Annotated in this window: 59 protein-coding genes (1 of these 59 cut by a window edge); 33 read left to right on the top strand and 26 right to left on the bottom strand. The window is 64.2% G+C overall.

The features are described 5' to 3' along the window. Both hemJ and hemE read right to left on the bottom strand, forming a co-directional pair. Positions 1-540, bottom strand: partial view of a protoporphyrinogen oxidase HemJ gene (hemJ, locus tag ACO079_RS00380; protein WP_306026002.1) — the 5' portion only. It extends 6 nt beyond the left edge of the window; only the first 540 of its 546 coding nucleotides appear in the window; it begins with the start codon at positions 538-540; its stop codon lies off the left edge, out of view. Between the two features lie 5 nt (positions 541-545). Then, positions 546-1,571, bottom strand: a complete 1,026-nt coding sequence (gene hemE, locus ACO079_RS00375; protein ID WP_306026001.1) for a uroporphyrinogen decarboxylase — start codon at positions 1,569-1,571, stop codon at positions 546-548. Between the two features lie 479 nt (positions 1,572-2,050). Between hemE and ACO079_RS00370 the strand changes: the two genes are divergently transcribed. The 4 genes from ACO079_RS00370 to dnaQ all read left to right on the top strand — a co-directional run bounded on the left by ACO079_RS00370 (position 2,051) and on the right by dnaQ (position 4,904). Beyond that, entirely contained in the window at positions 2,051-2,644 is a 594-nt protein-coding gene (locus ACO079_RS00370) for a Maf-like protein (protein WP_109768356.1), read from the top strand. Continuing rightward, positions 2,637-3,494, top strand: a complete 858-nt coding sequence (locus ACO079_RS00365; protein WP_306026000.1) for a shikimate dehydrogenase — start codon at positions 2,637-2,639, stop codon at positions 3,492-3,494. Before ACO079_RS00370 ends, ACO079_RS00365 begins: the two co-directional genes overlap by 8 nt. Then, on the top strand, positions 3,491-4,102 hold the full coding sequence (gene coaE, locus ACO079_RS00360; RefSeq protein ID WP_306025999.1) for a dephospho-CoA kinase: 612 nt from the start codon (positions 3,491-3,493) through the stop codon (positions 4,100-4,102). The genes ACO079_RS00365 and coaE overlap by 4 nt, the downstream gene beginning before the upstream one ends. A 94-nt stretch (positions 4,103-4,196) precedes the next feature. Next, complete coding sequence (gene dnaQ / locus ACO079_RS00355; protein WP_109768359.1) at positions 4,197-4,904, top strand: DNA polymerase III subunit epsilon; 708 nt, start codon at positions 4,197-4,199, stop codon at positions 4,902-4,904. Positions 4,905-4,931: 27 nt separating this feature from the next. Here the strand turns inward: dnaQ and secB are convergent, their stop codons facing one another. Both secB and ACO079_RS00345 read right to left on the bottom strand, forming a co-directional pair. Beyond that, positions 4,932-5,453 (bottom strand): protein-export chaperone SecB, encoded by a 522-nt coding sequence (gene secB, locus ACO079_RS00350; protein ID WP_109768360.1) that lies wholly within the window; start codon positions 5,451-5,453, stop codon positions 4,932-4,934. A gap of 122 nt (positions 5,454-5,575) precedes the next feature. Beyond that, positions 5,576-6,076, bottom strand: coding sequence for an FxsA family protein (locus tag ACO079_RS00345; protein ID WP_306025998.1), 501 nt, complete (start codon positions 6,074-6,076; stop codon positions 5,576-5,578). 137 nt (positions 6,077-6,213) lie between these two features. Between ACO079_RS00345 and ACO079_RS00340 the strand changes: the two genes are divergently transcribed. The 4 genes from ACO079_RS00340 to ACO079_RS00325 are packed head-to-tail and all read left to right on the top strand — an operon-like array spanning position 6,214 to position 9,028. Continuing rightward, positions 6,214-6,912, top strand: coding sequence for a Tim44/TimA family putative adaptor protein (locus ACO079_RS00340; protein ID WP_109768395.1), 699 nt, complete (start codon positions 6,214-6,216; stop codon positions 6,910-6,912). Positions 6,913-6,933: 21 nt separating this feature from the next. Continuing rightward, the gene (locus ACO079_RS00335; RefSeq protein WP_306025997.1) at positions 6,934-8,031 is read left to right on the top strand and encodes a murein transglycosylase A; all 1,098 of its coding nucleotides are present in this window, start codon (positions 6,934-6,936) and stop codon (positions 8,029-8,031) included. Then, on the top strand, positions 8,028-8,660 hold the full coding sequence (locus tag ACO079_RS00330; RefSeq protein WP_306025996.1) for a Smr/MutS family protein: 633 nt from the start codon (positions 8,028-8,030) through the stop codon (positions 8,658-8,660). The genes ACO079_RS00335 and ACO079_RS00330 overlap by 4 nt, the downstream gene beginning before the upstream one ends. Then, positions 8,657-9,028, top strand: coding sequence for a helix-turn-helix transcriptional regulator (locus ACO079_RS00325; protein WP_306025995.1), 372 nt, complete (start codon positions 8,657-8,659; stop codon positions 9,026-9,028). Before ACO079_RS00330 ends, ACO079_RS00325 begins: the two co-directional genes overlap by 4 nt. A gap of 179 nt (positions 9,029-9,207) precedes the next feature. On the opposite strand, the gene hslU is transcribed toward ACO079_RS00325, so the two are convergent. Genes hslU through hslV form a run of 4 tightly spaced genes read right to left on the bottom strand, consistent with a single transcriptional unit; the run spans position 9,208 to position 12,793 of the window. Further along, positions 9,208-10,518 carry an ATP-dependent protease ATPase subunit HslU gene (gene hslU / locus ACO079_RS00320; RefSeq protein ID WP_109768365.1) on the bottom strand — a complete coding sequence of 437 codons (1,311 nt, stop codon included), beginning with the start codon at positions 10,516-10,518 and terminating at the stop codon, positions 9,208-9,210. Beyond that, positions 10,515-11,687, bottom strand: coding sequence for a hypothetical protein (locus ACO079_RS00315; protein ID WP_306025994.1), 1,173 nt, complete (start codon positions 11,685-11,687; stop codon positions 10,515-10,517). Before ACO079_RS00315 ends, hslU begins: the two co-directional genes overlap by 4 nt. 1 nt (position 11,688) lies before the next feature. After that, a complete protein-coding gene (locus ACO079_RS00310) occupies positions 11,689-12,240 on the bottom strand; it encodes a GNAT family N-acetyltransferase (RefSeq protein ID WP_306025993.1) in 552 nt (183 codons plus the stop codon). Next, positions 12,230-12,793 (bottom strand): ATP-dependent protease subunit HslV, encoded by a 564-nt coding sequence (hslV, locus tag ACO079_RS00305; protein ID WP_306025992.1) that lies wholly within the window; start codon positions 12,791-12,793, stop codon positions 12,230-12,232. Before hslV ends, ACO079_RS00310 begins: the two co-directional genes overlap by 11 nt. 132 nt (positions 12,794-12,925) lie before the next feature. On the opposite strand from hslV, the gene hisB reads away from it, so the two are divergent. The 7 genes from hisB (at position 12,926) to coaA (ending at position 17,709) form a co-directional block, all read left to right on the top strand. Further along, positions 12,926-13,525 carry an imidazoleglycerol-phosphate dehydratase HisB gene (gene hisB / locus ACO079_RS00300; protein WP_109768396.1) on the top strand — a complete coding sequence of 200 codons (600 nt, stop codon included), beginning with the start codon at positions 12,926-12,928 and terminating at the stop codon, positions 13,523-13,525. A 4-nt stretch (positions 13,526-13,529) separates the two neighbouring features. Beyond that, entirely contained in the window at positions 13,530-14,009 is a 480-nt protein-coding gene (locus ACO079_RS00295) for a DUF2628 domain-containing protein (RefSeq protein WP_306025991.1), read from the top strand. Continuing rightward, positions 14,009-14,659, top strand: coding sequence for an imidazole glycerol phosphate synthase subunit HisH (gene hisH / locus ACO079_RS00290; protein WP_306025990.1), 651 nt, complete (start codon positions 14,009-14,011; stop codon positions 14,657-14,659). The genes ACO079_RS00295 and hisH overlap by 1 nt, the downstream gene beginning before the upstream one ends. Positions 14,660-14,764: 105 nt before the next feature. Further along, positions 14,765-15,526: a 1-(5-phosphoribosyl)-5-[(5-phosphoribosylamino)methylideneamino]imidazole-4-carboxamide isomerase gene (hisA, locus tag ACO079_RS00285; RefSeq protein ID WP_306025989.1), complete on the top strand. Its 762-nt coding sequence runs from the start codon at positions 14,765-14,767 to the stop codon at positions 15,524-15,526. Continuing rightward, positions 15,523-16,308 carry an imidazole glycerol phosphate synthase subunit HisF gene (gene hisF / locus ACO079_RS00280; protein WP_306025988.1) on the top strand — a complete coding sequence of 262 codons (786 nt, stop codon included), beginning with the start codon at positions 15,523-15,525 and terminating at the stop codon, positions 16,306-16,308. The genes hisA and hisF overlap by 4 nt, the downstream gene beginning before the upstream one ends. A gap of 6 nt (positions 16,309-16,314) precedes the next feature. Next, positions 16,315-16,632, top strand: a complete 318-nt coding sequence (locus tag ACO079_RS00275) for a phosphoribosyl-ATP diphosphatase (RefSeq protein WP_306025987.1) — start codon at positions 16,315-16,317, stop codon at positions 16,630-16,632. 36 nt (positions 16,633-16,668) lie between these two features. Then, positions 16,669-17,709 (top strand): type I pantothenate kinase, encoded by a 1,041-nt coding sequence (gene coaA / locus ACO079_RS00270; RefSeq protein ID WP_109768374.1) that lies wholly within the window; start codon positions 16,669-16,671, stop codon positions 17,707-17,709. Between the two features lie 29 nt (positions 17,710-17,738). On the opposite strand, the gene ACO079_RS00265 is transcribed toward coaA, so the two are convergent. The 6 genes from ACO079_RS00265 to gyrB all read right to left on the bottom strand — a co-directional run bounded on the left by ACO079_RS00265 (position 17,739) and on the right by gyrB (position 25,611). After that, the gene (locus ACO079_RS00265) at positions 17,739-18,353 is read right to left on the bottom strand and encodes an alpha-ketoglutarate-dependent dioxygenase AlkB family protein (RefSeq protein ID WP_306025986.1); all 615 of its coding nucleotides are present in this window, start codon (positions 18,351-18,353) and stop codon (positions 17,739-17,741) included. 39 nt (positions 18,354-18,392) lie between these two features. After that, positions 18,393-19,394 (bottom strand): cytochrome d ubiquinol oxidase subunit II, encoded by a 1,002-nt coding sequence (locus tag ACO079_RS00260; protein ID WP_306026079.1) that lies wholly within the window; start codon positions 19,392-19,394, stop codon positions 18,393-18,395. 11 nt (positions 19,395-19,405) lie between these two features. Beyond that, complete coding sequence (locus ACO079_RS00255) at positions 19,406-20,827, bottom strand: cytochrome ubiquinol oxidase subunit I (RefSeq protein ID WP_306025985.1); 1,422 nt, start codon at positions 20,825-20,827, stop codon at positions 19,406-19,408. A 183-nt stretch (positions 20,828-21,010) separates the two neighbouring features. After that, positions 21,011-22,780, bottom strand: coding sequence for a B12-binding domain-containing radical SAM protein (locus tag ACO079_RS00250; protein ID WP_306025984.1), 1,770 nt, complete (start codon positions 22,778-22,780; stop codon positions 21,011-21,013). Between the two features lie 96 nt (positions 22,781-22,876). Then, positions 22,877-23,095, bottom strand: a complete 219-nt coding sequence (locus ACO079_RS00245) for a hypothetical protein (protein ID WP_109768377.1) — start codon at positions 23,093-23,095, stop codon at positions 22,877-22,879. A gap of 56 nt (positions 23,096-23,151) precedes the next feature. Beyond that, a complete protein-coding gene (gene gyrB / locus ACO079_RS00240) occupies positions 23,152-25,611 on the bottom strand; it encodes a DNA topoisomerase (ATP-hydrolyzing) subunit B (protein ID WP_306025983.1) in 2,460 nt (819 codons plus the stop codon). Positions 25,612-25,873: 262 nt separating this feature from the next. Between gyrB and ACO079_RS00235 the strand changes: the two genes are divergently transcribed. Beyond that, entirely contained in the window at positions 25,874-26,146 is a 273-nt protein-coding gene (locus tag ACO079_RS00235; RefSeq protein WP_109768378.1) for an usg protein, read from the top strand. A gap of 34 nt (positions 26,147-26,180) precedes the next feature. Here ACO079_RS00235 and ACO079_RS00230 read toward each other — a convergent pair whose 3' ends face one another. Beyond that, complete coding sequence (locus tag ACO079_RS00230; protein ID WP_306025982.1) at positions 26,181-26,738, bottom strand: DUF2269 family protein; 558 nt, start codon at positions 26,736-26,738, stop codon at positions 26,181-26,183. A 158-nt stretch (positions 26,739-26,896) separates the two neighbouring features. On the opposite strand from ACO079_RS00230, the gene ACO079_RS00225 reads away from it, so the two are divergent. Further along, positions 26,897-27,046 carry a hypothetical protein gene (locus ACO079_RS00225; RefSeq protein ID WP_421788869.1) on the top strand — a complete coding sequence of 50 codons (150 nt, stop codon included), beginning with the start codon at positions 26,897-26,899 and terminating at the stop codon, positions 27,044-27,046. A gap of 172 nt (positions 27,047-27,218) precedes the next feature. After that, positions 27,219-27,716, top strand: coding sequence for a thioesterase family protein (locus ACO079_RS00220; protein WP_306025980.1), 498 nt, complete (start codon positions 27,219-27,221; stop codon positions 27,714-27,716). A 6-nt stretch (positions 27,717-27,722) separates the two neighbouring features. On the opposite strand, the gene ACO079_RS00215 is transcribed toward ACO079_RS00220, so the two are convergent. Beyond that, positions 27,723-28,766, bottom strand: coding sequence for an aldo/keto reductase (locus tag ACO079_RS00215; RefSeq protein WP_109768400.1), 1,044 nt, complete (start codon positions 28,764-28,766; stop codon positions 27,723-27,725). A 58-nt stretch (positions 28,767-28,824) separates the two neighbouring features. On the opposite strand from ACO079_RS00215, the gene ACO079_RS00210 reads away from it, so the two are divergent. From ACO079_RS00210 to ACO079_RS00195, 4 genes are all read left to right on the top strand, one after another. After that, the gene (locus ACO079_RS00210) at positions 28,825-29,481 is read left to right on the top strand and encodes a glutathione S-transferase (protein ID WP_421788867.1); all 657 of its coding nucleotides are present in this window, start codon (positions 28,825-28,827) and stop codon (positions 29,479-29,481) included. Positions 29,482-29,545: 64 nt separating this feature from the next. Then, entirely contained in the window at positions 29,546-30,934 is a 1,389-nt protein-coding gene (locus ACO079_RS00205) for a cytochrome P450 (RefSeq protein WP_306025978.1), read from the top strand. Positions 30,935-31,007: 73 nt separating this feature from the next. After that, positions 31,008-33,014, top strand: a complete 2,007-nt coding sequence (locus ACO079_RS00200) for a hydantoinase/oxoprolinase N-terminal domain-containing protein (RefSeq protein WP_109768383.1) — start codon at positions 31,008-31,010, stop codon at positions 33,012-33,014. 119 nt (positions 33,015-33,133) lie between these two features. Continuing rightward, positions 33,134-35,281 carry a malate synthase G gene (locus ACO079_RS00195; protein ID WP_306025977.1) on the top strand — a complete coding sequence of 716 codons (2,148 nt, stop codon included), beginning with the start codon at positions 33,134-33,136 and terminating at the stop codon, positions 35,279-35,281. A gap of 15 nt (positions 35,282-35,296) precedes the next feature. On the opposite strand, the gene ACO079_RS00190 is transcribed toward ACO079_RS00195, so the two are convergent. The 3 genes from ACO079_RS00190 to ACO079_RS00180 all read right to left on the bottom strand — a co-directional run bounded on the left by ACO079_RS00190 (position 35,297) and on the right by ACO079_RS00180 (position 37,065). After that, positions 35,297-35,599, bottom strand: coding sequence for a potassium channel family protein (locus tag ACO079_RS00190; protein WP_109769363.1), 303 nt, complete (start codon positions 35,597-35,599; stop codon positions 35,297-35,299). Positions 35,600-35,706: 107 nt separating this feature from the next. Continuing rightward, positions 35,707-36,555, bottom strand: a complete 849-nt coding sequence (locus tag ACO079_RS00185) for a DUF6920 family protein (RefSeq protein WP_306025976.1) — start codon at positions 36,553-36,555, stop codon at positions 35,707-35,709. 24 nt (positions 36,556-36,579) lie between these two features. Continuing rightward, a complete protein-coding gene (locus ACO079_RS00180) occupies positions 36,580-37,065 on the bottom strand; it encodes a DUF1772 domain-containing protein (protein ID WP_306025975.1) in 486 nt (161 codons plus the stop codon). Positions 37,066-37,167: 102 nt separating this feature from the next. On the opposite strand from ACO079_RS00180, the gene ACO079_RS00175 reads away from it, so the two are divergent. Continuing rightward, positions 37,168-37,773, top strand: coding sequence for a TetR/AcrR family transcriptional regulator (locus tag ACO079_RS00175; RefSeq protein WP_306025974.1), 606 nt, complete (start codon positions 37,168-37,170; stop codon positions 37,771-37,773). Positions 37,774-37,779: 6 nt separating this feature from the next. Here ACO079_RS00175 and ACO079_RS00170 read toward each other — a convergent pair whose 3' ends face one another. Continuing rightward, positions 37,780-38,559 carry an SDR family NAD(P)-dependent oxidoreductase gene (locus tag ACO079_RS00170; RefSeq protein ID WP_306025973.1) on the bottom strand — a complete coding sequence of 260 codons (780 nt, stop codon included), beginning with the start codon at positions 38,557-38,559 and terminating at the stop codon, positions 37,780-37,782. A 212-nt stretch (positions 38,560-38,771) separates the two neighbouring features. Between ACO079_RS00170 and ACO079_RS00165 the strand changes: the two genes are divergently transcribed. From ACO079_RS00165 to ACO079_RS00140, 6 genes are all read left to right on the top strand, one after another. After that, complete coding sequence (locus ACO079_RS00165) at positions 38,772-39,881, top strand: Gfo/Idh/MocA family protein (protein ID WP_109769350.1); 1,110 nt, start codon at positions 38,772-38,774, stop codon at positions 39,879-39,881. Further along, positions 39,878-40,822: a carbohydrate kinase family protein gene (locus ACO079_RS00160; RefSeq protein WP_306025972.1), complete on the top strand. Its 945-nt coding sequence runs from the start codon at positions 39,878-39,880 to the stop codon at positions 40,820-40,822. The genes ACO079_RS00165 and ACO079_RS00160 overlap by 4 nt, the downstream gene beginning before the upstream one ends. A gap of 72 nt (positions 40,823-40,894) precedes the next feature. Then, complete coding sequence (locus ACO079_RS00155) at positions 40,895-41,584, top strand: glutathione S-transferase family protein (RefSeq protein WP_306025971.1); 690 nt, start codon at positions 40,895-40,897, stop codon at positions 41,582-41,584. A 24-nt stretch (positions 41,585-41,608) separates the two neighbouring features. Beyond that, positions 41,609-42,775, top strand: coding sequence for a tRNA epoxyqueuosine(34) reductase QueG (gene queG / locus ACO079_RS00150; protein ID WP_306025970.1), 1,167 nt, complete (start codon positions 41,609-41,611; stop codon positions 42,773-42,775). After that, entirely contained in the window at positions 42,768-43,655 is an 888-nt protein-coding gene (locus ACO079_RS00145) for an SDR family oxidoreductase (RefSeq protein ID WP_306025969.1), read from the top strand. The genes queG and ACO079_RS00145 overlap by 8 nt, the downstream gene beginning before the upstream one ends. A 42-nt stretch (positions 43,656-43,697) precedes the next feature. Next, positions 43,698-44,063: a septal ring lytic transglycosylase RlpA family protein gene (locus ACO079_RS00140; protein WP_420578712.1), complete on the top strand. Its 366-nt coding sequence runs from the start codon at positions 43,698-43,700 to the stop codon at positions 44,061-44,063. 12 nt (positions 44,064-44,075) lie between these two features. Here the strand turns inward: ACO079_RS00140 and ACO079_RS00135 are convergent, their stop codons facing one another. Further along, a complete protein-coding gene (locus ACO079_RS00135) occupies positions 44,076-45,989 on the bottom strand; it encodes a L,D-transpeptidase family protein (protein WP_306025968.1) in 1,914 nt (637 codons plus the stop codon). Between the two features lie 194 nt (positions 45,990-46,183). Here ACO079_RS00135 and polA point away from each other — a divergent pair, with 194 nt between their 5' ends. Further along, a complete protein-coding gene (polA, locus tag ACO079_RS00130; RefSeq protein WP_306025967.1) occupies positions 46,184-49,108 on the top strand; it encodes a DNA polymerase I in 2,925 nt (974 codons plus the stop codon). Positions 49,109-49,136: 28 nt separating this feature from the next. Then, entirely contained in the window at positions 49,137-50,816 is a 1,680-nt protein-coding gene (locus tag ACO079_RS00125; RefSeq protein ID WP_306025966.1) for an FAD-dependent oxidoreductase, read from the top strand. Between the two features lie 37 nt (positions 50,817-50,853). Here ACO079_RS00125 and ACO079_RS00120 read toward each other — a convergent pair whose 3' ends face one another. Further along, positions 50,854-51,768, bottom strand: coding sequence for a LysR family transcriptional regulator (locus ACO079_RS00120; protein WP_109769357.1), 915 nt, complete (start codon positions 51,766-51,768; stop codon positions 50,854-50,856). 125 nt (positions 51,769-51,893) lie between these two features. Between ACO079_RS00120 and ACO079_RS00115 the strand changes: the two genes are divergently transcribed. Then, on the top strand, positions 51,894-52,196 hold the full coding sequence (locus tag ACO079_RS00115; RefSeq protein ID WP_306025965.1) for a hypothetical protein: 303 nt from the start codon (positions 51,894-51,896) through the stop codon (positions 52,194-52,196). An 80-nt stretch (positions 52,197-52,276) separates the two neighbouring features. On the opposite strand, the gene ACO079_RS00110 is transcribed toward ACO079_RS00115, so the two are convergent. Further along, positions 52,277-52,471, bottom strand: a complete 195-nt coding sequence (locus ACO079_RS00110) for a hypothetical protein (protein WP_421788886.1) — start codon at positions 52,469-52,471, stop codon at positions 52,277-52,279. On the opposite strand from ACO079_RS00110, the gene ACO079_RS00105 reads away from it, so the two are divergent. Continuing rightward, complete coding sequence (locus ACO079_RS00105) at positions 52,382-53,374, top strand: NAD(P)H-binding protein (RefSeq protein ID WP_421788860.1); 993 nt, start codon at positions 52,382-52,384, stop codon at positions 53,372-53,374. The genes ACO079_RS00110 and ACO079_RS00105 overlap by 90 nt on opposite strands. A gap of 13 nt (positions 53,375-53,387) precedes the next feature. Here ACO079_RS00105 and ACO079_RS00100 read toward each other — a convergent pair whose 3' ends face one another. The 3 genes from ACO079_RS00100 to ACO079_RS00090 form a co-directional block, all read right to left on the bottom strand. Beyond that, a complete protein-coding gene (locus ACO079_RS00100) occupies positions 53,388-54,263 on the bottom strand; it encodes a carbon-nitrogen hydrolase family protein (protein ID WP_306025964.1) in 876 nt (291 codons plus the stop codon). Positions 54,264-54,337: 74 nt separating this feature from the next. Then, positions 54,338-55,336, bottom strand: a complete 999-nt coding sequence (locus tag ACO079_RS00095; RefSeq protein ID WP_306025963.1) for a BMP family lipoprotein — start codon at positions 55,334-55,336, stop codon at positions 54,338-54,340. 170 nt (positions 55,337-55,506) lie between these two features. Beyond that, the coding region (locus ACO079_RS00090) for a hypothetical protein (RefSeq protein WP_421788857.1) at positions 55,507-55,837 on the bottom strand (331 nt) is incomplete at its 5' end.

Here is a 55,837-nt window from a genome sequence, read left to right as displayed (position 1 = left end):
CGGTTTGACGATTACCAGGATCACCGCCGCGATCATCGCGATCGTCGGCACTTCGTTGACGATCCGCCAATGACGCGCCGGCTTGTCGTTGCGTCCTTCGGCGAACAGACGGGCCGATTTCGCCAGATAGCCATGCGCCCAACTCATGATCAGCACGGCGACGAGTTTACCGATAAACCAGATTTCCAGGAAAAATGCGCCGGTCCATGCCAGCCAGAGACCGACGGCCCAGGAAACGATCATCGCGGGAAGCATGATCACCTTCAGGAGCCGCCGCTCCATGACGACGAATGTGTCGGCCTGGACCGAACCCGGTTCTGCATCGCAATGATAAACGAACAGCCGCGGCAGGTACAGCATGCCCGCCATCCACGAAATCACCGCGACGACATGGATGGCTTTTGCCCAGTCATAGCGCGCCGGCGGCGACAAAACGAATATGAAAGCCGCCAGGCCAAGAAAAACCGCCAGCGCCATCAACGCACGCATGGCCGCCTTGCGCCCCTTGGTCTCCGATATCTCCCCGCCCGGCCCCTTCATGGCCGCTAGGCCTTGCCGCGTACGCAGTCGACCAGATAGGCCATATCGTCCGGATCGGCCTGCGGCGTGATCCCGTGTCCGAGATTGAAGACGAACGGCCCGCCCGCCAGCGCGTCGAGAATGCGATCGACCCCTTCCTTGATCGCCGCCCTGCCCGCCACGACCCGCAAAGGGTCCAGATTGCCCTGAACCGGCCCTTCTTTCTGCAACTGGGCCGCGACATCGAGTGGAACCGTCCAGTCGAGCGCGATCATGTCCGCACCCGTCTTTTCGCGGTAGTCGCGATATTGCCAGCCGGCGCCTTTCGGAAAGGCGATCACCGGCGTTCCGGGCCGTTCGCGCTTCACCGTTTCAATGATCTTGCGAACCGGCGCCACCGAACACCGCTCGAATGCCACACGATCGAGAACACCCGCCCAACTGTCGAAAATCTTGACGGCGTCGGCCCCCGCATCGATCTGCGCGATCAGATAACGCGCCGACGCCTCGGCGAGTATGTCGAGCAACTTCTCCAGCCGCGCCGGCTCGCGATAGAGCATCAGACGCGATGGGGCCTGGTCGGGTGTTCCGTGCCCGGCGATCATGTAGGTCGCCACCGTCCAGGGGGCGCCACAAAAACCCAAAAGCGCCGTTTCATCCGGCAACGCCACGCGCAATCGCCGCACCGTTTCGAAAACAGGCGCCAGATGATCAAGAACACGGCTTGAATCGAGCTTCTCGATTTCGTCGCCTTCAAGCGGACGCATTCGGGGTCCCTCGCCCTGCACGAAGGACACATCACGGTCGAGTGCGTCGGGGATCACCAGAATATCCGAAAAAAGAATCGCCGCATCAAAGCCGTAACGGCGGATTGGCTGCAACGTCGCTTCAACGGCCAGATCGGGCGTGTAGCAGAAATCGAGGAAGTTCTTCGCCCTCGCGCGTGTCTCGCGATATTCGGGCAGATAACGCCCCGCCTGCCGCATCACCCAGATCGGCGGTGGCGTAACCGTCGCGCCCTGCATGACTTCCAGTATCGTCCGCTGGCCCATGCAACGCACTCCTTTCACAGCCCTTTTAAGAATGAGATGTCTAACGAAGGTTTTTTGATTTTTCTATGAGTCTGTGAGTTGCGGGTATGAATCTTTTGTCCGCGGTTTTCCACCTCTCATACACAGCGTTCCTGCGTCGGACGGCTGGATAGTGAAAACCAGAATCGACGAGGACAAACCTAAAAATGATTATTTATCAGATATTTAATCGTTACCAACGGGATCATTTCATGTGAATGGCCAGTGGACGGCGTTTTGTTTCTCCGTTCACTACCGGCGTGCAGGAGCAAAAGTCCGGTCCATCCATGTTGACCGATCACGCGCATTTGCCCGCGCCTGTGAACCAAGCGGCAGACAATCGCGTTTGCCCACCGGAATTGTCCCCAACCCACGGCAGGCGTCCGTCCGGGGCTTTGCGCTTGTCCGGCGCCCTCCGGCAGGTTAGGCCACCCACTGACGCCCAGCCTTCAGAGCCGACCATGACCTTCGTTCTTGCATCGTCCAGCCCCTTCCGAGCCGAACTTCTGACCAAGGCCGGCCTCATCTTTTCGACCGATGCGGCCGATATTGAGGAGCGGGCGGTGGAAGCGCCGCTCGTTGAAAGCGGTCTCGATGCCGCCGACGTGGCGGCCGTGCTTGCCGAGGCCAAGGCGCTCGATGTCAGCGCACGCCATCCCGGCGCGCTGGTCCTGGGGGCGGACCAGACGATGGCGCTCGACGGCGAACTGCTGCATAAGCCGGCCAACATGGAAGAAGCGCGGTTCCGTCTTCTGGCCATGTCCGGCAAGGCGCACGCGCTGCACAGCGCACTGGCGCTTGTCCGCGACGGAGAGACGCTATGGCGTCATGTATCGACGGCACACATGCATGTGCGGACCCTGTCACCGGCATTCATAGGCCGATATCTCGCCGAAGTCGGCGAGGCGGCGTTGCAGAGCGTCGGCGCCTATCAGATCGAAGGCGCGGGCATCAGGCTTTTTGACCGGGTCGAGGGCGATTACTTCACCATCATCGGCATGCCCATGCTGCCGCTTCTGGCCGAACTGCGGCGCCTGGACATGATCGATGGCTGATCCGGCGCGCGCCTTCGTCGCCGGGCACCCGATCGGCCATTCGCGATCGCCTTTGATCCATCGCTTCTGGCTCGACCGGCTTGGCCTGGCCGGATCGTACGAACCGCTCGATATCGCCCCTGACGATTTCCCGTTCTTCCTGGCCGGTCTGTCGGCGTCCAATTGGGCCGGCGGCAATGTCACCATTCCGCACAAGCAGACCGCGTTTGCCGCTATCGACAAGCGTGATGCGGCGGCCGAAGCGATCGGGGCCGTCAATACCATCTGGAAAGAGCGCGGCGAGCTCGCCGCCGGCAACAGCGATGCCTATGGCTTTGCGGCCAATCTCGACGATTGGACACCGCAATGGCGCGCCGGCCAACGTGCATTGGTGATCGGCGCGGGCGGCGCAAGCCGCGCAATCCTCCATGCGCTGCTCCAAGCCGGCTATCGCCATATCGATCTGGCCAACCGCACCCGCGACCGGGCCGCTGAACTCGCCGACTTGTTTGGCGAGTCCATTCATGCCGCCCCGCTCGCCGCAATCGACGAACGGGCGGCCGATGCCGATCTGGTGGTCAACACGACGTCGCTGGGCATGTCCGGCGAACCGCCTTTGATGCTTGATCTCGACAAGGTCGGTGACCAGGCGATCGTGACCGACATCGTCTATGCGCCGCTGGTCACGCCCATGCTTGCCGCCGCGCGCGACCGCGGCCTGACCGTTGCCGACGGTCTAGGCATGCTGCTGCATCAGGCAGTCCCGGGATTCGAACGGTGGTTCGGCGTCCGGCCACTGGTGACACCGGACCTGCGCGCCCATATCGTCGCCGACCTTGAGGCGCACTGTGCGGGGGACAACGCGTCATGATCCGTCTGGGGCTGACCGGTTCGATCGGTATGGGCAAGTCGACGACCGCCGCCATGTTCACCGAGGCAGGAATTCCCGTGCACGATTCCGACGCCGCCGTTCACGAGCTTTACCGCGGCGATGCTGCGCCGCTCATCGAGACGGCTTTTCCCGGCACGGTGATGGACGGCATTGTCGATCGCAAACAGCTGGGCGAGCGGGTTCTGGGCGACGCTGAGGCGCTGGGACGGCTCGAGGCGATCGTCCATCCGCTGGTCGCTGCGCACGAAGCCGCGTTCGTCGACCGTGCGCGTGCCGATGGAGCTGGCCTGGTGGTCCTCGACATCCCGCTTCTGTTCGAGGTGGGCGCACAGGATCGGGTCGACAAGGTGCTTGTGGTTACTGCGCCGGCCGATGTGCAGCGCGAGCGCGTCCTCGCCCGGCCCGGCATGACCGAAGATCGTTTCGCGGCGATCCTCGCCCGCCAGGTTCCGGATCGTGAAAAGCGTGCCAAGGCCGATTTCATCATCGACACGTCGTTGGGCATGGACTGCGCGCGCGCCAAGGTGCGTGATCTGATCACCGTGCTGCAGCCGCCGCCCCGAAACCTTGCCGAAGCGGCCGGCTGAACCGGCCGATTGCCTTTGGATGGTTCCGCGCACGTCTTGCCCGAGGCAGGGCGCACCGCCATCCTGTTATGGCGATTTGCAGACTGGGCGAACAATGCGTGAAATTATCTTCGACACCGAAACGACCGGCCTCGACAACAAGGCTGACCGCATCATCGAGATTGGCGCCGTCGAACTCGACAACCGGTTCATCACCGGACGATCGTTTCACGTCTTCATCAATCCGGACGGGCGTGAGGTGCATCCCGAGGCGCTGGCTGTACACGGCATTTCCAACGAGATGCTGATCGACAAGCCGCGCTTTGCCGAAATCGTCGACGATTGGTTCGCCTTTGTCGGCGATGCCAGGCTGATCGCTCACAATGCCGGCTTCGATGCCGGCTTCTTCAATGAGGAGTTCGCCCGGATCGGCTTTCCGGCGCTCGATCCGGCCCGGATCGTCGATTCGCTCGCCCTTGCCCGCCGGCGCCATCCGATGGGCCCGAACTCGCTCGATGCCCTGTGCAAGCGCTACGGGATCGACAATTCGCGGCGCGAGAAGCACGGCGCGCTCCTCGACAGCGAGCTTCTGGCCGAAGTCTATATCGAGCTGGTCGGCGGCAAGCAGGCGGCGCTCGGCTTGTCGGTGGTCGCCGACACTGCCGCCGACAAAGCCACGGGATCCGAAGGTCCGGACAAGGTTGCGGTGGTCGGTACGCGCGCCGACCCCTTGCCGCCGCGCCTGACGGCGGCCGAAGCCGCCGCGCATGAAGAGATGATCGGACTGCTGGGCGAGGCCCCGCTCTGGCGCCGCCCCGCCTGAAACGGCACGGCCGGGCCCTTTTCTCGGTCAGTTCGTCGTTTCGACCTTCTGGCGCGCCTGTTCTTCGGCCATGCGCTGCTGGAACATCCGCGCAAAATCGACCGGATCGATCATCAGCGGCGGGAAACCGCCATTGCGTGTGCATTCGGCCACGATCTGCCGCGCGAACGGGAACAGCATGCGCGGGCATTCGATGAAGACCACCGGCAGCGTGTGCTCCTTGGGAAAGCCGTCGACGCGGAACACGCCGCCATAGATCAGTTCGACATTGAACAGGACCTTGTCGTCATCCTTGGCCGTCGCGTTCAGCGTCAGCACCACGTCATAGTCGGTTTCCGACATCGGATTGGCGTTGACGTTGATGTTGATGTTGATCGCCGGCGCCTTGTCGCGCTGGCGCAGCGTCATCGGCGCGCCGGGGCTCTCGAACGACAGATCCTTGACGTACTGCGTCAGGATGCTGAGCTGCGGCGATTTGCCGTTGCCCGTCGTTGCTCCTGCGGCTGCTGCCGTTTCGCCATCGTTCGTCTTGTCGGTTTCATCCGCCATCTTGGGTGCCTTCTTGGAATTGCTGGAGTGGCGCAAATGCGCCGGATCGGGAGATTTCGCGGTCGCCTAGCATGGTGCCCCCTGTGTGACAAGCGGGCCATAGTAACCGGCCTTTCTGTCAGCTACGAGCGTGGCGGGCCGTCGCCCCAAGGTGTGTCGGGGTCGGGTTCGCGCGCAAAATCGTCCTCGTCGAGATCGATCGTGCGGCCGTCCCGCGGGGTCGTTTCCGACGCGCCATCGTGAAATTTGGCACCGTCCGGCCCGACGACGCGAACGCGGCTTCGGACAAAGCCCCAGACCGCATCGCGCACCGGCGGCACGAACAGCAGAAAGCCTGCCGCGTCGGTCACAAAACCGGGTGTCAGCAGCAGAATTCCCGCAACCAGCAGCATCACGCCATGCACCAGCTCGCGCGCTGGCACCCGCCCGGCATTCATTTCGGCCTGGATACGGTTGAGCAGGCCGAACCCCTGCACGCGCAGCAGGATCGAGCCGATGACCGCCGTGACGACCACCAGCGCCAGCGTCGGGAAGACACCGATCTGTCCGCCGATCACCACGAAAGCGGCAATTTCGAGCAGCGGGATGACCAGCAGGGCGAAGGGGATCAGCGAAAATGGCATGGTGGCGGTCCGGACAGGTTGAACACGGTGTTTGAACCCATGTAAGCGTGACCGGTCCCGGTTTGAATGATGGCGGTGCACGTTCTATATCAGCTATGCGCGCCGCGTGCGACAACCAGACCGAAAACGGAAACCCAATGGACTCGTCGAATTTTGTCACCCTGATCTTTGTCGTCGCGGCTGTCTTCGTCTTCATACAGCTTCGCAATGTCCTAGGGCGCCGCACCGGCCAGGAGCGCCCGCCCTTCGATCCCTATTCCCGTCAGGGTGAGGACGTGGCGCGCGATGACGCCGGCGAAGCGGACAATGTGATCACTTTGCCGGGGCGTGGCGAGAACCCCGAACCCTATGCCGATATCGACAAGATGGCCAAACCGGGTACCGAGGTTAACAAGGGTCTGCGTGCCATCCGCGATGCGGCGCCCGAATTCCACCCCGGCGAGTTCCTGGCCGGCGCCAAGATGGCCTACGAGATGATCGTCATGGCGTTCGCCGATGGGGACCGCAAGACGCTGCGCAACCTGTTGTCGGCCGATGTCTATGACGGATTTGCCGCAGCGCTCGACGAACGCGAGGCGCGGGGCGAAACGGTGCAGACCAACTTTGTCGGCATCGACACCATCGATATTGTCGGCGCCCAGATGCGCGATTCAGAAGCCCACATCACCGTGTCCGTCGTCAGTCAGCTCGTCTCGGCGACGCGCGGCAAGGATGGCGAGATCATCGAAGGCGATCCCGAGGCGGTCGCCGAGGTCAAGGATGTGTGGACCTTCATGCGCGATGTGCGCAGCGAGGCGCCCGACTGGAAACTCGAAGCGACCGAAGCCGACGAGTAAGCTGCGGTACTGGCGGCCACCATGTGGTCCCTGAACCGCATCGCATTCGCCGACATGGCTGGCTGGGCGCAGGACGATCATGCCGCCGCGCTGGCAACACTGGCGCGCCACTGCCAAAAACCGGTGGGCGAAACCTATCGAACCGGACGGCTCGGCATTCCGCCCGAACCTCTGATGACACTGGCCGCAGAGGCGGCGGAGCTCGGCGCCCGAGACGACCCGCGCGGATTCTTCGAGAACAGGTTTGCCCCGGTGCGCCTTGATAACGGAACCGGCGAGCAGGGCCTTGTAACCGGCTTCTACGAACCCGAGCTTTCGGCCTCCCATCGTCGAACACCATCCTTTGCCGTGCCCTTTCTCCGGCGCCCGCCCGATCTGGTGCCCGTCGATGACAGCAATCGTCCGCCAGACTTCGACCCGCAAATGCGCTTTGGCCGCCGTGGCGATGATGGGGTTCTGACGGAATTTCATGACCGGGCGGCGATCGAAGCCGGTGCGTTGGATGGACAGGGCCTCGAGATCGCTTTTGTCGCGGACCCGGTCGATGCCTTCTTCGTCCACATCCAGGGCGCAGCGCGCCTGACATTTTCGGACGGCAGCACCACGCGCATCACCTATGACGGCAAGACCGGTCACCCATTCACGGCCATCGGCAAGCTTCTGGTCGATCGTGGCGAGATACCGGCCGCCTCCGTCTCCATGCAGTCGATCCGGGCCTGGCTTGCCGCTCATCCCGATCAGGCATCGGGTCTGATGGCCGAAAACCGGTCCTACATCTTCTTTCGCGAAACGCCGGCAGGCGAGCCCGGCGACGGACCGGTTGCGGCTGCAAAGGTTCCGCTCACCGCCGGCCGCTCGCTCGCCGTCGATCGGCTTCTGCATACGTTCGGCACGCCGGTCTTCGTCGATGCCGACAGTGTCGGGGACATGCCATTCCGGCGGCTGATGATCGCCCAGGAAACCGGTTCCGCGATCGTTGGCGCCGCGCGCGGCGACATCTTCTTCGGAACCGGCTCGGCCGCGGGCGAGGCGGCCGGTGGCGTCAAGTCGCCATGCACCTTCACGATTCTTGTCCCCCGTGACATGGTGGACCGGTTGCCGGAGGAATGGGCGCCGTGACCGAGCACCGCAAGTCCCGAAAACCGACCCATCCGCTCAGCCTTGAAGACCGCATCCTGTGGAACAAGGTCGCGCGGACGGTCAATCCGCTCGATCGCGTGCGTCACCGTCAGGCGCAGCAGGATGTCTGGGACGATTGGGTGGCCGGTGCGTTCGGCGAGGATGCACCGACGCAATCGACGCCTGCCAGGCGGGGCGCCGCAGGCGAACCGAATCGGTCGGCAGCGCCGCCGGCACCTGTTCGCCAGGCGCAACGGGCAGCGCGGGCGCCCGGACCTGTTCCCATCGAACAGCCGGTCTACCGAAAACTCTCGCGTGGCCGGACACCGATCGACGCCAGCATCGATCTCCACAACATGAACCAGAACGAAGCGATGAGCCAGCTGCACCGCTTTCTGACGCAGGCGCGGGCGCGCGATTGCCGTCACGTCCTGGTCATCACCGGCAAAGGACGCTCACCGCACAGCGACGGCGTTCTGCGCCGGATGGTGCCGTTCTGGCTGTCGCGCGAACCGTTCGCCGGCCTGGTCAGCGGCATTCGGTCCGCCGCACGCGGCCATGGCGGCGACGGCGCATTCTATGTCCGTCTGCGCAAGACCGCCGAACCGCACGGGCACCGGCACCGATGACCCCGTTCGGCGAACGGCTGCGGCAATTGCGCGCTGAGCGCGGCATGACGCAGAGGCAGATGGCGCAGGCGATCGGCGTCTCGCCCGCCTATCTGTCGGCGCTCGAGCATGGCAAACGCGGCGTGCCGCGCTGGATCCTGGTTCAGGAGATCATTGCCTGCCTGAACATCATCTGGGACGACGCCGACGAGTTGCAGCGGCTGGCGCTTCAGTCGGCGCCGCGCGTGACGATCGATACGACAGAGCTGTCTCCGCGCGCGACCGAACTGGCCAATCTTTTGGCATCGGGCATCGACGTGCTGTCGGACGACGCGATCGAAGATCTGCGTCTGAGACTCGATGCGGCGATCCGGCAATCGGAACGGTGAAGCCAAGGCCCCGCCTTCCCCGAGAGGGGAGGCACGCGAAACCAAGCTCGCGATGGTCGAGCGGGTAGGGACAACGATGTGGCGCCACGGTGAGCCGTTGCCCCCCATCCGGCGCTGCCCCGTTTGAAACGCGGCAGCCGCCGACCTTCGCTCAAGGGCTGGGTTGGATAAGAAGCGTTCTACAGAATGAAGCGCGACAGGTCCGTGTTGCGGGCCAGTTCGCCGACATTGGTCTTCACATAATCGGCGTCGATCACCATCGTCGTGCCCGCCTTGTCGGGCGCTTCGAACGAGATCTCGTCGAGCACCCGTTCCATCACCGTCTGCAGCCGCCGCGCGCCGATATTCTCGACGGAGGCGTTGAGATCGACGGCGATGTCGGCCAGTGCATCGATCGCGTCGTCGGTGAATTCGAGCGTCACCTCCTCGGTCGCCATCAGCGCGATATACTGCTTGATCAGGCTGGCCTCGGTCTCGGTCAGGATGCGGCGGAAATCGTCCCGCTCCAATGCGCGCAGTTCGACGCGGATCGGCAGCCGGCCCTGAAGTTCGGGCAGAAGGTCCGACGGTTTGGAGACGTGGAAGGCGCCCGAGGCGATGAACAGCACATGGTCGGTCTTCACCGGCCCGTATTTGGTCGCCACGGTCGTGCCCTCGACCAGCGGCAGCAGGTCGCGCTGCACGCCTTCGCGGCTGACGCCGCCCGACATGCGACCGTCGCCGGCGGCGATCTTGTCGATCTCGTCCAGAAAGACGATGCCGTCATTTTCGACCGACCGCAGCGCCTCGGACACGACCTGGTCCTCGTCCAGAAGCTTGTCGGATTCGTCGGCCACCAGCAGATCGTGGCTCTCGCGCACGCTCGTCTTGATCTGTTTGGTACGCTGGCCGAACGCCTTGCCCATGATCTCGCCGAGATTGATCATGCTGACATTGCCGCCGGGCATGCCGGGAATGTCGAAGCCGGGCATCCCGCCCTGGCCGTGGTCGGCCACCTCGATCTCGATTTCCTTGTCGTCCAACTGGCCTTCGCGCAGCTTCTTGCGAAACGAATCCCGGGTTGCCGGGCTGGCATTCTTGCCGACCAGTGCCTCGAGCACACGCTCCTCGGCATTGATGCGCGCCTTGGCCTTGACCGCTTCGCGCTTTTTTTCCCGGACAAGCCCGATACCCACCTCGACCAGGTCGCGGACGATCTGCTCGACATCGCGGCCGACATAGCCGACCTCGGTAAACTTGGTCGCTTCCACCTTGATGAAGGGGGCGCCCGCAAGCCGCGCCAGGCGACGCGAGATCTCCGTCTTGCCAACGCCGGTCGGCCCGATCATCAAAATGTTCTTGGGCATCACCTCGTCGCGCAGATCGTCGGCAAGCTGCTGGCGGCGCCAGCGATTGCGCAGCGCGATGGCAACGGCGCGCTTGGCGTCCTTCTGGCCGATAATATGGCGGTCGAGTTCCGAGACGGTCTCCCGGGGCGAGAAATTGGTCATGTGGTATGCACTCTGATGGGGGGAAGTTTGTCGAGCAGCGATGTGGGGAGGGTCGGGCGTATGATCAAGCCGCGGATACGCTGCCAGCCCGCGCCGAACGCCATGATCAGTGCGCCGACGACCAGCAGGATCAGCGCGAACGGCGGAATTCCCGTTTGGTTGGCTGCCGAGTTGACCAGATAATAGATGCCGAGCGACCCGAAATAGGCCAGCGTCGGGATGAGCAGCGAACGCCGGTCGATGGCAAGCGCCACATAGACGAAGACGGTGATCAGAACGGCGAGCATCACCATGGCGCTCGTGCCGGGCTCGATCTCGCCGAACACCACATCCTGGCCCGTCGACATGATGAACAGCGGATGGACCAGCAGCGGCGCCGAGATCACGTGCAGCCAGAAGGCGCAGTCCGACCAGACCGTTACCCGCTCGCGGTCGCGCAGGTCGAACATCACGCCGACGGCGAAGATCGCAAGGCCCGAGATCAGCGGCATGTAGAGCGCGTTGCGCAACAGGTCCGGCAGATCGTCGAGCGCCGGCAGATAAAGCCGGCCTTCGGTCACGCCGTCATAAAGGAACAGCGTGACATAGAAGAAGGACAGCGCCGTCAGGCAGAGCGCGATCGCGCCGGCCATGACCGGCACGCGGAAACGCCAGAAATAGAGCACCGCCGCGGTCGCAACACCACCCAGCAGAACCGTGCCTGCAATGCCCAGCTGCGGGCGCATGGCGGCAAGCTGCAGCGGGTTTTCCGGCATCGCGATGCCATAGCCCGTGACCACCCAGTCGGTGAGGATCGCCTGCACGGCAAACAGGAAGCCCAACCCGATCACGGTGGAAGCCAGGCGCATGCGGCGCTGTCGTGTGACGAACTCGGCGACGGCCCACAGGAAAACGGCCATGATGCCGAACATGACCGTCGTCCGATCACCCAGAAACGTGATCAGCGCGGCAAAGAGCCCGGCGCTCAGCATGACGACGCCGATCGTCACGAACACATCGTTGCCGCCACCGATCAGGCGCATCTGTTCGTCAAAGCCGGCCGCTGGCGTGTCTTTGGCTTCTTCGGATGCGACAGAGCCCGTATCAGCGAACCTGATGAGACCGTCGCGCTGTTCGGCCCCAATGAGGCCGCGGCGTACCGCGTCGTCGAGTTGCTCGCGCGTGATCATGTCATGCCGCCTCTTCGCCGGACATCGCCGCATTCGGGTCAAAACGCATGAGATGGACGCTGTCGAACCGGCCCTTCAGGGCGTCGATCGTGCGAAATCCGGCCTTGTGGTACGCCCGCACGGCGCGCGCATTGGCGGGATCGGGATCGATGATGATCTCCCGAAACCCCTCGTCCCATAGTGTCCTGACGAAGGCTGCCAGGGCCGCCGAACCAAGACCCTTGCCGAGCCCCGCCGCATCGCCGATCGACAGGTCAACACCGATGCTACCGGCCGGCAACTCGGCAATCCAGGGCTCGTCGGTCAGCCAGGGTTCGCGCCGATGATCGTCGATGAACCAATACTGGATATAGCCCATCGGCACATCGCCGACGAGAAACAGGTACGGACGGGTCGTGTCGCGACCCTCGATCATGTCGCGGACATAGCCCAGTTCGGTCTCCGCATCGCCCCACCATTCCTGCCAATGGGGCTGGACCATCCACGACCGCAGCATGGGCAAGTCGCCGTCGGTCACCGGCCGGAAGGTGATCTCGTCGGCGTCAGCCTTCATCAAGCGTTTCCATGACCAGATTGTCATTGGTGTAGACGCAGATCTCGGCGGCGATGGCCATCGCCTTGCGGGCGATCGTTTCCGCGTCATGATCGCCGTCGGCCAGCGCGCGGGCGGCTGCAAGCGCATAATTGCCGCCCGATCCGATCGCCATGACGCCATGCTCGGGTTCCAGCACGTCGCCATTGCCCGTCACGCACAGCGACACATCCTTGTCGGCGACCAGCATAAGCGCTTCCAGATTGCGCAGATATTTGTCCGTGCGCCAGTCCTTGGCCAGTTCCACGCAGGCGCGCATCAACTGTCCGGGATACTGCTCGAGCTTCTTTTCGAGCCGTTCCAGAAGGGTGAAGGCGTCCGCCGTCGCGCCGGCAAATCCGGCAATCACCTGTCCGTCCTTGCCGATCCTGCGCACCTTGCGGGCATTGCCCTTCATCACGGTCGCCTGGCCCATCGTCACCTGGCCGTCGCCGGCAATGACGACCTTGCCGCCCTTGCGCACGGTCACGATGGTCGTCGCGTGCATGGAAGGCAGTCCGTTTCGTTCGCTCATCTCTTCGTCCTTCTTGAACCGTTGCGCCCTATGTAGGTGGCGCAAAGGCCCATGCAATCCGGGCGTTCGCCCGGCTGGCGTTTGCGCCCGTCGCTTGGTAAGAGGCGCGCGATCAACCCGGAGTGCAAGACGATGAGCGCCCGCACGGCCACTGTCAGCCGCAAGACCAACGAAACCGACATCAGTGTGACCGTCGATCTGGACGGCACCGGCAAACGGTCGATTACGACCGGAATCGGGTTTTTCGACCACATGCTCGACCAGCTGGCGCGCCATTCGCTGATCGACATGACGATTGCGGCGAACGGCGACACGCATATCGACGATCATCACACGGTCGAGGATGTCGGCATCGCGCTCGGTCAGGCGATCAGCAAGGGGCTTGGCGACCGGCGCGGTGTGACCCGCTATGCCAGCCTCGACCTTGCCATGGACGAGGCACTGACGCGCGCCGCGCTCGATGTTTCCGGCCGGCCCTTCCTGGTCTGGAAGGTGGACTTCACCGCGCCGAAGATCGGCACGTTCGACACCGAGCTGGTCCGGGAGTTCTTCCAGGCGCTGAGCCAGCATGCCGGCATCACGCTGCATGTTGAGAACTTTTATGCCGCCAACAGCCACCACATCGCCGAAACCTGCTTCAAGGCGGTGGCGCGGGTGTTGCGCACAGCCATCGAGATCGATCCGCGGCAGGCCGGCGCCGTTCCGTCCACCAAGGGTTCGTTGAGCGGGTAAGGCCATGGCGCGCTATGTGATCCTGCGGCACGAGGACCGGACACCGCCGCGTGGCCGGGCGCCCCTTCTGGTGATCCGGGACGGCTGGTCGTGGCTCGGCTTCGTCGTGCCGCTGTTTTGGCTGTTGTGGCACAGGCTTTGGTTCGCCGCCTTCGGCGTCTTTGCAGCCTCGCTGGCCATCGCGCTGTTGGCGCAGAACCCGCAATGGGCATCGCTCGCCCTGCCGTTCAACCTGCTGGTCGGGCTTTTCGTGGGTCTGGAAGGACAGGGCTGGAGGATCGGCGCGGCGCGCCCGCGCGGCTACCGGCTTGCCGATGTCGTCGAAGCGGACACGCAAGAGGCGGCGGAATTGCGGTTTGCGGACATGGCGGGCGATGAATCCTTCGAAGCACCACTGGCCGCCGCTATGGTGCCCGGCCGGGGGCTGGCCGCAGCCGAAGCGCCCGATTTCCTCTTTGCCGCGCCCGGCGGGGTGAACCGCTGATGCGTGTTGCGATCATCGATTACGGCTCGGGCAACCTGCGGTCTGCCCACAAGGCGTTCGAACGCGCAGCGCGCGAACGCGGAATCGACGCCGAGATACAGGTTACCGCCGATGCCGATCGCGTTGCGTATGCCGACCGAATCGTCCTGCCGGGTGTCGGCGCCTATGCCGATTGCCGCGCCGGGCTCGATGCCGTACCCGGCATGCATGAGGCGATCGACGAGGCCGTCATCGCCAAGGGGCGCCCGTTTCTGGGCATCTGCGTCGGCATGCAGCTCATGACGACGCGCGGGCTCGAAAAGACCGTCACGCCCGGTTTCGACTGGATCGAGGGCGACGTGACGCTGATGACACCGTCCGATCCGGCGCTGCGCATTCCGCAGATCGGCTGGAACACGCTGGATGTCAGACGTGAGCATCCGCTGTTTGCCGGCATTCCCACCGGGCCGGACGGGCTGCACGCCTATTTCGTCCATTCCTACCATCTGGCGGCCGCGCACGAGGCCGATATTGTCGCGACATGCGGCTATGGCGGACCGGTGACCGCTGCTGTCGCGCGCGACAACATGGCCGGAACCCAGTTCCACCCCGAAAAGAGCCAGACGCTCGGCCTGGCCCTGATCGGCAATTTCCTGGAGTGGACGCCGTGAACCGATCGACGATCCTGTTCCCCGCCATTTATCTGAAAGACGGCCCCGCGCGGCGCCCGCAGCGGCTTGCCCGCGAGGACGCGCATACGGAAAAGGGCATTGGCCATGTCTAAAACTCTCTTCCCCGCGATCGATCTGAAAGATGGGCAATGCGTCCGGCTCCGGCTCGGCGACATGGACCAGGCGACTGTCTACAATGACGATCCCGCCGCGCAGGCCAAGGCCTTCGAGGATGAAGGTTTCAAATGGCTTCATGTTGTCGACCTGAACGGCGCGTTCGAGGGCGAAAGCGTCAATGGCGACGCGGTCGAAGCGATTCTTTCCGCGACGAAGAACCCCGTTCAGCTCGGTGGCGGCATTCGCACGCTGGCCGACATCGAGCGCTGGCTCGACAAGGGCCTCGCCCGGGTGATCCTCGGCACGGTCGCGGTGCGCGATCCGGACCTGGTTCGCGAGGCGTGCCGCGCTTTTCCCGGCAAGATCGCCGTCGGCATCGACGCGAAAGGCGGCAAGGTCGCCGTCGAGGGTTGGGCCGAAGCTTCCGAACTGGGCGCCATCGAACTGGCCAAACAATTTGAGGGGGCCGGCGTTGCCGCCATCGTCTTCACCGACATCGACCGCGACGGCGTTCTGACCGGCATCAACTGGGAGGCGACCATCGATCTGGCCGAAGCGGTCTCGATTCCCGTCATCGCCTCGGGCGGCATGGCGTCGCTTGCCGATGTCGTGCGGATGGTCATGCCCGACGCCGAACGGCTCGAAGGCGCGATTTCCGGCCGCGCGCTCTATGACGGGCGCATCGACGCGCAGATTGCGCTCGGCGTGCTCGAAGGCATCCTGCCGCCGGACGAGGGCCTGTTCACATGACCATGAAAGCCCGTGTCATTCCCTGCCTCGACGTCAAGGACGGCCGCGTCGTCAAGGGCGTCAATTTCGTCGATCTGATCGATGCGGGCGATCCGGTCGAGGCTGCCAAGGCCTATGACGCCGCCGGCGCCGACGAATTGTGCTTTCTCGACATCACCGCTTCGTCCGATGATCGCGAGACGATCTTCGATGTTGTCGCGCGAACCGCCGAACACTGCTTCATGCCTCTGACGGTCGGCGGCGGCGTCCGCACCATCGAGGACATCCGCAAGCTGCTCCTGGCCGGCGCCGACAAGGTTTCGATCAACACGGCGGCGGTCAAGAATCCGCAATTTGTCGCCGAGGCCGCCGACAAGTTCGGCAACCAGTGCATTGTCGTCGCCATCGATGCAAAAAAAGTGTCGGGCGAAGGCGAGCCCGACCGCTGGGAAATCTTCACCCATGGCGGCCGCGAGCCTACGGGCATCGACGCCGTGGCGTTTGCGCGGAAAGTGGTCGATCTCGGCGCCGGCGAGATATTGCTCACCTCGATGGACCGTGACGGAACCAAGGCCGGTTTCGATATCGCGTTGACGCGCGCGATCGCCGATGCGGTGCGCGTCCCTGTCATCGCCTCGGGCGGCGTGGGATCGCTCGATCATCTGGTCGAGGGCGTGCGCGACGGTCACGCCACGGGCGTTCTGGCCGCCTCGATCTTCCATTTCGGCACGCACACGATCGGAGAGGCCAAGACGCACATGGCAAACGCCGGGCTTGCGGTTCGCCTCGATCCTGCGGCATGAACGGCCATGTCTTTCACCCTTCACGACCTTGAAGCGATCATCGCGGCGCGCGCAAAAGCCGATCCCTCCGAGAGCTGGACGGCCAGGCTTGTTGCCGCCGGACCGGAGCGGGCTGCCAAAAAGCTTGGCGAAGAGGCGGTCGAAACGGTGATCGCCGCGCTGGGCGATGACCGGGACACGCTGATCGCAGAAAGCGCCGATCTTCTCTATCACTGGCTGGTCGTTTGCCGCACCCGCGGGATCGCGCTCGATGAGGTCCTCGCCGAGCTTGAACGCCGTACCGCCGAAAGTGGACTTGCGGAAAAGGCCGCGCGCGACGCATAAAAGCGCTCCAAGCTGCCGACCGACGGGGATTGACCCATGGATCGCACCGCCGACAGCACCAACGAACGGGCCGGACATGCGCCGGACAGTCTCGATGCGGTTGCCGACGGCCTGTCCCTGGCGGACCAGCTGTCAGGCGGTGACCTGTCGCCCTACCGCCATTTCACCGCGACCAAATGGGCCGAGTTCCGCGCCGACACGCCGCTCACCTTGAGCGCCGACGAGGTCAAACGCCTGCGCTCGCTGAACGACCCGGTCGATCTCGAAGAGGTCCGCCGCATCTATCTGTCGATCTCGCGGCTTCTGTCAGCCCATGTCGAGGCGTCGCAGGAGTTGTTTCGGCAGCGCAAGCGGTTTCTGAACTTTCCCGAGGCGATCAAGACGCCCTACATCATCGGCATCGCCGGATCGGTGGCGGTCGGAAAGTCGACCACCGCTCGTGTTCTGACCGAGCTGCTGTCGCGCTGGCCGTCCAGCCCCAAGGTGGACCTGATCACGACCGACGGCTTCCTGCTGCCCAATGCGGTTCTGCGCGAACGCGGGCTGATGGAACGCAAGGGATTTCCCGAAAGCTACGATGTCGGCGCGATCCTGCGGTTTTTGTCGGCGATCAAGGCCGGCGAGCAGACGGTCAAGGCGCCGCTTTATTCGCACCTGACCTACGATGTGCGCGAAGGCGCCTACAAGACGATCGACCGGCCGGACATTTTGATCTTCGAAGGCATCAATGTGCTTCAGGTGCGCGACCTGCCCGAAGACGGCCGGACCATCCCCTTCGTATCGGATTTCTTCGACTATTCGATCTACATCGATGCGGACGACGACCTGATCCACACCTGGTATGTGGACCGGTTCATGAAGCTGCGGCAAACCGCGTTTCAGGATCCGCAGTCCTTCTTTCACCGCTATTCGCAGCTGTCGGAAGATGCCGCGCGGGCCATCGCCGAGGGACTGTGGGCCAACATCAATTTGCGGAACCTGCGGGAGAACATCCTGCCGACCCGGCCGCGCGCCGATCTGATCCTGCGCAAGGGTTCGGACCATCTGGTCGAATCGGTGCTCCTGCGAAAATTGTAGCCGGCATATCAAGTCAATGAATTTGCCGGCTACGGAACTGTGACGCGCCGCAATGTCAAATTGATCCGGCCGGCTTTCTCAAGAAGCATCGAAGTGCCCGGATAAATCCGGTCGACGCCGTGATAGGCAAGCCGGCTGGCGCCGCCGAGAACGACGATATCGCCGGAGACGAGGCGCAACGACATGGTCTTGCCGCCACGCCTGGTGCCGCCAATGCGGAACAGGCAGTCATCGCCCAGCGAGATGGACAGCACCGGCGCATCGAAATCCGCTTCGTCACGGTCCTGATGCAGGCCCATCTTCGTATCGGGCGCGTAGAAATTGATCAGACAGGCCTCCGGCGGGTGCGGATAGCCCGTGACTTCGGTCCAGAGTGCCAGAAGCTGTGGCGGTATCGCCGGCCAGGGCTCGCCGGTGACCGGATGCGCCGGCTGGTAGCGATAGCCGCGTGCCTTGTCGGTAACCCAGCCGAGCGGCCCGCAATTGCTCATCCGCACGGACATCGGCTTGCCGGTCCGAGGCATGGCGGGCACGAACAGCGGCGCCTGCGCGACCACGGCGCGGATGTCGTCGACCAGCGCCGTCTGCGCCTCGGGATCGAGGGCGCCGGCAATGTGGCGCACGCCATCGGGCAGTGTCGTCAACGCTGCGGCTCCAGCTCCAGCAACGAAATGGTGGGCGCGTCAATCATAGCGCAGATCCGTCGCCTTGCCGCCGAACACGCGGTAGGCATAGATCGAATAGATCGCGATCACCGGAATGACGACCATCGCGCCGACCAGAACGATCATCAGGCTTTCGGGCGCTGCCGCCGCTTCATAGATCGTCGTCCGGTCGGGTACGACATAGGGGTAGAAGGAATAGGCCAGCCCGAAAAAACCCAGCACCATGATCGCCGTCATGGCGATGAACGGCAGCAGCGAAAACCGGTCGTTGCGGTCGGGCAGATGGGCCAATTGCCAGAACAGATAGCCGAACAGGATCGCCGTCATCAGCGGCAACGGCGCCAGCGCGACGATCTCGGGAACCGAGAACCATTTGGCAAAGATCCGGTCGCTGGCGAACGGCGTTGCCAGTGAAATCGCGGCCATTCCGCCCATCGCAAGGATCAGCGCGCGGCGCATCCAGGCGACGGCGCGCTTCTGCAGATCGCCATCGGTCTTGTAGATCAGCCATGCCGCGCCGATCGCCGCATAGGCTGCCGTCAGGCACAGCGCAACGACAAAGCCGAACAGCATGGTTGCGCGGTCACCGTCGAGGCCAAGTACATAGGCACCGAGCATGTAGCCCTGGCTGAGCGCGGTCACCAGCGAGCCGAGAAAGAAGACGCGGTTCCACAGCCACTTTTCCTCGTCGGTCGCCTTGGCGCGGAATTCGAACGCCACGCCGCGCGCGATCAGGCCGATCAGCATGATGGCGACGGGCAGGTAGAGTTCGGTCAGGATCACACCGTGCGCGACAGGGAACGCGACCAGCAGGATGCCGATCGCCAGGACCAGCCATGTCTCGTTGGCGTCCCAGAACGGGCCGATCGATGCGATCATACGGTCGCGGTCCTCGACGGGTGCCACGGCAAACAGGATGCCGACGCCCAGGTCGAAACCGTCGAGGATCACATAGACGAGGATGGCAATCCCCATCAGCCCGGCAAAGACCACCGGCAGGTAAGGGTAAAAAAGCGTCACATCCATCGCCGTCACTCCGCCGGTTGGGGCATGGCGTCTTTGCCGCCCGGGATCGCGGTGCCTCCCGCGGGACCGGGCTCCGGCCGTTCATCGCCCTGTCTGGCTGCCTTGACGGCCAGCCGGATGATGACGAAGGCGTAGGCGCCGAGCAGCAGAACATAGACGGCGAGGTAGGCCAGAAGCGTCGACAGCACCATGCCGCCAGCGACGGGGCCGAGCGCGTCCTTGGTGGTCATCACGCCGGTGACGAGCCATGGCTGCCGGCCGATCTCGGTGACATACCAGCCCGACAGGGTCGCGACCCATCCGCTGGCGGCCATGGGCACAAGGCCAAGCGCGAGCCAGCGCGGCAGCGGGTTGTCCGAAGCTCTGCGGCGCCACAAAAACCATGTGCCCGTCCATGCCATGACCAGCATCAGGATGCCGATGCCGACCATGATGCGGAAACCCCAGAAGACAGGCACCACCGGCGGATGCTTGATGGTGCCATCCTCCAGCACGAAATCGTTCAGCCCCGGCACCTCGCCATCCAGCGAATGGGTCAGGATCAGGCTGGCAAGCCCGGGTATCTTCACCTCGAAATGGTTCTGACGGGCTTCTTCGTCCGGCAGCGCAAACAGGATCAGCGGCGCGCGGCTCTGCGTCTCCCAATGGCCTTCCATCGCGGCGATCTTGGCGGGCTGATGTTCCAGCGTATTCAGCCCGTGCATGTCACCGGCAAGAATCTGCGCAGGAATGAGAACCGCGCCGAGCACGATCCCGGTGTTCAGCGCCTTGCGCAATGCAGGGGTGCGGTCGCCGAGCAGGTAGCGCAGGGCGGAAATGCCGGCGATCAGGAACGCAACGGTCAGGCCCGACGCCAGCAGCATGTGGATGAGCCTGTAGGGCATGGACGGGTTGAAGATGATGGCAAACCAGTCGGTCGCATGCGCCACGCCGTCGCGCATTTCAAAGCCCGCGGGCGTTTGCATCCACGAGTTCAGGACGAGAATCCAGAACGCGCTCATCGTCGTGCCAAAGGCGACGAGAAATGTTGCCAGCGTGTGGACGCGGTTCGAAACGCGGCGGAAGCCAAACAGCATGATGCCGACGAACACCGCTTCCAGGAAGAAGGCGGTCATGATCTCATAAGCCAGCAAGGGACCGGCGATGTTGCCGACGGTTTCCATGAAGCCAGGCCAGTTTGTGCCGAACTGGAAGCTCATGGTGATGCCCGAGACGACGCCCATCGCAAAGGACAGGGCAAACACCTTCACCCAGAAGAAATAGGCATCCATCCACGCCGCGTCGCCCGAGCGGTGGTAGCGCAGCTTGAAGTAGAACAGCACCCAGCCGAGCGCGATGGTGATCGTCGGAAACAGGATGTGGAACGAAATGTTGGCCGCGAACTGGATGCGCGACAGGATGAACGGGTCGAGAGCGGTGGAGTCCATGATTGAGCCTTTCGAGGCCGGATATGGATGCCGCACCGCACCATTGGGATAGGACACGCTGCCGCATGAAACAATCATGACGGACTTGCGGCTTTTGGACGGAAAAACCCGTCCGTTGCAGTCACAACCGCGTATCGGGATCAGCTCAAATCGGACCGGTAACAGAGGCCGGCGCGGCGCAGATCAGCCGTGGCCGGTCAGTTCGGCCACTTTCTTGGAGTGTGCCACTGCCGCGGTGCCGCCCGTTGTCTTGGTGTAGAGCTCGAGCGCTTCGTCCTCGTCAGCGACCGGTGTGAGCGCGGTATCGGTATAGTCCTTTGCCGCCGGATCGCGGGCGATTCGAACCGCCCAGAGCGTGCAGCGCGCAATCGCCAAGCCAAACAGGACATGGGTGCGGACCGTGTCCCAGGCAAAGCGCGGCCAGAAGACGAGCGGGTTCTCGCGGGCAAGGCCCGGACGCCGTTCGCTGGGGTGGCGCAGGCGCAAAATGCCCGATTCCAGCGGATGGACGTCCTCGAGGCGGATCGTGGTTTCGAACTGAACGAGCAGTTTGACGAGACTTGCAATCGGCACGCCTGTCGCCGCCGCGCGCCGCAGCAGCGTCTTCATGTGCTCGGGCGTGTAATAGAGCCGCCAAGCCTCATAGTAGATGGCGAGCCACTCGTCGCGGCTCATCTTCCCATGGTCGGTGACCACATGGTGCAGATCGTAGGCGTTCAGATCGGCATCCATGTCGACGCCTTTCTGCCACAAGACCTTGTGATCCTCGGAGCCGGGCAGCGGCGTCAGGTTGAAGAACTCGATGATGTCGAGCGGCAATTCTTCCTGCAGGATGCGGATGTCGCGCCGGATCGTCTCGGGCGTGTCGGCCGGAAAACCCAGAATGTAGCCGGCGAGCGTGATGATGCCCTGCGCCTTCCAGGCCAGCAGCATCTTGCGGTACTCGGTGATCTTGTTCTGGCGTTTCTTGGCGGCGATCAGATTGTCGGGATTGACGTTCTCAAGCCCGATGAAGACCCGGGTGACGCCGGCCCGCTTGGCTTTTTCGACGAACCCGTCGATCTTGTGGCATAGTGTATCGACCTGGATCATCAGGCCGAGCGGAATGCCGTCTTCCTCACGCAGCTTGATCAGCCGGTCGAAGATCGATTCCCATTCCCGGTTGCGGGCGAAATTGTCGTCCGTGATGAAGAATTTGTGGATGCCCTGTTCCCAGTTCAGCCGCACCAAACGCTCGACATCGTCGGCCGAACGGTACCGCGACTTGCGGCCCTGCACATTGATGATGGTGCAGAAGGAGCACTGGTAGGGGCACCCCCGGCCGGCGTCGAAGCTGGTCGAATGGCCGACGGTGCGTTCGACATAGCGCTTGGGCAGGAAGGGTGCCGGCGTCCCCTCGATGCCGGGCAGATCGTTCATATAGTCATAGAGGGGCTGGAGACGGCCCTGCGCCGCGTCCGACAGGATCGTGTCGAACCGGCCCTCGGCTTCGCCGGTGAACATCGAAACGCCCAGATCGCGGCATGCGTCGAGATCGACCGCGTGGCCATCGAGCATGGCAAGGCAACCGGATACGTGAAACCCGCCCATCGCCACCTGGATGCCGGCGGCGCGGAACTGCCGGGCCAAATCCAGTGCGCGGGGGTACTGGTTGGACTGAACGCCGACCAGCGCCACCATGCCGAAATTGTTGTTTTCGGCGAACCGCTTGACCAGCCCGTCGACATCGATGCGCGTATTGGTCTCGTCCATCGCGTCGATGTCGATCTGGGTGTCCGGCCCAAGCGCTTTGGCCTCGGCGCATTCGGCGGCGATTCCGTAAACCGCAGCCAGCGAATTGGACGGGATGATCGACCGCCACCAGCGGATGACATAGCCGTCCTCGCCATAGTGCGACGGCTTGATCAGAACGAGCTGAAATCGGCGCTCGGCGGTCTTGGGCGATTGCAACACGGGGCCATCCCTTCGGCGGGCAGTTTGGCGCCTTCTACCATAGGATGAGTGGGATGGCGACCGTCCGCCGCGCAGCCCATCGTGGCTTGATCGAAGCTACGCCATACCGGTCTTGCCGCACCGGGGGCAGGGCATGTTGCGCTTGAAAAAATTGACCCGCGTCTGCGGCCCGTGCTTGCGGGCGAGCGCCGGAATGTCGAGGATCTTGGTGTGCGTGCAATGGCTGCACTCGAACATGACCACCTGGCCGGAACGCGCAAGGTCTTCGAGCGTCCAATAGCCGGGCACACCTAGAAAATCGTCAGAAGGTGCCATGGCGGCCCTCCCACATCGGCGGCGGGCCGCATCAGGCCCGCCGTTTGGTCGGCTTATCAGATATCCAGGTTCGCCACGGAAAGCGCATTGTCCTGGATGAATTCTCGCCGCGGTTCCACTTCATCGCCCATCAGCCGGCTGAACAGAGAATCCGCGTCCGTCGCATCGTTGACCTTCACCTGCAGCAGCGACCGCGCTTCCGGGTCGAGCGTCGTCTCCCAGAGCTGTTCGGAGTTCATTTCGCCAAGGCCCTTGTAGCGCTGCAGCGTCAGGCCCTTGCGGCCGGTCTCGAAGATGCTCTCGATCAGCGCCATCGGACCGGTGATGGTCTGGAAGGCATCCTTGCGCCGCAGCGTCGCCGGCACGTCGAACGCGCCGTCGAAACGTGGCGCAAGCGCATTGAGGGCCCGCGCATCGGCCGACTGGATCAGCCCCGCATCGATGATCACCGCTTCCTTGACGCCGCGCACCGTGCGTTCGAACACGAAGCCGCCATCGCCTTCGTTGGAGGGATTGATCCGTCCGGTCCAGCCGCGTTCGGTCTCCTCGGAAATCGTATCCAGCCTGCCGGCAACCTGCGTCGCCACGTCCGCGGCCCGGCCCAGATCGCTCAGAAGCGCCGGATCGAGGGCGCCGCCCAGCCAGGCCTGCTCGACCACAGCGCGGTCGTAGCGCGAATGCAGCCCCTGCAGCAGCGTGCGGCCCTGAAGGCTCGTCTCGATCAGCGCGCGCAGATCGTTGCCGGAGCGCACGTCGCCATCGCCGGTCTCGAGGCTGGTATCCTCCAGCCCCACATCGATCAGATAGTCCTCGAGCGCCTGTTCGTCCTTGAGATACTGCGAGGACTTGCCGCGTGTCACCTTGTAGAGCGGCGGCTGGGCGATATAGAGGTGCCCGCGTTCGATGATCTCCGGCATCTGCCGGAAAAAGAAGGTCAGAAGCAGCGTGCGGATATGGGCGCCGTCAACGTCGGCGTCCGTCATGATGATGATCTTGTGATAGCGCAGCTTGTCGGCATCGAACTCGTCCTTGCCGATACCCGCGCCAAGCGCCGTGATCAGCGTGCCGACCTGATCCGAACCGAGCATCCGGTCGAACCGTGCCCGCTCGACATTCAAGATCTTTCCGCGCAGCGGCAGGATCGCCTGGTTCTTGCGCGAGCGGCCGGACTTGGCCGAGCCGCCGGCAGAATCGCCCTCGACGATGAAGATTTCCGATTTTGCCGGATCGCGTTCCTGGCAGTCGGCCAGCTTGCCCGGCAGCGAGGTGATATCGAGCGCGCCCTTGCGGCGGGTCAGTTCGCGCGCCTTGCGCGCCGCTTCGCGCGCCGCGGCCGCTTCGACCACCTTGCCGACCAGCGTCTTGGCTTCGGCCGGGTTTTCCTCCAGCCACTCGCCCAGCGTCTCGTTAACGAGGCTTTCGACCACGGGGCGCACTTCCGAAGAAACCAGCTTGTCCTTTGTCTGCGACGAGAATTTCGGATCGGGCACCTTGACCGACAGGACGCAGGTCAACCCTTCCCGGCAATCATCGCCCGTCAGCGAGACCTTCTCCTTTTTGGCAAGGCCCGAGCTTTCTGCGTAGCCGTTGACCTGCCGGGTCAGCGCGCCGCGGAAGCCGGCCAGATGCGTACCGCCGTCGCGTTGCGGGATGTTGTTGGTGAAGCACAGGACGTTCTCATGGTAGCTGTCGTTCCACCACAGCGCCGCCTCGACCGTGATTCCGTCCTTTTCGCCGCTGATCACGATCGGCGTTTCGATCAGCGGTTTCTTGGCGCGATCGAGATAGCGCACGAACGCCTCCAGCCCGCCATCATAGACCAGATCCACCTCCCGCCGGTCGGCATGCCGCGCATCGGTCAGGACGATGTGCACGCCCGAATTGAGAAATGCCAGTTCGCGCAGCCGGTGTTCGAGCGTGTCGAACGAGAACTCGGTTCGGGTGAACGTGTCCGTCGACGGAAGAAACGTGATTTCCGTGCCGGTATAATCGCCCGCATCGCCGGTCACCGCGAGCGGCGCGTCCGCGACGCCGTGCGTGAAGCTCATCTCGTGGAACTTGCCGTTGCGGCCGATCTTCATTTTCAGTGACACGGACAGTGCGTTGACCACCGAGACGCCGACGCCGTGCAACCCGCCCGATACCTTGTAGGAGTTCTGGTCGAACTTTCCGCCGGCATGAAGTTGCGTCATGATCACTTCGGCCGCCGAAACGCCTTCGCCCTCATGAATGTCGACGGGAATGCCGCGGCCATTGTCGGTCACGGTCACCGATCCGTCCGCATTGAGCGTCACCGTCACGCGGTCGGCATGGCCGGCCAGCGCCTCGTCGATGGCGTTGTCCACCACCTCGTAGACCATGTGGTGCAGGCCGGAGCCGTCATCGGTATCGCCGATATACATACCCGGGCGCTTGCGCACCGCATCGAGGCCCTTGAGGACCTTGATCTGCTCGGCGCCATAGGCGCCATTGCCGGTTTCGGAAGGATCGGGAGGCGTTTGCGGTTGATCGCTCATGCGGGCCTTTTTTGTCTGTATCGCCATGTGCGCGCGGTGGACGCGAATCGGCGGGCCAATTGCCCAAGATATATAGGCTTTTGCGGGTCCGAATCCAAATCCGCCGCGCAGTTTGCGGGGGATAGACGCAACGCCGTTCCGGCGTGCAGGCCACATCTGGCAGCACTCGCAATGTAAGGCTGCCAAGCCATTGAATTCATTAATTGTTTACCATGTCGCCGTCAGCATGAGAGAATCGTTCCACGTTCAGGCGAGGACACGCATGACCGAACACGGAGATCTTCAACGGCAGCTGGCCGGATACGGGCTGACCACGGCGCACATTCTCTACCGCATGCCCGACCATCCGGGGATCTTGCAGACCTTCATCTGGCAGCATTACGATCTGGCCCCGGACTTTCCCGAAATGTACCGGTTCCTGGACTTCTGGGAAGACAATCTGGACGGCCCGCTTCATTCCGTGCGCTATGCGCACAAGCGGCTGATCAGCCCCGGCGAGTGGCGCAAGGTCGATGGCGAAATCATCCTGCACTGAGCGGCATCATCGCCTCGGCAGGCCGCGCTGACGGTCAGGCCGCCTTGACGGATGGTTGCTTGCGTGCCGCGACAGTGCGGGCGTCGGCCGGCTTTGGCCGGACCTCTCGGGCCTTTGCGGCCGGCCTGCGCGACAGGCGCGGGCGCCAGACGCCCAGAACGACGTTGGCCACCGACAGCGCCATCACAGTCCACAGCGCAGCCCATTCATAGGCGATGGCTCGTGCGAGCATGTCCGCCCCGGCCTCGCCGTTGGCCACCCGTTCGGCGACCGCCGCCGCATGATCGGCCTGAGCGGCGATCACCGTCAGGACGCCCTTGAACATCAGGATGCCCATCGCCGCCTTGAGCAGCACCCATCCCTTGTCGATGAACGGCTTGTGCACGGCCATCGACAGGAGCCCCGTCACCAGCGCGATCGCCAGCGACGGCAGCAGCACGTAATCGCTGATGGCGGCGATCGCCTCCCGCAAGGCGCTGTAGGCGCGGGGCGTCTGCGGATGCGCCACGATCAGAAGCACCATGTGTCCGGCAAGCCCGCCGATCAGCCCGCAGGCCGCGATCGTGTGCAGAATTTTCAAGGTCTTGCGCATGCGCACTCCTTCTTGGCGTTTCCGACCATCTTATAGGGCCTGTGGGGGCCATTGTAAGACTGGCTGTACCGCTGCCGGACCCGGCCGTTTCCGCGTTGCTCGTCCCGGGCAAGCGGCTGGCGATCGTCCACTCGGAAGCCGCCGCAGTTCCGCAGGGCGTGCGCACCTTCCCTGATGGCCATCTCGGTGATGCCACGCCGCCGATGCTCGAAGATGTCACGCGGTTCGACTTCCGCGACAATCCCGGGGACGTGACCCGTGACGCCGACACTGTCGCCGATCATCTCCGGGCCAACGCCGAAGGCTGAGCCGACAGCGAAATGCTGCGTCCAGTCGTCAACAGGCGCCGTTGGCGGGCCTCTTTTGCTTCGATGGTGCCGTTGCCGCTGGATCCGCGCTGATCCCTCCGGTGGAAGCTTGGCGGCTTGATATTCCTTTTACGTAAACGTAATGTCGAAGCCCTGCGAGCGATGGTGCGCCATGAATCTCATCTTCCGTCTAATCTGGATCGTGCTGGCCGCGTTCCGCAAACCGGCCACGGGCGTTTTCGATGAGACGCGTATCTGCCTGCGTGTTCTGCCGAACGATCTGGACACCAACATCCACATGAACAATGGCCGTTACCTGACGATCATGGATCTCGGTCGCGTCGATCTGACGATCCGCTCCGGCCTGTGGCGTGTCATGCGTGCCAATCGCTGGTATCCCGTGGTCGGCAGCGCCAGGATGGTGTTTCGCCGCCCACTCGACCCGTTCCAGGCATATGAACTGACGACGCGCGTCGCCGGCTGGGATGGCAAATGGGTTTACATGGAGCAACGCTTCGTCGTCGGCGAAACGGTGCATGCCCGCGGGGTGCTGAAGGCGCTTTTCCTCAAGGGGCGAGAAAAAGTGCCCAGCGCCGAACTCGCCCGGGCGCTGGGCCATGACGGTCCCTCGCCGGACCTCGATCCGGAGATGGTGGCGGCGCTGGATTGAGGCGCCTCACATCGGGATCGGCCATTTGCGGTGGACCTGTTCGATGTCCGCAAGCACCGCATCGTCCAGTGTGACATCGGCCGCGTCGATGCAGGTCTTGAGCTGGTCCATCGTCGTCGCGCCGATGATCACCGAGGTCAGGAACGGTTTGGAGAGGCAGAAGGCCAGCGCCATCTGTGCCGGATCGAGCCCGTGCTTGCGGGCGATGTCCAGATACCGGCCGAGCGCCGGCTCCAGGTAATCGGTCACGCGCCCGCCGATGTTCTCGTTGATCGTCCGGCGCGAGCCTTCCGGCAGTTTGCCGCCTTCATATTTACCGGTCAGGAGCCCGCCGGCCAGCGAGGAATAGGACAACAGTCCCACATCCTCATGATGGCCCAGTTCGGCGAAATCGAGATCGTAGATGCGGTGCAGCAACGAATATTCGTTCTGCATCGACTGCACGCGCGGCCAGCCCTTCTCCCCGGCGATACGCAGATATTGCGCCGTTCCCCATACGGTTTCGTTCGACAGGCCCAAATGCCGGATCTTGCCCTCGTCGACCAGCGCCTGTGCGGTTTCGAGAATCTCCGCAATGCCGTCGAGCGCCTCGGCCTTGTCCTGCTTGTCGGGCGCATAGGTCCAGCTCTGGCGGAAATGGTAGGAGCCGCGGTTCGGCCAGTGAATCTGGTAGAGATCGATATGGTCCGTCTGCAGCCGCTTGAGCGAGCGTTCGCAGGCGGTGCGCATCTTCGCCGCATCGATCGGCCGCCCGCCATCGACGCCATGGCCGCCCGGGCCGATCACCTTGGTGGCGAGAACGATCTCGTCACGCCGTCCGTCCTCGGCCAGCCAGGTACCGATGATCTCCTCGGTGCGCCCTGCGGTCTCGATCGCAAAAGGCGTGGTCGGATACATCTCCGCGGTATCGAAGAAGTTGACGCCTGCCTCGACCGCATAGCGCATCTGGGCATGCGCCTCCTCCTCGGAGTTTTGCGAGCCCCAGGTCATCGTGCCCAGGCAGATCTCGGACACGTCGAGGCCCGTGCGGCCCAGCTTGCGCATTTTCATGGTCGTCCCCAAATTGGTCTGGCTGAAAATCTTGGATGCACTGAAAGATAGGCCGGCCATGACGGCGCTTCCACCCGTTCTTTATTCTTTTCGCCGCTGCCCCTACGCGATGCGCGCCAGGCTGGCGATTGCCGCAAGCGGCATCGCGGTAGAGCTGCGCGAGGTGGTCTTGCGCGACAAGCCCGCCGCCATGATCCAAGCGTCCCCCAAGGCCACTGTGCCGGTCCTTGTCTTGCCCGACGGTACGGTGATCGACGAAAGTTGGGACGTAATGGTCTGGGCGCTGTCGCAAGCCGATCCCGAATGTTGGTGGCCGAAGGATCGATTTGTTCGTTCCGAAGTCGAAACATTGGTGGCCGCCAATGACGGCTCGTTCAAGGCGGCATTGGATCGCTACAAATATCCAAATCGTTACGAAAACGAAACAATATCGGAAACCCAGCAGCGCGCCATTGCGGCGGACCATCTTCAGCCGCTGGACGCACGGCTCGAGCGCCATGAGTGGCTGCTCGGAGATCGCGCCACGCTCGCCGACTACGCCATACTGCCCTTCGTGCGCCAATTCGCCCATGTCGATCGGGGCTGGTTCGATGCGCAGCCATGGCCGCATCTGCGGGACTGGTTGGACCGTTTCCTCGCATCTGAACGCTTTGCGTCGATCATGCGGAAATACCCGCAATGGCACCCGGGCGACGTCGATACCGTGTTCCCGTGATCATCTGTCACCTTTGACCGGGCGCAAACTGCGGCCATATTGGCCAAAGTCGAGGACAGTCGCCATGGACACCAAGCCGCAACCTTTCGTGCCGCCGCATCCGGTTCCGCGCACCCACATACCGACGCGGCTGGAAGTGGTCCGCACGGTCATGCGCAACCCGCTCGAACTGTGGGGAGAGCCGTCCTACACCAAAACGCACATCACCGCGCGCTTTCTCAACGAGACGACACTGATCTGCAATCATCCCGAGCTGATCCGGCACGTCCTGGTCGACAACCAGAAGAACTATCGCATGGCGCGGGTGCGCCAGCTCATCCTGCGCCCGATCCTGCGCGACGGGCTCCTGACCGCCGAGGGCGAGACCTGGCGGCGCGGCCGCAAGGCGATGGCGCCGGTCTTCACCCCGCGCCACATCAACGGGTTCGCCGACATGATGCGGTCGAGGGCCGATACGTTCCTAGCGCGGTACCGAGAGGATGCCGGTTCGGTGCGCGACATCAGCCACGACATGACCGAGCTGACCTACGAAATCCTCGCCTACACGCTGTTTTCCGACGAGGTGGTCACCGATGGCGTCGATTTTGCCGAGGATGTCGACCGGCTGCTGTCGACCATGGGACGCGTCGATCCGCTTGACCTGCTCAAGGCGCCCGAATGGTTTCCGCGCATCCAGCGCCTGCGCGGCAAGGCGACGCTCGCCAAGTTCCGCAAGGTCGTCCGCGACACGATGGATGCAAGGCGCGAGAAGATGCGCACCGATGCCAACGCCGTCCGCAACGACTTTCTGGCGCTCTTGCTTAACGCGGAAGGCCCCGACGGTCTCGACGCCGACGAAATCGAGGACAATCTGATAACCTTCATCGGCGCTGGCCACGAGACGACGGCACGCGCTCTGGGCTGGACGCTTTATCTGTTGGCCAATGCACCCCACGAACGGGCGCTGCTCGAAGCAGAGATCGCAAAGGTTCTGGCCGATGATCCGCCGCCGGTCGAGTGGCTTGAAAAGATGCCAAAGACCCGTGCGGCTTTTGAGGAAGCGATGCGGCTCTATCCGCCGGCGCCGTCGATCAACCGGATGGCCGTCGAAGACGAAATCTTCACCTTCAAGGACGGCACATCGGTCGAGATCAAGGCCGGGACGACCGTGCTCGTCATGCCCTGGGTGCTGCACCGGCACCGGCTTTACTGGGACAATCCGAACGCCTTCCAGCCATCGCGTTTCTGGCCGGAGAACCGCGGCGCGATCGACCGGTTCCAGTATCTGCCGTTCGGCGCGGGCCCGCGAATCTGCATCGGCGCCACCTTCGCGCTGCAGGAAGCGGTGATCGCGCTGGCGCTGATGCTCAACGAATTCCGCTTCGAGCCGACACCGGGCCTGGCGCCCTGGCCGGTCCAGAAGCTCACCGTGCAGGCGCAAAACGGCCTGCCCATGCGGATCGTCCGACGCTGACGCCAAGACCACAAAGCCGTTGCGGCTGTGCCGCGCACGCCATACATGCTGACGCCGCAAACAGGCGTGATCCATGTCCCTTTCTCTCGGTCTCGATACGGGCGGCACCTACACCGACGCGGTGATCTTCGACGCTGCCGCCGGCTTGGTTGTCGCCAAGGCCAAGGCGCTGACCACCCGACACGATCTGGCGATCGGCATTGCAGAGGCTGCCGGCAAGGCGCTTGATAGGGCCGGCGCCGATCCGGCCGCGATCGGCCTGGTGTCGGTCTCGACGACGCTCGCAACCAACGCGCTGGTCGAAGGTCAGGGCGGGCGGGTCGCGCTTGTCATGATCGGCTTCGGCGAAGCCGATCTCGATAAGGCCGGCCTGCGCAATGCGCTCGGCGACGATCCGGTCCAGCTTCTACCCGGTGGCCACGATATTCACGGCCGCGCCAAGCCGCTCGATCTGGCGCCGCTCGAAGCCCGGATCGATGCGCTCGGCGCCGATGTTTCCGCCTTTGCGGTGGCCGGATATTTTGCGGTTCGCAACCCCGAGCATGAGATCGCCGTGCGCGACCTGATCGCCACACGCACCGGCCGCGCCGTCACCTGCAGCCACGAGCTGTCATCGAAACTGGACGGCCCGCGCCGCGCCTTGACCACGGTCCTGAACGCCCGTCTGATCGGCCTGATCGCCCGGCTGATCGCGGCCACGCGCGGCTTTTTGGCGGAACGCAGCATCACCGCGCCGCTGATGGTCGTGCGCGGCGACGGTTCGCTCGTCTCGGCAGAGTTCGCCACGCTTCGGCCGATTGAGACGATCCTGTCGGGGCCGGCCGCGAGCGTCGTCGGCGCGCATTTTCTCACCGGCCGTGATGATGGCTATGTCGCCGACATTGGCGGTACTACGACGGACGTCGCGATTCTGGATGCCGGACGGCCGATGCTCGACCCCGCCGGCGCCGAAGTGGGCGGTCACCGCACCATGGTCGAAGCCATCGACGTTCACACCTATGGTCTGGGCGGTGACAGTGAAATCCATCTCGAAGACGGCGCGCTCGAACCCGAACTGTGCCTGGGTCCGCGACGGCTTGTTCCAGTGTCGTTGCTCGAAACGCTCTATCCCGGACAAATTGTTCCGCATCTGAAACGACAGCTCGATTCCCCGTTCGCAGGCCGGCTCGATGGTCGGTTCGCCGTCCAGGCCGGTCTGCCGCAGGACCAGTATGGCGGTCTCACCCGGTCGCAGGCCGATCTGTTCGCACGGATCGGCGACGAGCCCGTGCCGCTTGACCGGTTGTTGAGATCCACATCCGAGGTGGCAACGCTCGACGGGCTCGCCGCGCGTGGGCTGGTTCTGGTGGCCGGCTTTACGCCCACCGATGCCGGGCATGTGGAGGGCCGGTTCGACCATTGGAACACAGACGCGGCTCACCTGGGCGCCGCGCTTTTCGCCCGCCGCAAGGATGGGCGTGGCAGGCCGATCGCGGCCTCGCCCGAAGCCCTGGCCCGAACCGTCGCCGAGCGTCTCGTCCGCCTTTCTGCCGAACGGGTGCTGCAAACCGGTCTGGCCGCCGATGGGCTGAGCGATCGGCGTCTTCTTGCCTCGCCGCTCGTCCAGCGTGCCCTCGACCGATCGGGACACTATGTGCGTGCCGCACTTCTGCTTGACCGCCCGGTGATCGGGCTAGGCGCCGGCGCGGCATCGGTCTATCCCGGCGTCGGCGGGCTCCTGGCGATCGAAGCGGTCGTGCCCGACCATGCAGATGTCGCCAATGCGATCGGCGCGGTGGCCGGTCAAATTCGCGTTTCGGCGATGGCCGAGATCGTCCCGGATGATGAAAGCGGCGGTTTCGTCGTCTCCGGTGCCGCAATAGAACCGCCGCGTCAGGTCCTTCGTTCGGAGAAAGCAGCGCTCGAAGCAGCCGCAGCTGCCTGCCGCGTCGCGGCGGCGGCCAAGGCCGCGGCGGCGGGCGCCGGCGAACCGGAGATCGATGTGCGCAGCGACGTCGAGGCGGTGACACTCGATGATCGTCGCCAGTTCGTTTCCGCGACGGTGACCGCCACGGCAACGGGAAGGCCGGCGGCGGTCTGACGCGGCGCCGTGGAGCCGGGTCGCACTATCGGCTGGATTGACACCGAATGGCCGGCCGCGATAACCGCGCGCAACCGCTTTTTGCTGCACTGCAGCCAAACCAGCTCTTGGAGACCTTCATGGCCGACCGCATCGACCGCAATGGATTGCAGATCGACAAGGCCCTGCACGACTTCCTCGTCGACGAGGCAATGCCGGGAACCGGTATCGACGCGGACGCGTTCTTTGCCGCCTTCGCGGCGATGGTTTCCGATCTGACCCCGAAGAACCGCGCACTTCTGGAAACACGCGAGAAACTGCAATCGCAGATCGATGCATGGCATGCAAAGCGCCGCAACCAGCCGCATGACCATGACGCCTATCGCGGCTTTCTCGAGGAGATCGGCTATCTGTTGCCGGAGGGACCCGATTTCGAGATCGAGACCGCCAATGTCGATCCGGAGATCGCCAGTGTGCCCGGCCCGCAGCTCGTCGTGCCGATCACCAATGCCCGCTATGCGCTCAACGCCGCCAATGCACGTTGGGGAAGTCTCTATGACGGCTTTTACGGCACCGATGCGATGGGCACGCCGCCCAGGCCCGGCGGTTACGACCGCGGACGCGGAGCACGCGTCGTCGCCCGCGCTCGTGTCTTTCTCGACCAGGCTTTCCCGATCGAGGGCACCAGCCACGCCGATGCGCGCCGCTACCACGTCAAGGACGGCGCGCTTCTCATCGACGATCTGCCGCTGCTCGAGCCGCAAAAGTTTGCCGGCTACAGGGGCAATCCGAAAGCGCCCGATGCCGTGCTTCTGGTCAATAACGGGCTGCACGTGGAACTGGTGTTTGACCGTGCCCACCCGATCGGCAGCCGCGATCAGGCCGGCCTCGCCGATGTCATGCTGGAGAGCGCGGTGTCGGCGATCATGGATTGCGAGGATTCGGTCGCTTGCGTCGATGCCGAAGACAAGGTTCTGGCCTATGCCAACTGGCTCGGACTGATGAAAGGCGACCTCAAGACCAGCTTCGAAAAGGCCGGCCGGCCGGTCGATCGCAAGCTCGAGGCCGATCGTCGTTACACCGGCCCGGACGGTGGTGAAGTGATCGTCAAGGGCCGGGCACTGCTCTGGGTCCGCAATGTCGGCCATCTGATGACCAATCCGGCGATCCTCGATGCTGATGGCAATGAGGTCTTCGAGGGTCTTATGGATGCGATGATCACCACGCTCATCGCGATGCATGACCTGAAGAAGGATGGCGGCGACCGCAACTCGCTGCATGGTTCGGTCTATGTGGTTAAGCCGAAGATGCACGGACCGGACGAGGTGGCGTTCGCCGGCGAGATGTTCGATCGGGTCGAGGATGCGCTTGGCCTGCCGCGCCACACCGTCAAGCTCGGCGTGATGGACGAGGAGCGGCGCACCAGCGTCAATCTCAAGGAGTGCATCCGCGCCGCAAGTCATCGCGTCGCCTTCATCAATACGGGCTTTCTGGACCGCACCGGCGACGAGATCCATACATCGATGGAAGCCGGTCCGTTCAGCCGCAAGGACTTCATCAAGCGCAAGTCCTGGATCACCGCCTACGAGAACCAGAATGTCGATATCGGTCTGAAATGCGGCCTTTCGGGCAAGGCGCAGATCGGCAAGGGCATGTGGGCCATGCCGGACCGGATGCACGCCATGCTCGAACAGAAGATCGAGCATCCCAAGGCCGGCGCCAATTGCGCCTGGGTGCCCAGCCCGACCGCCGCGACGCTGCACGCCTTGCACTATCACCAGGTCGATGTCTTCGCGGTGCAAGCGCAGCTCAAGGCGGCCGGGCGCCGCGCCTATGTCGATGCGGTGCTCGACATTCCGCTCGCGACCTACCGCAAATGGAGTGACCGGCAGAAGCTCCGCGAGGTGGAGAACAATGCGCAGGGGATTCTGGGCTATGTCGTCCGCTGGATCGACCAGGGCGTCGGCTGCTCCAAGGTGCCGGACATCAACGATGTCGGCCTGATGGAGGACCGCGCAACGCTGCGCATCTCGTCGCAGCACATCGCCAACTGGCTCTATCATGGCATCGTCACGAAGGAGCAGGTCGTCGACACGATGAAGAAGATGGCCGAGGTGGTCGATGGCCAGAATGCCGGCGACCCGGCCTACCGGCCCATGGCGCCCGATTTCGACGGCTCGATCGCATTCCAGGCGGCGCTCGATCTGGTGCTCAAGGGCCGCGAGCAGCCCTCCGGCTATACCGAGCCGATCCTGCATGCCCGGCGTCTGGAACTGAAGGCGGCTTGAGCCGGCAAGCCGGCTTCAATTGGTTCGATTCTTGCCGTCGCGCGGATTGATTCGCCGGCGTTGCAGCGTCGCTGCCGCGATCTGCTGGATGGCGGCGGCGAAGATGCCGAGCCCGACGAAGATGAACACCGTTGTGCCGACCTTGCCCAGGGCGGTCGCGGGAACCAGATTGCCGTAGCCGACGGTCGACAGCGTGACGACTGCGAAGAAATAGCTGTCCACCCAGGTCCAGCCCTCGACAAGGCGGAAGAACACGGTGCCGATGCCGATGATCAGTGACAGGCTGGTGACAAGGGCGACAATGCGAATGCTGGGCATGGCGGGAAACATCCGTTAACCGCCGACAAGTGTGTCGGCGGTCGGCCGCGAAGGCCAGCGGCTGGCGCCGGCCTCCCCAGAAAAATGGCATTGGCTTTGCGCGCAGGTCAGGTGCCGCCGAACCGGATGGCCGTGATCCGGCCCTCCCAGAACGGGATGATCTCGCCGCCCGCGGCACGGGCAATGGTGAAGGCGAGAGGAACACGCACGCCGTCGATCATTTGGTAGTCACTCCGCGCGGTGTGCTCGCCCGAGCCGTGATAGGGCGTCGTCAGGTCGCCGTCGGTCTCTGCATCGAACCGCGTCAGCGCGCCGTCCGCATCGAAGGTCGCGACCAGCGACGCCTCCTCGCCGAAGGCGCGCACGACCGCCCGCGCCCGGTTGTCGTCGACCGGTTCCCAGGTCACCGGCCCGCCGGGCAGAAGCGCCATCGGATAGGCCGGGCTTTCAAGAAGCCAGCGGCGCAGCGACGTCCGGTTCAGCGCCGGCGTCGATGTTTCGTACATGACGGTGACCGTCGACAGCAGCTTGGCCGCCATTTCCATCTGACCGTCAATGTAGGCATCGTAGGCAATCGCCCAGACCGGGCCCCAGAGCGGCGTGTCCGCCGAGAACACCAGGTCCGGCGCCCGCAGCGAAATCACCTGCCGCGCCGTCGTCGGTTGGAACGTCTCGGTCAAGGGCCGGCGGAACTGGCCCGCTGCCTCGATTTCCACATAGGCATGGTCGGGCGGGCCGTCGGGAAAGACATAGGCGAAATAGCGGGCAACCGGCTCTGGAAGCGTGTCGGGCAACGTATCGGTCCAGGGCGCGGGACTTGCGGTGGCACGGTCGATGACGGTCTGCTCGAACCCGGTGATCGCCGCGCGGGTGGCGTGCGCATGGTAGGCGATGGTGCCTGTGGCCACGACGATTGCGGCGACTGTCGCCGACAAGATCAGATTACGTGTTTTCATGGGAAGTCTCCTGTCGGGTGCCGCCTAGCGGCTTTCGATGAGGGGGAAGATGGCGACCGCCAGCGCGGCGGTCGTGGTCAGCGTCCGAACCGTGTTCCAGAAGGTCCAGCGCGCCGAATAGTTCGACCAGAGGGCAGCGGCATCGACACCGGCAGGATCGATCGCGGCCAGTGCCTCGTTCATCGGCACATTGACCAGCGCGGTCGGCACGACGGCGGCCAGGACATAGATGCCGGCGGCTGCGGCCATGAAGAGGCCGGAACGGGTGTCTCCGATCGCAAATGCCAGTACCGAAGCGCCAACGGCGAAGACCGGGGTCAGGAAGAAGGTGACGAAGAAGACCGGATTTCTGACCGACGCATTGATCGCCTGCATGGCGGCAATTGCCTTGTCGGGCGAGATGGCGTCGAGGCCGGTCATCACGCAGACCGAGAAGGCGTAGAAGAAGCCGGCCATCAGGCCGAGCATGAGGATCGGCGCCATTGGCGCGGTGCGGGTGAGTTCGATCATGACAGCATTGCTCCATCAGTGTAAAGTGTTGTACGTTTGCAATGATCCGTAAAAAGGTTTACGGAATTTTGCAAATGAAACTTTGGTAAGGGACAGACCGCCATGGGCGATTATGCAGACCGGCGCCGCACGGCGATCGAGGATGCCGCCTTCGCGCTGCTGATCGAGAAGGGCTACAAGGCCACGTCCATGCTGGAGGTCGCGCGTCGGGCCGGTGCGTCCAACGAGACGCTCTACAAGTGGTACGGCAACAAGCAGGGCCTGTTCGCCGCTTTGGTCAAGGCCAATGCGCGGGACGTGGCCGAATTGCTGCGCACCCGCCTCGACGGCGCCGATGCAGACCCGCTGGAGACACTGGCGACCGTCGGCCCGCTGCTTCTTGATCTGGTCACCGGCGAGCGCGCCATCGCCCTCAACCGCGCTGCGGTCGGCGATGTCCATGACACCGCGACGCTGGGCCCGGCGCTGGCCGAATCGGGGCGCGAGGCGGTCGTGCCATTGATCGCGGAACTGCTTGGTCGGGCGCGCGACAGGGGACTTCTGGCTTTCGACGATGCCGGCGAGGTGGCCGAGACCTATGTCGCCTTGCTCATCGGCGACCTGCAGATCCGCCGCGCAACGGGCGCGATCGGGCCGCTGCCCGATGATGCGATCCGTACACGGGCAATGCGTGCCGTCGGCGGCATCACGCGTCTCTTTAGGACTTGATCGCCGTCATCCCCGCGCCGGCAGATCCGGCAGGCCGACGCCCGTGGCCGCAAAGCCGCCGTCCGCGGCGATGATCTGGCCGGTGACGAACGCCGAATCGGGTGAACAGAGAAACCAGATCACGCTGGCGATCTCACTCTCGGCGGCGTGGCGCGGCAGCGGCATGTGGTCGTAATAGGACTGCCGGATTTCCGGCGTGTGCACCTTGGCGGCCATGGCGGTTTCCACCGGTCCCGGCGCCACGCCATTGACCCGAATACCGTAATCGCCCAGTTCGGCCGCATATTGCTTGGTCAGGTGGGCCAGCCCGGCCTTGGACGTGCCATAGGCAACGCGCATGGTAGATGCGCGAATGCCCGAGATCGAGGTGACGTTGACCACCGCGCCGCCGCGCCCGGCGGCCACCATGTGGGGAGCGACCGCCTGTGTCATCAGGAACGGGCCGTTCAGATTGGTCGCCATCACCTCCGTCCATGTCTCAAAGCTCGTCTCGAGCAGCGGCGCGAACTCGGCAATGCCGGCATTGTTCACCAGCGCGTCGATCCGCCCAAGCGTCTCAAGCGTCTCTGTCACCGCGGATGAAACCTGATCGGGCACCGACACGTCGCACACGATCGGATGGGCGCGGTTGCTGCCGAGTGCCCGCGCCTCTTTCTGCAGCAGGTCGCCCAACCGGTCGATCATGACCACATGCCAGCCCTCGGCCAGAAACCGCTTGGCGGTCGCCAGTCCGATACCCCGTGCGGCGCCGGTGATCATCGCCACATTGCCGTCTTGTTGTGTCACATTGTCCTCCCCGACCGTTGAAATCGGTATTGGCATGGTGAACTGGCCGCTGCAAGCGCCCCCGGCTTCCCGTTGGCCGGTGCAAATTCCTCCATCATTCAACCACAATTGTCTTGCTGCTCGCCGAAGCGCGCGCTAGGGCGGATTTCGCCTTTCACTTGGGACAAGCGGCGTCGTGCGAGCAATGACGCGGGCCAGTTGGGACGAAACGCATGACCCTGCGCTACGGCGTCATCGGCACCGGCATGATGGGCCAGGAGCACATCCGCAACATAGCGCTTCTGGAGGGCGCGACCGTCGCCGCCATCGCCGACACGCGTGACGAGATGCGCCAGGCCGGTCTCGCCGCCGCGCAGACCGCCGGCATGACCGGTGTGGCCGCATACGCCGATCACGCAACACTGCTATCATCCGAAACCATCGACGCGCTGATCGTCGTCAGTCCCAACGACACCCATTACGACATCATGCTGGATGCCCTGGCGACCGGCCTGCCCATCCTGCTCGAAAAGCCTTCGGCCACATCGGCCGAAAGGGCGCGCGATCTGGCGCGCCGCGCCCACAACCGGCACGCGCCGGTGTGGGTGGCGATGGAATACCGGTACATGCCGCCCGTCGCCCGGCTGATCGAGGAAACGCGCAACGGCACCGCAGGCGATCTCAAGATGATCTCGATCGTCGAGCACCGCTATCCGTTTCTGGTCAAGCCGGGAAACTGGAACCGCTTTTCCCACCGGTCCGGCGGCACGATGGTCGAAAAATGCTGCCACTTCTTCGATCTGATGCGGCTGATCACGCAGGCCGAGCCGGTGCGCATCTTCGGTTCGGGCGGCCACGATCTCAACCATCGCGACGAGGTTCATGACGAGGGCGTCCCCGACGTGCTCGACAACGCCTTCGTCATCGTCGATTTCGACAATGGCATGCGCGCATCCCTTGATCTGTGCATGTTCGCCGAAGGCTCCTGGTGGCAGGAGCACGTTTCGGTGACCGGTTCGGCGGGCAAGATCGAGGCGATGGTGCCTGGCCCGTCGCGTTTCTGGCCGGGCGGCGGCGAACGCGCCTCGGAAATCGTGATTTCCCCACGCGCGGACAAGGCGCCGTTGCGCGAGGAAATCCATGTGGACGATCAGGTGCTCGCCGCCGGCGACCATCATGGCGGTACCTTCTACCAGCATCGCGAGTTTGCCCGCATCGTTCGCGAGGGCGGCAAGCCCGATGTGAGCTTGACGGACGGGGCGCGCGCGGTGGAGATGGGCGAAGCCGCCGAACGGTCGATCCGGAACGGCGAGATCGTGCATCTGGGGGACGCGCCATCATGATCCTGACCTGCGGGGAAGCCCTGTTCGACATGTTCGCAAGGCCGTCCGACGCATCGGGCGGCCACGGCGTTTCGATTGATGGCGTCGTCGGCGGCTCGCCGCTCAATGTCGCGCTTGGCCTGTCGCGGATGGGCACAGCGGCGGGCCTGTTCACACGGATTTCCACGGACCTGCTCGGTCGTCGCCTGCGTGCCTTCATGGCCGACAATGGCGTTTTGGACCGCTACTGCGTCGAAACCGACAATCTGACGACGGTGGCGCTCGTTGAAACCGGCCTCGACGGCCATCCGCGCTATTCCATCTACTGCAACGGCACCGCCGACTGCTCCATGGAACCCTCGGACATCCCCGAACGGCTCGGCGACGATGTCGATGTGATCCACCTTGGGTCGTTCGCGACCGTGTTCGAGCCGACCGGAAACACGCTGCGCACGCTGGCCCGGCGCGAGGCGGATGCCCGCTTCATCTCGTTCGACCCCAACGTCCGCACCATGGTTGTCGCCGACCTTGACCTGTGGCGGCAGCGAATCGGCGAAATGCTGCCGCTCGCCGGCCTGGTCAAGGCAAGCGACGAGGATGTCGGGCTTTTATGGCCCGGCAAGCCGCTTGAATGGTTCATCGAACAGGCACTGGTTGCCGGCGCGGATCTCGCCTTCGTCACACGCGGGCCCAATGGCGCGATTGCGGGATCGGCCGACGGACGGCTGACGCACGTGCCGGGCATTGCCGTCGATGTCGTCGACACTGTCGGCGCCGGCGACACCTTCATGGCGGCGTGCCTGCATTCCCTGAAGGCGAACGATCTCGTGGGAGCCGGCAAGGCGCGCAATGCCGATATCGCCGAAGTGGCCGGCTTCGCCGTCAGGGCCTCGGCGCTGACCTGCACCCGGCGCGGGGCCGACCTGCCGACGCTTGCGGAGATTGAGGCATTCGCCGGCTGAACCGCCATTGCACCGCCATGGTTCGGTGCGTATCACTTGGCCCTTCCGCTTTGCACCGCGCGCGAGACCGAGATGATTCTCCATCATATGCCCATGTCGGCGCCCTGCCGGTTCGTCCGCCTGTTGCTGGCTGAATATGGCGTCGAGGCGCAGTTGCACGAAGAACGTCCATGGGAACGCCGGCAGGAGTTTCTGGCGATGAACCCGGCCGGGACCATTCCCGTCCTCGTCGCCGAGGCGGGTGTCCCGCTCAGCGGCGCCCACCCAATTGCCGAGTACCTCGATGAAACACGTGGCGTCATGGCGCGCGAACGCCGCCTGATGCCCGACTATCCGCTTGAACGCGCCGAGGTGCGGCGCCTGGTGGACTGGTTCATCGTCAAGCTCGAAGCCGATGTCACCCGCGCGCTGGTGCGCGAGCGAATCGACAAGCTGGCAATGCCGGCCGAACTGGGGGGCGGCGCGCCGGACAGCGGAGCCATGCGCGCGGCCCGCGCCAACATCCGGCAGCATCTGCGCTATCTGAACTGGCTCGCCGGCACCCGCGACTGGCTTGGCGCGCCATCGATTTCCGCCGCCGACATCGCCGCCGGCGCCGCCGTTTCCATCCTCGACTATATGGGCGAGATCGACTGGTCCGGGGTGCCGCAGGCGCGCGACTGGTACACGCGGATGAAATCGCGGCCCTCCTTCCGTCCGCTTCTGGCTGACCGGGTGCGCGGCCTGACGCCGGTGTCGCACTACGCCGATCTCGATTTCTGAGACCGGGCCGGATAGCGTGCCGCCATGCCGACGGCCTTGTCCCACCGCCTGACCGATCCGAAAAAGGCGCGCGCATTCATCGTGCGCGATCTTGAGGCATGTGGTTTTGATGCTGTCGGGGTCGCGCCGGCCGGCCGGATCGACCGCGCCGCCAAGGGCCTCGACCGGTTTCTGGATGCGGGCTGGCACGGCACGATGGGCTGGATGGCCGAGACGCGCGACCGCCGCGCCGACCCGACGACGCTCTGGCCCGATGCTCGCTCGATCGTCATGGCGGCGATGAGCTACGGCCCGGGCGATGCCTACGATCCGCTCGCTGCGCTCGAGCGGACCGATCGCGCGACCATTTCCTGCTACGCCCACAACCGCGATTATCACGATGTCATCAAGGGCAAGCTGAAGCAGGCGGCCGGCCGGTTCGCCGCGCGCACCGGAGCCGACGTCAAGGTCTTCGTCGACACGGCGCCCGTGATGGAAAAGCCGCTGGCCGAACGGGCCGGGCTCGGCTGGCAGGGCAAGCACACCAATCTCGTCAGCCGCAATCTCGGATCATGGTTCTTTCTGGGCGCGATCTTCACCGACATGGCACTGCCGGCGGACGAAGCCGAGACCGATCATTGCGGCTCATGCCGGGCGTGCCTCGACATCTGCCCGACCGACGCGTTTCCAGCGCCCTACCAGCTCGATGCGCGACGCTGCATTTCCTATCTGACGATCGAGCACAAGGGACCGGTGCCGCACCCGTTCCGCAAGGCCATCGGCAACCGCATCTATGGCTGCGACGATTGCCTAGCGGTCTGCCCGTGGAACAAGTTCGCCGGCGCCGCGCGCGAGGCGAAGCTCCAATCTCGTGACGACATGCGCACGCCGCCGCTGGATGAACTGCTGATCCTGGACGATGCGGCGTTTCGTGCGCGCTTTGCCGGTTCCCCGGTCAAGCGGATCGGCCGCGCCCGTTTCGTGCGCAACTGTCTGATCGCCGCCGGCAACAGCGGCGAGCGGGCGCTGGTGCCCCATGTCGTCGCGCTGCTTGACGATGACGAGCCACTGGTACGCGGCGCGGCTGTCTGGGCATTGGCGCAGATGGCGCCAGAGCCGTTTACCGCCGAAAGGGATGCACGGCTGCTAGCGGAAAAGGACCCCGATGTCGTTTCGGAATGGAACAGCACAGAGGAGGCTGCCGTTGACTGAACGGATAACGCTGGTTTTCGGCGCCGGATTTTCGGGCCGCGCTTACGGCCGTCGGCTCGCCGCCGCCGGCGAAACCGTTTTCGGCACGACGCGCGATGCTGCCAAAGCCGACAGCTTGCGGCAACTGGGCATCACGCCGGTGATCTTCGCCGGCCAGGCCTTGCGAACGGATCTGACCGATGCGATCGCACGAGCCACCGACATCGTCGTCTCGATCGCTCCGGATGCCGATGGTGATCCGGTGCTTCACGCCGCGCGTGAAGCCATCGCTGCCGCGCCGAATCTTGAGTGGATAGCCTATCTGTCGACGGTCGGCGTTTACGGCGATCATGACGGCGGCTGGGTGGACGAAGCCACCGAACCGCGCCCCGTTTCCGAACGCTCGATCCAGCGGCTCGCCGCCGAACGGGCCTGGCATGCTTTCGCCAAGGAACGCAATGTGCCGCTGTCCATCCTGCGCCTGTCGGGAATCTACGGGCCGGGTCGCAACGCCTTCGTCAATCTGGCGGCGGGTCGGGCGCGACGTCTGGTCAAGTCCGGTCAGGTCTTCAACCGCGTCCACGTCGACGACATCGCCGGCGCGCTGGCCTTCCTCGCCGCGCGCCGACATGACGGCATCCTCAACGTCACCGACGACCTGCCGGCGCCGCCGCAGGACGTTGTCGCCTATGCCGCCTCGGTCATGAAAGTTGATCCGCCACCCGAAATCGACTTCGAATCCGCCACATTGTCGCCCATGGCCCGGTCCTTTTACGGCGAGAACAAGCGCGTTTCCAACGCGGCGATCAAGGCGCTGGGGTTTGTCTTCGCCCATCCCGATTACCGGTCGGCATTCGACCGGATGTGGGCCGGCGACGACTGGCAGGCGCCGTCCACCTGATCGCTGCCATCGGGCGCGTCCATCGTGACGGAAGGACGATTGATGTCGATCAGGACAGTGGCAACCGGCGCAGCCTGCGCCGCGATGGTCTTTGGCGCCCTTTTTGCAACGGTGCCGGCGGAGGCCGCCCAGCAATGCGGAAAGGCGTCCTGGTACGCGCTGACCTCTCGCACCGCCTCGGGCGAGATGATGGACCCGTCCAAGATGACGGCGGCGCATCCGTCGCTGCCCTTCGGCACCCGCATCGAGGTGACCAACCGTGCCAACGGCCGCTCGGTGACGGTGCGGGTCAACGATCGCGGACCGTTCGTACACGGTCGCATCGTCGATGTCTCCAAGGAAGCGGCCCGCCGCCTGGGCATGGTGCGCTCAGGCATCGTGCCTGTCTGCATCAGCCGGACGGGGTGATCCGTCGTCCGGTCAACCGGTGCGGGCCTTGCCCACCGTGTCGAGCGCGCGGCGCAGATGGGTGTCGCGGTCATAGACGTCGGCATGATAGTCGACAACGCCGTCATCGTCCGGCCAGGCGGTGAAATAGCCCACATAGACCGGTACGGTCTCCGCCAGTTTCTCCACCTGCTCATAGCCGCCAAGCTGCGCTGCCACATGCTCGGTGCTCTTGCCCAGCACCGCCGCGGCCATGGCGCGCGGGTCTTCGAGCCGCACGCAGCCATGGCTGAACGCGCGGTTGTCGCGCGCAAAAAGGTTCTTGGCGGGCGTGTCGTGCATGTAGATCGCGTGGCTGTTGGGGAACATGATTTTCAGTTCGCCAAGCGCGTTGCGCGGCCCGGGCTTCTGCCGGACATTGTAGGGAACGCTGCCGGAGAACTGATACCAGTTGATCGAGGACGACGCGATCTGCCGGCCCGAAGCGCCTGTGACCACATAACCGTTGCGGTCCAGATAGGACGGGTCGCGCCGCAGCTTTGGCAGCATTTCGTTGACGATGATCGATTGTGGCACGCCCCAATAGGGATCGTAGACCACATGCTCGATCTCGTCGTGGAAGAAGTAGGTCTGGTTTGAGCGCTTGCCGACGATCGTCCGCATGGCCAGCTTGGTTTCGCCGTTTTCCATGTAGCGGACGCGGTATTCGGGCTGGTTGATGACCACCTGCCGGCTGCCATAGGCTTCCGGATGCCACCGCAGCCGTTCGAGCGCCAGCTCGACCCGGTTGATCTTGGTCGCAAGGCTTTCGCCATCGAGCTCGGCAACTGTTCTCGGCCCGACGATACCGTCTGCCACCAGGCCGAGATCGCGCTGCACATCGCGCATCAGCGCGACCAGCGCGCCGTCATAGAGCGTCGTGCCGGAATAGGCATCGATGATCGCGGCATGCTTGGCCCGGGTCTCATCCGACATCTTCTCGCCAGCCGCTGCCATCACCATCGGCAACGCCTCCGACACCGTGCCGGGGCGCAGGAATGTGCCTTCGGGAATGACGATCGCGTCTTCGGTGCTGGTGCGCAGGGCAGCCAGTTCGTCCTTGAGGCGCCGATAGTCGGACTGGCGCGGCGCCAGGCCTTCGAGCCATCCGGCCGGATCGCCGGCCGCCATCAGCCCGTCCAATGCCGCATCCGCCGTCAGCCGGTCCTTAGAAAAGTCGTGATATCCGGACAGCTTGTTGGGATCGACGGCGCCGTCCTTCATGTCCATGGCATAGCGCAGCGCGCGAGCGGTCAGTTGAAGCTCGAAGGCGATCAGATCGCGGTAGCGCGACGCGGGGTCGTCCGGCGACCAACCCGCAGACGGCAGATCGACCGCATAGTGCGCGGCATCGAGGCCATGGGCGGCCGCATCGTTGACCAGGGCGGCAACGGTCTGGCCGTTGGCGTTGAGGTTCATTCCGCTGACCCAGACAAAGGCTGGGTTTTCCGCGTAGTGACGGCGCATGGCGTCTGCAATTGCCGGCTCGATGGCCATGTTTTGATCGGGCGCGAAATCGAGCGCCTGGACGAACCGGTCTTCCTCCAGAACCGGCAGCGGCGGCAGAGAACTGTCCGTATCGTCGATGGCGCCGGTGGTCGCCACGTCCGGGAGCAGTGAAAGCAGCGTCACCGTGGTGATCGCCGGCGCGGCGTAGGTGTAGTATCGCGGCCCTGAAATGCGCTGGACCGGGCGCGCTGCGGCGCGGCTTTGGGTCGGGCGCTGCGGCGCCGCCTGCTGGCGACCCTGGGGGCGTGTTGCCCGCTGCCGTTGCTGCCGTTTGGCCCGGTTGAACAGCAATTCGTGCAACTGCACTTCCGATGCGCCGGCCACGCCTGGCGCTACCGCCCATCCCGTGAAGATGACAGCCGATGCCAGCAGCATCCGCCCCAAAGTCGATTGGACCACGTTTCGTCTCCCGATCATCTGCGCCCCGTCTATGCGAGCCTAGCCGGTTCGGTCGTCCGCATAAAGCCGCCGACGCGTAAAGAATGCGTCAACCAAGATGAAGAAACCATGAATGCGCGCGCTTTGGCACCAGCCAAACGGAGGACATCGCTTTCGCATTGCCGCCCGCCATACGCCGCGCTAAGCCTTGCCCCATGAAAAAAGGCGATCACCTGTTTCTGGTCGACGGCTCGGCCTACATCTTCCGCGCGTTCCATGCCCTCCCGCCGCTGACGCGCAAATCCGACGGGCTGCCCGTGGGTGCCGTCTCCGGCTTCTGCAACATGCTGTGGAAGCTGCTGCAGGATGCGCGCGACACCGATGTCGGCGTCACGCCGACCCATTTCGCGGTCATCTTCGACTATTCGTCCAAGACGTTCCGCAATGAGCTTTATCCCGACTACAAGGCGAACCGGTCCGAACCGCCCGAGGATCTGGTGCCGCAATTCGGCCTGATCCGCGAAGCGACGAAGGCATTCAACCTGCCCTGCATCGAAATGGAAGGCTACGAGGCTGACGACATCATTGCCGCCTATTGCCGGATGGCCGAGGAGGCCGGCGGCGAAGCGACGATCATTTCCTCCGACAAGGATCTGATGCAGCTCGTCACCGATCACGTCTCCATGTATGACACGATGAAGGACCGGCAGATCGGCCGCGAAGAGGTCCTTGAGAAGTTCGGCGTCGGCCCCGAAAAGATGATCGACCTTCAGGCGCTCGCGGGCGATTCCACCGACAACATTCCGGGCGTACCCGGCATCGGCCCGAAGACGGCGGCGCAGCTGCTCGACGAGTATGGCGATCTGGACACGCTTCTGGAGCGCGCCTCCGAGATCAAGCAGAACAAGCGCCGCGAAAACCTCATCGAATTTGCCGATCAGGCCCGCCTGTCGCGTCAACTGGTCACTTTGAAGGCCGACACGCCCGTCGATATTCCGCTGGACGCTCTGGCGCTCGAAGCGCAGGACGGCCCCAAGCTGGTCGCCTTTTTGAAAGCGATGGAGTTCTCCAGCCTGACCCGCCGGGTCGCCGAGGCGACCGGAACCGAGATCGGCGAGATCGATCCGGCCCAGGTCGCGGTCGAGGCGGGCGCGCAAGCGCGTGGTCCGGATCTGGACGCCGGAACCGCCGACGGCGCTGACGCCGTTGCCGGCGTGGTCGAAGACGGCGTCGACACGCCGCGCGCGCTGGCCGAAGCGCGTGCCACGGCAGCCCGATCGGGCGCTTTCGATGCCGATACCTATGTCTGCATCCGCGATCCTCAAACGCTCGACGAATGGATCGACAACGCCAGGGCGGCCGGCGTGGTCGCCTTCGACACCGAGACCGATTCGCTCGATGCCATGCAGGCGACACTGGTCGGGTTTTCGCTCAGCCATGCCGAGGGCGAGGCCGCCTACGTGCCGCTTGCCCATCGTCAGGGCGAGGACGATCTCCTCGGCGAAGGCGGCCTTGTGGACGGCCAGATAGGTCTTGATGAAGCGCTGAGCCGACTAAAGGCTTTGCTGGAGGACCCGTCGATCCTGATCGTCGGGCAGAACATCAAATATGACCTTCAGGTCATGGCCCGTCACGACGTTTCTATCGCGGCCTTCGACGACACGATGCTGATCTCCTATGCGCTCGACGGCGGCAACAACAGTCATCACGGGATGGATGCGCTAGCCGAACGCTGGCTCGGCCACACGCCGATCGCCTACAAGGATGTCGCCGGAACGGGCAAGAAGGCGCTGACCTTTGACCGGGTCGCGCTCGACGCGGCAACGCGCTATGCGGCCGAGGATGCCGACATCACGCTGCGGCTCTGGCGTCTGCTGAAACCGCGTCTGGTCGCCGAAGGACTGGTGTCCGTCTACGAGCGGCTCGAACGGCCGTTGATCGCCGTTCTGGCGCGTATGGAGCGCCGCGGCATTTCCGTCGACCGGCAGATACTGAGCCGGCTGTCGGGCGAATTCGCGCAGAAGGCCGCGGGCATCGAAGCCGAGATTTTCGATCTGGCCGGCGAGAGCTTCAATATCGGTTCGCCCAAGCAGCTTGGCGAAATCCTGTTCGGCAAGATGAACCTGCCGGGCGGTTCGAAGACCAAGACCGGCCAATGGTCCACCTCCGCCCAGGTGCTTGAGGATTTGGCCGCCGAGGGCCACGAACTGCCGCGCCGGATCGTCGACTGGCGCCAGCTGACCAAGCTCAAATCCACCTACACCGACGCCCTGCCCGGCTTCATCAATCCCCAGACCGGCCGCGTGCACACGTCCTATGCCCTCGCCTCGACATCGACGGGCCGGCTGTCCTCGTCCGATCCGAACCTGCAGAACATTCCGATCCGGACCGCGGAAGGCCGGCGCATCCGCACTGCGTTTGTCGCGCAAAAGGGCCATCGGCTGGTTTCGGCGGATTACAGCCAGATCGAGTTGCGCGTTCTGGCGCACATGGCCGACATCGGCCAGCTCAAACAGGCTTTCGCCGACGGCATGGACATTCACGCCATGACCGCATCGGAGATGTTCGGCGTGCCGGTCGAGGGCATGCCCGCCGAGGTGCGCCGGCGGGCCAAGGCGATCAACTTCGGCATCATTTACGGAATCTCGGCATTCGGCCTTGCCAACCAGCTCGGCATCGCCCGTTCCGAAGCCGGCGACTACATCAAGACCTATTTCGAGCGCTTTCCCGGCATTCGGGATTACATGGACGCGACCAAGGCGTTCGCCCGCGAGCACGGCTATGTCGAAACGGTCTTCGGCCGCCGCGCGCACTATCCGGACATCAAGTCCTCCAACCCCCAGGTGCGCGCCTTCAACGAGCGCGCGGCGATCAACGCGCCGATCCAGGGATCGGCCGCCGACATCATACGACGGGCCATGGTTCGTATCGAAGATGCCTTGTCGGCTGAAGACCTCGCCGCGCAAATGCTGCTCCAGGTCCATGACGAACTGATCTTCGAAGTGCCCGAGGGCGAAGTCGAAGCGACGATTGATGTCGTCCGCGATGTCATGGAGCAGGCGGCGATGCCGGCAGTGGCGATGAGCGTGCCGTTGCAGGTCGACGCCAATGCCGCCCACAACTGGGACGAAGCGCACTGACCGCCTGCCGGCTTCCGAGGACCCGATCATGACCGCAAACGGCCGCAAATCGATCGCGCGCAGCGACCTTGAGCGTAAGGCATGGCCGGAACTGTCCGGCCATGCGCTGGAGGTGCTCAAAGCGCATGGCACCGAGCGAGCGGTTGCTGCGGGCGAAGTCGTCTGGGAGGTCGGCCGGCCCGACTATCCGTTGGTTCATCTGATCGACGCGGACATGAACATCGTCGATCGCGGGCGTGACGACAGCATCGTGGTCACCATCACGGCGGGCAACTTCACCGGCGAGCTGGGCCTGCTGATGGGCCAGCACACATTCTTTGCCGGTGTCATGGCAGGCGCGGGCCGCATTCTCACAGTGGATCCGGCAAAACTGCGCCATCTGGTCGCCACGGTACCCGAGGTCAGCGACATCGTGGTGTCGGCCTTCGCCGCGCGCCGCAAGCTGCTGGTGGAATGGGCCGACGGCGCGCTGACGATCATTGGCGACGAGAACGAACGGACCTGCCTGGGCCTGCGGGAGTATGCCAGCCGCAACCGCATCCCGTTCCGCTTCATCGAACATGCCGACCGCGCGGCGGTCGATGCCTTTGCGGCCGGGCGGCACGACCTTCCCTCGCGCGGCACCGTCGCCATCGTCCGCGGCGGCACGGTCCTGCACGATCCCAGCCCGCTGACGCTCGCCAAGGCGCTCGGATATGAGCTTCTGCCCGATGTCGGCGAACTGTTCGACCTGGTCGTCGTCGGCGCCGGACCGGGCGGTCTTGCAGCGGCGGTCTACGGTGCATCGGAAGGACTCAAGACGCTGGCGATCGACGACACTGCAATTGGCGGGCAGGCCGGAACCTCCTCGCGCATCGAAAACTATCTTGGCTTTCCGACGGGCATTTCCGGCAGCGAACTGGCCTATCTGGGCGAAATCCAGGCGATCAAGTTCGGGGCCCGCATCGCCGTTCCGCACCGGGCGGCCGGATTGCGCAAGGATGGCGACGTGTTGGAAGTCGCGCTGGAATCGGGCGATGTGGTGCATACCCGCGCCGTCGTGATCGCGGCGGGCGCCCGCTATCGCAAGCTGCCCCTGTCGAACCTGATCGACTACGAGGGAAACGGCATCTATTATGCGGCGACCGAACTGGAGGCGCGTTACGCCAACGGAACCAATGCGGTGATCGTCGGCGGCGGCAATTCGGCCGGTCAGGCGGCCATGTTCCTGTCGCGCCATGCCGAGCACACTTATATCGTCGTGCGACGCGACGGGCTTTCCGAGACCATGTCCGATTATCTGTCATCGCGCATCGAACGCGATCCGCGCATCACGCTGGTCACGCAAAGCGAAGTGACGGCGTTGCGCGGCGAAGGCGGGCTGACAGGGGTTACGTTGACCCACATGCAGACCGGAGAAAAACAGGACATTGCCTGCCGCGCGCTCTACGTGATGGTCGGCGCGGAGCCGAACGCCGCGTGGGCCGGCGACCTGGTCAGGACGGATGAAAAGGGCTTTGTGCTCACGGGTGCCGATGCGGACAATCCCTCATCGCCCTTTGCCACCAGCGAACCGGGCATTTTCGCGGTCGGCGACATCCGGTCCGGCTCGGTCAAGCGGGTGGCGTCGTCCGTCGGCGAAGGTTCGGTCGTCGTGTCGGCCGTGCATGCCTGGCTGGCAGGTCAGCCAGGCAATGGGCCGCTGGCAGCCGAGAAAAAAGCCGGCTAACAAATCATAAAATTTGCCGGTTTATCGTGTTCGCGATTTAACACTCCAGCTCACCGCTTTCGAGCGCCTCATAACAGGCGAGAACGTGGTCCGCGACGGCGCGCGAGCATTCGCCGGCATCATGTCGAAAGCGCATCCGGCTCTGGTAGGTGCCGAGCGGCGGAAGCCCCTGCTTCTTGCCAAGGCAAATCAGCGGCGGCCGGACACAGGAAGCCGGCAGCGGTGCGATGGCGAGGTCCGACATCAACGCGGCACGTTGTCCAGCGGTGTGCGCGCTCATATAGGCGATGCGGAAGTTGCGGCCCATCTCGCCGAGCGCCTCCACCGCATTGGCGCGCCACGAGCAGCCCTCTTCCCACATCGAAACAGGCAATGGCTCGCGCTCCCACGCGCAGCCGCCCTTCAGACCGGCCCACACAAGCTGTTCTTCGATCAGCACGACCCCGTCTGCGGGCAGTGCGCTTTGCGGCCGGGCGGTGAAGATGACGACATCGAGGTCGCCGCGGTCATAACGCGGCAGGAGTTGGTCCGAATTCTCGATCACCACGTCGACCGCCACATTGGGATGCGTTTCGGCAAATCGCGTCAGAACCTGGGGCAGCAGCCGTTCGCCATGATCGTCGGCGGCACCGAGCCGGACCGTTCCTTGGACATCGGGCATGACGAAACGCGCCATCATCTCGTTGGACAGCGCCAGGATCCGGCGCGCATAGCCGACAAGCATCTCGCCCTCTGCGGTCAGCGCGACCGAGCGCGAATCGCGTGTGAACACCGAGACGCCCAGCAAGTCTTCAAGTTTCTTGACCTGCATCGAAACCGCCGATGGCGTACGAAAGACCCGCTCGGCCGCTTTTGAGAAGCTGCGCGTTTCGGCGATGGCCAGAAATGTCCGCAGCAGATCGATGTCGACGGGCGCGTGCGGCGCGAAGGGTTTGGTCTCGGAGACGTTCATGGAAAACCTGTGTTCAAGAAAACTGAATCATAGCGTCAAATCGTTTCGTTTGATTGAAGCATAAGAAATCGTCACAGTCCACCCATTCCGGACAAGCCGGATGTCTGATCCGAAGGAGTGGACCAATGACCGTCTTCGACAATGAACTGGCCCGGCACGCCACCGCAGTGACGCCCGGCGCTCTTGGACGCCGGCTGACCGCACAGGCCCTGGGCTGGTTCGTCACCCGCCGCGAACGGGCGGCCGAACACCGCCGTCAGCGCCTCGACCGCCAGGCCTATTGCGCGCTGCTCGGCAAGGAGGACTGGGTCTACCGGGACATGGGCGTGAACCGCGCCGACGTGGAATGGGCGGCCCGGCTGCCGCTCCATGTCAACGCCGCACGTGAGCTCGAGCGTCTGCGAGCCCGCTCCGGGATGGGGCGTTGATTGGCCCGATCGACCAGCCCCTGCGCCGTCCGGCATGCTCCCGGCCCGCCGGACGGCGCCTTCGGTCAAACCGGATCGGATCACGGACCCGTCCGGTCCTTGCCGGGACAGGCCGCTGCGCGATAAAAAGGACGCATGTTCCCTGATCCCAGCCCGCCAATGCCGCCCGGCGCCTTCCTGTGCCCATGAGCCCCGCTCCCCGTCGCATCCTCTTGTTGGGTGCCACCGGAACAGTCGGTCGCGCCACGGCCCATGCGCTTGTGGATTGCGGTCATGAGGTGGTCTGCTTCGTCAGGCCGCGCCATGCCGGAGGACGATCGCCAGACGCCGCAACGGGTATGCCCGACGCCGTCGTCGTCCGGTATGGCGACGTGACCGATCCGGACTCGCTCGCCAGCGACGGATTTTGCGGAGAGCGCTTCGATGTCATCGTTTCCTGCATCGCATCGCGAACAGGCGCCCCCGGCGATGCCTGGGCCATCGACCACGATGCGAACCTGAATGCGCTGCAACTGGCCGAACGGGCGGGCGTAGCTCATTTCGTCCTTTTGTCGGCCATTTGCGTGCAGAAGCCGAAACTGGCCTTCCAGCACGCCAAGCTGGCGTTCGAGAATGCGCTGATCGCTTCGGGGCTGACCTGGTCGATCGTCCGCCCCACCGCCTTCTTCAAGTCGCTGTCGGGTCAGGTCGAGCGGCTGCGGCAGGGCAAACCTTTCCTCGTCTTTGGTGATGGTCGGTTGACCGCCTGCAAGCCGATTTCCGATGGCGATCTGGCCCGCTATATTGCCGGTTGCATTGATGACCCGGAACGGCACAACCGCATATTGCCCATCGGCGGTCCGGGCGACGCCATCACGCCGCGCCAGCAGGGCGACTATCTGTTCGCTCTCCTGGACCGGCCGCCGAAGTTCCGGCACGTACCGGTCGCGCTGCTCGATGCAATCATCTGGACGACAAGCATTCTGGGCCGCCTCTCATCCAAACTGGCGGCCAAGGCGGAACTGGCACGTATCGGCCGCTACTATGCCACCGAATCCATGCTCGTCCTCGATCCCGTCACCGGGCGCTACGACGCCGAGGCGACGCCCTCATTCGGAACCGAGACGCTGTACGGTTTTTATGACCGTCTGGTCAGGGGCGAGGTGACGGCTGATCGCGGCGACCACGCTGTTTTCTGAGCGGCGCGGCGCCTCAACGCCATGAAACCGAGTAGAGATCCAAGCGGCGGTCTGCCAGATTGCGCACCGAGCCGCTCGCACGTGCCGCATCGAGCGCCGCCATGTCGAGATCGGCTATGATCATCTGTTCTGCCTGCGGCTCGGCCTCCGCCGCGATGCCATCGCGCGCGAAGCCGTGGTCCGATGGCGTCAGCACCGCCGATTGCGCATAGGCCATCTCCAGATTGTCCGTGTTCGGCAAATTGCCCACAAGGCCCGATGTCACGACGTAGCACTGGTTTTCGACCGTGCGCGCCTGGCAGCAATAGCGCACCCGAAAATGGCCGTGCCGCGTGTCGGTGCAGTAGGGCACAAAGATAATACGGGCGTCCTGGTCGGCGAGCCGGCGCCCGAGCTCCGGGAACTCGCTGTCATAGCAGATCATGACGCCGATCCGCCCGTACTCGGTGTCGATCGCATCGGCCCGCGCACCGCCGTCGATTCCCCAGACGCTGCGTTCGTCCGGCGTCGGATGCAGCTTGTGCTGTTCGGACAGGCGTCCATCGGCATGGGCGATGTAGCTGACGTTCCGCGCGGCACCGTCTTCCAGGCGCGTCGCGTGTGAACCGCCGACGATTGTGATGGCGTGCTTTTTCGCCAGTTCGACGAGCACCTGCTTCAGGGCCGTTGTGTGTGCCGTCAGCCGGTCGACGCTTTCCGCCGCCGGCACCATCGGCGCTTCGCCCGACAGGAGCTGGATCGTGAAATGCTCGGGAAAACAGATGAACTGCGCGCCATAGCCGCTTGCCGTGCGCACGAAATGGGCCACGCGCTCGAATAGCGCGTCGACCGACCGGGTTTTTTGGAGGGCCATTTGAACGCTGGCCACGCGCAGCTTCTGCCCCGCCATGCTCGGCGCCTTTCGTCAAAAAGCCGCCGGCGTTGCCGCCGACGGCCATCGTCATCGCGTCGGATCGTACCGGCTTAGCCGACCGAGCCGTAAGGGCAGGTGTTGTCCGAACGGAAATCATGCACCTCGATCTCGCCCGAGATGATCTTTTCGCGGGCTTCTTCGACCGCCTGCATCATCTCTTCGGTCACCAGCGGTTCGTTGTTTTCGTCGATCGCCACGCCGACACCGTCCTCGGCGACGCCGAGAACCTGGACGCCGGTGGAGAAGTTGCCTTCCATCCCGTCCTTCATCGCTTCCATGACGGCGACATCGACGCGCTTGAGCATCGAGGTCAGCACCGAGCCGGGCTGCAGATGGTTCTGGTTGGAATCGACGCCGACCGACAGCTTGCCCGCATCGGCCGCTGCCTGCAGCACGCCGATGCCGGTGCCGCCAGCCGCGGCATAGACAACGTCGGCGCCCTGCGAAATCTGCGCGTTGGTGATCTCGCCGCCACGGACCGGGTCGTTCCATGCCGCCGGCGTGTCACCGGTATAGTTGACGATCACTTCGGCACCGGGATTGACCGATTTGACGCCGCCCACATAGCCGCAGGCAAAGGCGGAGATCAGCGGCACGTTCATGCCGCCCACAAAGCCGACCGTACCGGTCTCCGAGGCCTTTGCAGCCATGATGCCGGCCAGGTACGAGCCTTCCTGCTCCTTGAAGACGACCGAGCGCACGTTTGGCTGGTCGACCACCATGTCGATGATGGCGAACTCGGTGTCGGGGAATTCCTGCGCCACCTTGTCGACCGCCTGCGCGGCGGAGAAGCCGGCGATGATGACCGGCGAATGCCCACGTTCGGCGAAGCGGCGAAGCGCCTGCTCGCGCTGGGCCTCGTTCTGGATCTCGAACTCGACATACTCGGTGCCGGTTTCTTCCTTGAACTGCTCGGCGCCGTTGAAGGCGGCCTCGTTGAACGACTTGTCGAACTTCCCGCCCAGATCGTAAACGATCGCCGGCGTTTCGGCATAGGCCGTCGCCGTCATTGCGGATGCGGCCAAAAGACCAAGAACAAAGCGCTTCATTCTCACTTACCCTGTCTGACTGTTTGCATCTTTTGCCGCGCACATGATGGCGCGCGGCCTCCCTGAAAGCGGTTTGACGCCGCCTTGCGCGGACATTGGCACGCCAAATCGCGCCATGTCGACAAAAAAGCGAAGTGAGGTTTGGCGCGCACCGCATCCGGCCCGAAGCATCAGCCTCCGAGAGATCCGGCCGTACGCTTGCGGCGCCTCCGGCCGAGCAGCGCCAGCACCAACGCGAGGCCGCCGAAGACGGCAACGGTCGGCCAGCCTGTCACCGTGGCCAGAATGGGATCGGCCAGCACCGGATGCGCCGCCTCGTCGAGCCATTCGCCCAGGGCGGTGCGCGAACCAGGCGCGATCGCGTCCCAGCTGTCGGCAAGCGGCGTCAGCGTCATGGCCGACGTGCCGATCGATCGCGTGGCATCGACGACCCCTACGATGACCATCATCGCCAGGCAGAAGACGGCCAGGGCTCGAAGAACGAATCGGACCATGCGTTTT

The sequence above is a fragment of the Hyphobacterium sp. genome (assembly GCF_965228115.1).
Classification (GTDB): Bacteria; Pseudomonadota; Alphaproteobacteria; order Caulobacterales; family Maricaulaceae; genus Hyphobacterium.
The sequence above is the reverse complement of the archived record's forward strand: the minus strand, read 5'-3'. Positions and strand labels throughout refer to the sequence as shown.

Coding starts and splice junctions, on each gene's coding strand:
- hemE (WP_306026001.1), bottom strand. CDS start 1,571: ATGGGCCAGCGGACGATACTGGAAGTCATGCAGGGCGCGACGGTTACG.
- ACO079_RS00370 (WP_109768356.1), top strand. CDS start 2,051: ATGACCTTCGTTCTTGCATCGTCCAGCCCCTTCCGAGCCGAACTTCTG.
- ACO079_RS00365 (WP_306026000.1), top strand. CDS start 2,637: ATGGCTGATCCGGCGCGCGCCTTCGTCGCCGGGCACCCGATCGGCCAT.
- coaE (WP_306025999.1), top strand. CDS start 3,491: ATGATCCGTCTGGGGCTGACCGGTTCGATCGGTATGGGCAAGTCGACG.
- dnaQ (WP_109768359.1), top strand. CDS start 4,197: ATGCGTGAAATTATCTTCGACACCGAAACGACCGGCCTCGACAACAAG.
- secB (WP_109768360.1), bottom strand. CDS start 5,453: ATGGCGGATGAAACCGACAAGACGAACGATGGCGAAACGGCAGCAGCC.
- ACO079_RS00345 (WP_306025998.1), bottom strand. CDS start 6,076: ATGCCATTTTCGCTGATCCCCTTCGCCCTGCTGGTCATCCCGCTGCTC.
- ACO079_RS00340 (WP_109768395.1), top strand. CDS start 6,214: ATGGACTCGTCGAATTTTGTCACCCTGATCTTTGTCGTCGCGGCTGTC.
- ACO079_RS00335 (WP_306025997.1), top strand. CDS start 6,934: ATGTGGTCCCTGAACCGCATCGCATTCGCCGACATGGCTGGCTGGGCG.
- ACO079_RS00325 (WP_306025995.1), top strand. CDS start 8,657: ATGACCCCGTTCGGCGAACGGCTGCGGCAATTGCGCGCTGAGCGCGGC.
- hslU (WP_109768365.1), bottom strand. CDS start 10,518: ATGACCAATTTCTCGCCCCGGGAGACCGTCTCGGAACTCGACCGCCAT.
- ACO079_RS00315 (WP_306025994.1), bottom strand. CDS start 11,687: ATGATCACGCGCGAGCAACTCGACGACGCGGTACGCCGCGGCCTCATT.
- ACO079_RS00310 (WP_306025993.1), bottom strand. CDS start 12,240: ATGAAGGCTGACGCCGACGAGATCACCTTCCGGCCGGTGACCGACGGC.
- hslV (WP_306025992.1), bottom strand. CDS start 12,793: ATGAGCGAACGAAACGGACTGCCTTCCATGCACGCGACGACCATCGTG.
- hisB (WP_109768396.1), top strand. CDS start 12,926: ATGAGCGCCCGCACGGCCACTGTCAGCCGCAAGACCAACGAAACCGAC.
- ACO079_RS00295 (WP_306025991.1), top strand. CDS start 13,530: ATGGCGCGCTATGTGATCCTGCGGCACGAGGACCGGACACCGCCGCGT.
- hisH (WP_306025990.1), top strand. CDS start 14,009: ATGCGTGTTGCGATCATCGATTACGGCTCGGGCAACCTGCGGTCTGCC.
- hisA (WP_306025989.1), top strand. CDS start 14,765: ATGTCTAAAACTCTCTTCCCCGCGATCGATCTGAAAGATGGGCAATGC.
- hisF (WP_306025988.1), top strand. CDS start 15,523: ATGACCATGAAAGCCCGTGTCATTCCCTGCCTCGACGTCAAGGACGGC.
- ACO079_RS00275 (WP_306025987.1), top strand. CDS start 16,315: ATGTCTTTCACCCTTCACGACCTTGAAGCGATCATCGCGGCGCGCGCA.
- coaA (WP_109768374.1), top strand. CDS start 16,669: ATGGATCGCACCGCCGACAGCACCAACGAACGGGCCGGACATGCGCCG.
- ACO079_RS00255 (WP_306025985.1), bottom strand. CDS start 20,827: ATGGACTCCACCGCTCTCGACCCGTTCATCCTGTCGCGCATCCAGTTC.
- ACO079_RS00245 (WP_109768377.1), bottom strand. CDS start 23,095: ATGGCACCTTCTGACGATTTTCTAGGTGTGCCCGGCTATTGGACGCTC.
- gyrB (WP_306025983.1), bottom strand. CDS start 25,611: ATGAGCGATCAACCGCAAACGCCTCCCGATCCTTCCGAAACCGGCAAT.
- ACO079_RS00235 (WP_109768378.1), top strand. CDS start 25,874: ATGACCGAACACGGAGATCTTCAACGGCAGCTGGCCGGATACGGGCTG.
- ACO079_RS00230 (WP_306025982.1), bottom strand. CDS start 26,738: ATGCGCAAGACCTTGAAAATTCTGCACACGATCGCGGCCTGCGGGCTG.
- ACO079_RS00220 (WP_306025980.1), top strand. CDS start 27,219: ATGAATCTCATCTTCCGTCTAATCTGGATCGTGCTGGCCGCGTTCCGC.
- ACO079_RS00215 (WP_109768400.1), bottom strand. CDS start 28,766: ATGAAAATGCGCAAGCTGGGCCGCACGGGCCTCGACGTGTCCGAGATC.
- ACO079_RS00210 (WP_421788867.1), top strand. CDS start 28,825: ATGACGGCGCTTCCACCCGTTCTTTATTCTTTTCGCCGCTGCCCCTAC.
- ACO079_RS00205 (WP_306025978.1), top strand. CDS start 29,546: ATGGACACCAAGCCGCAACCTTTCGTGCCGCCGCATCCGGTTCCGCGC.
- ACO079_RS00200 (WP_109768383.1), top strand. CDS start 31,008: ATGTCCCTTTCTCTCGGTCTCGATACGGGCGGCACCTACACCGACGCG.
- ACO079_RS00195 (WP_306025977.1), top strand. CDS start 33,134: ATGGCCGACCGCATCGACCGCAATGGATTGCAGATCGACAAGGCCCTG.
- ACO079_RS00190 (WP_109769363.1), bottom strand. CDS start 35,599: ATGCCCAGCATTCGCATTGTCGCCCTTGTCACCAGCCTGTCACTGATC.
- ACO079_RS00185 (WP_306025976.1), bottom strand. CDS start 36,555: ATGAAAACACGTAATCTGATCTTGTCGGCGACAGTCGCCGCAATCGTC.
- ACO079_RS00180 (WP_306025975.1), bottom strand. CDS start 37,065: ATGATCGAACTCACCCGCACCGCGCCAATGGCGCCGATCCTCATGCTC.
- ACO079_RS00175 (WP_306025974.1), top strand. CDS start 37,168: ATGGGCGATTATGCAGACCGGCGCCGCACGGCGATCGAGGATGCCGCC.
- ACO079_RS00165 (WP_109769350.1), top strand. CDS start 38,772: ATGACCCTGCGCTACGGCGTCATCGGCACCGGCATGATGGGCCAGGAG.
- ACO079_RS00160 (WP_306025972.1), top strand. CDS start 39,878: ATGATCCTGACCTGCGGGGAAGCCCTGTTCGACATGTTCGCAAGGCCG.
- ACO079_RS00155 (WP_306025971.1), top strand. CDS start 40,895: ATGATTCTCCATCATATGCCCATGTCGGCGCCCTGCCGGTTCGTCCGC.
- queG (WP_306025970.1), top strand. CDS start 41,609: ATGCCGACGGCCTTGTCCCACCGCCTGACCGATCCGAAAAAGGCGCGC.
- ACO079_RS00140 (WP_420578712.1), top strand. CDS start 43,698: ATGTCGATCAGGACAGTGGCAACCGGCGCAGCCTGCGCCGCGATGGTC.
- polA (WP_306025967.1), top strand. CDS start 46,184: ATGAAAAAAGGCGATCACCTGTTTCTGGTCGACGGCTCGGCCTACATC.
- ACO079_RS00125 (WP_306025966.1), top strand. CDS start 49,137: ATGACCGCAAACGGCCGCAAATCGATCGCGCGCAGCGACCTTGAGCGT.
- ACO079_RS00120 (WP_109769357.1), bottom strand. CDS start 51,768: ATGAACGTCTCCGAGACCAAACCCTTCGCGCCGCACGCGCCCGTCGAC.
- ACO079_RS00115 (WP_306025965.1), top strand. CDS start 51,894: ATGACCGTCTTCGACAATGAACTGGCCCGGCACGCCACCGCAGTGACG.
- ACO079_RS00105 (WP_421788860.1), top strand. CDS start 52,382: ATGAGCCCCGCTCCCCGTCGCATCCTCTTGTTGGGTGCCACCGGAACA.
- ACO079_RS00110 (WP_421788886.1), bottom strand. CDS start 52,471: ATGACCGCAATCCACAAGCGCATGGGCCGTGGCGCGACCGACTGTTCC.
- ACO079_RS00100 (WP_306025964.1), bottom strand. CDS start 54,263: ATGGCGGGGCAGAAGCTGCGCGTGGCCAGCGTTCAAATGGCCCTCCAA.
- ACO079_RS00095 (WP_306025963.1), bottom strand. CDS start 55,336: ATGAAGCGCTTTGTTCTTGGTCTTTTGGCCGCATCCGCAATGACGGCG.